This is a genomic window from Homoserinibacter sp. YIM 151385, assembly GCF_027912415.1.
Lineage (GTDB): Bacteria > Actinomycetota > Actinomycetes > Actinomycetales > Microbacteriaceae > Schumannella.
The window spans coordinates 1018935-1074207 of sequence record NZ_CP115175.1 but is presented as its reverse complement, the minus strand read 5'-3'; the positions used below and the strand labels follow the sequence as shown (position 1 = coordinate 1074207).

General features: G+C 73.9%; 53 protein-coding genes and 2 pseudogenes (2 of these 55 only partly in view). 40 read left to right on the top strand and 15 right to left on the bottom strand.

All coding sequences use genetic code 11. From position 1 onward, the window contains the following. The 6 genes from OF852_RS05170 to OF852_RS05145 form a co-directional block, all read left to right on the top strand. Positions 1-933, top strand: the 3' portion of a protein-coding gene (locus OF852_RS05170; RefSeq protein ID WP_271120736.1) for a squalene cyclase. It extends 84 nt beyond the left edge of the window; only the last 933 of its 1017 coding nucleotides appear in the window; the start codon falls outside the window, past its left edge; the stop codon is at positions 931-933. A 171-nt stretch (positions 934-1104) separates the two neighbouring features. Further along, entirely contained in the window at positions 1105-2745 is a 1641-nt protein-coding gene (locus tag OF852_RS05165) for an ABC transporter substrate-binding protein (RefSeq protein WP_271120735.1), read from the top strand. A gap of 16 nt (positions 2746-2761) precedes the next feature. Further along, the gene (locus OF852_RS05160; RefSeq protein ID WP_271120734.1) at positions 2762-3772 is read left to right on the top strand and encodes an ABC transporter permease; all 1011 of its coding nucleotides are present in this window, start codon (positions 2762-2764) and stop codon (positions 3770-3772) included. Beyond that, entirely contained in the window at positions 3769-4626 is an 858-nt protein-coding gene (locus OF852_RS05155; RefSeq protein ID WP_271120733.1) for an ABC transporter permease, read from the top strand. The genes OF852_RS05160 and OF852_RS05155 overlap by 4 nt, the downstream gene beginning before the upstream one ends. Continuing rightward, entirely contained in the window at positions 4623-6341 is a 1719-nt protein-coding gene (locus tag OF852_RS05150) for a dipeptide ABC transporter ATP-binding protein (protein ID WP_271120732.1), read from the top strand. Before OF852_RS05155 ends, OF852_RS05150 begins: the two co-directional genes overlap by 4 nt. 35 nt (positions 6342-6376) lie before the next feature. Continuing rightward, on the top strand, positions 6377-7732 hold the full coding sequence (locus OF852_RS05145; RefSeq protein WP_271121117.1) for an LLM class flavin-dependent oxidoreductase: 1356 nt from the start codon (positions 6377-6379) through the stop codon (positions 7730-7732). 33 nt (positions 7733-7765) lie between these two features. Here the strand turns inward: OF852_RS05145 and OF852_RS05140 are convergent, their stop codons facing one another. Next, positions 7766-8464: an endonuclease/exonuclease/phosphatase family protein gene (locus OF852_RS05140; RefSeq protein WP_271120731.1), complete on the bottom strand. Its 699-nt coding sequence runs from the start codon at positions 8462-8464 to the stop codon at positions 7766-7768. Positions 8465-8696: 232 nt separating this feature from the next. Here OF852_RS05140 and OF852_RS05135 point away from each other — a divergent pair, with 232 nt between their 5' ends. Further along, positions 8697-9734: an LLM class flavin-dependent oxidoreductase gene (locus OF852_RS05135; RefSeq protein ID WP_271120730.1), complete on the top strand. Its 1038-nt coding sequence runs from the start codon at positions 8697-8699 to the stop codon at positions 9732-9734. Positions 9735-9781: 47 nt separating this feature from the next. Here the strand turns inward: OF852_RS05135 and OF852_RS05130 are convergent, their stop codons facing one another. Continuing rightward, entirely contained in the window at positions 9782-11002 is a 1221-nt protein-coding gene (locus OF852_RS05130) for a D-arabinono-1,4-lactone oxidase (protein ID WP_271120729.1), read from the bottom strand. 38 nt (positions 11003-11040) lie between these two features. Here OF852_RS05130 and OF852_RS05125 point away from each other — a divergent pair, with 38 nt between their 5' ends. The 3 genes from OF852_RS05125 to OF852_RS05115 are packed head-to-tail and all read left to right on the top strand — an operon-like array spanning position 11041 to position 14024. Further along, positions 11041-11892 carry an alpha/beta fold hydrolase gene (locus OF852_RS05125; protein ID WP_271120728.1) on the top strand — a complete coding sequence of 284 codons (852 nt, stop codon included), beginning with the start codon at positions 11041-11043 and terminating at the stop codon, positions 11890-11892. Then, complete coding sequence (locus OF852_RS05120) at positions 11889-12626, top strand: esterase/lipase family protein (RefSeq protein ID WP_271120727.1); 738 nt, start codon at positions 11889-11891, stop codon at positions 12624-12626. The genes OF852_RS05125 and OF852_RS05120 overlap by 4 nt, the downstream gene beginning before the upstream one ends. Positions 12627-12635: 9 nt before the next feature. Beyond that, positions 12636-14024 carry an MFS transporter gene (locus OF852_RS05115; protein WP_271120726.1) on the top strand — a complete coding sequence of 463 codons (1389 nt, stop codon included), beginning with the start codon at positions 12636-12638 and terminating at the stop codon, positions 14022-14024. Positions 14025-14041: 17 nt separating this feature from the next. Here OF852_RS05115 and OF852_RS05110 read toward each other — a convergent pair whose 3' ends face one another. After that, a complete protein-coding gene (locus OF852_RS05110; protein ID WP_271120725.1) occupies positions 14042-14869 on the bottom strand; it encodes a UbiA family prenyltransferase in 828 nt (275 codons plus the stop codon). A gap of 85 nt (positions 14870-14954) precedes the next feature. Here OF852_RS05110 and OF852_RS05105 point away from each other — a divergent pair, with 85 nt between their 5' ends. Further along, a complete protein-coding gene (locus OF852_RS05105; protein ID WP_271120724.1) occupies positions 14955-15434 on the top strand; it encodes a hypothetical protein in 480 nt (159 codons plus the stop codon). A gap of 32 nt (positions 15435-15466) precedes the next feature. After that, complete coding sequence (locus OF852_RS05100) at positions 15467-16663, top strand: glycoside hydrolase family 3 N-terminal domain-containing protein (protein ID WP_271120723.1); 1197 nt, start codon at positions 15467-15469, stop codon at positions 16661-16663. Positions 16664-16685: 22 nt separating this feature from the next. On the opposite strand, the gene OF852_RS05095 is transcribed toward OF852_RS05100, so the two are convergent. From OF852_RS05095 to OF852_RS05085, 3 genes are all read right to left on the bottom strand, one after another. Further along, on the bottom strand, positions 16686-16991 hold the full coding sequence (locus tag OF852_RS05095; protein ID WP_271120722.1) for a hypothetical protein: 306 nt from the start codon (positions 16989-16991) through the stop codon (positions 16686-16688). Positions 16992-17184: 193 nt separating this feature from the next. After that, positions 17185-17988 carry a class I SAM-dependent methyltransferase gene (locus tag OF852_RS05090; protein ID WP_271120721.1) on the bottom strand — a complete coding sequence of 268 codons (804 nt, stop codon included), beginning with the start codon at positions 17986-17988 and terminating at the stop codon, positions 17185-17187. 31 nt (positions 17989-18019) lie between these two features. Further along, positions 18020-19114 (bottom strand): App1 family protein, encoded by a 1095-nt coding sequence (locus OF852_RS05085; protein ID WP_271120720.1) that lies wholly within the window; start codon positions 19112-19114, stop codon positions 18020-18022. An 88-nt stretch (positions 19115-19202) separates the two neighbouring features. Here OF852_RS05085 and OF852_RS05080 point away from each other — a divergent pair, with 88 nt between their 5' ends. The 5 genes from OF852_RS05080 (at position 19203) to OF852_RS05060 (ending at position 23206) form a co-directional block, all read left to right on the top strand. Continuing rightward, positions 19203-19853 (top strand): TetR/AcrR family transcriptional regulator, encoded by a 651-nt coding sequence (locus OF852_RS05080; RefSeq protein WP_271120719.1) that lies wholly within the window; start codon positions 19203-19205, stop codon positions 19851-19853. Positions 19854-20058: 205 nt separating this feature from the next. Further along, positions 20059-20877 (top strand): ABC transporter ATP-binding protein, encoded by an 819-nt coding sequence (locus OF852_RS05075; protein ID WP_271120718.1) that lies wholly within the window; start codon positions 20059-20061, stop codon positions 20875-20877. Next, positions 20874-21554, top strand: coding sequence for an ABC transporter permease (locus tag OF852_RS05070; protein ID WP_271120717.1), 681 nt, complete (start codon positions 20874-20876; stop codon positions 21552-21554). Before OF852_RS05075 ends, OF852_RS05070 begins: the two co-directional genes overlap by 4 nt. Then, a complete protein-coding gene (locus OF852_RS05065) occupies positions 21551-22279 on the top strand; it encodes an ABC transporter permease (protein WP_271120716.1) in 729 nt (242 codons plus the stop codon). The genes OF852_RS05070 and OF852_RS05065 overlap by 4 nt, the downstream gene beginning before the upstream one ends. A 15-nt stretch (positions 22280-22294) precedes the next feature. After that, complete coding sequence (locus OF852_RS05060; RefSeq protein WP_271120715.1) at positions 22295-23206, top strand: ABC transporter substrate-binding protein; 912 nt, start codon at positions 22295-22297, stop codon at positions 23204-23206. A gap of 23 nt (positions 23207-23229) precedes the next feature. Here OF852_RS05060 and OF852_RS05055 read toward each other — a convergent pair whose 3' ends face one another. Continuing rightward, complete coding sequence (locus OF852_RS05055; RefSeq protein ID WP_271120714.1) at positions 23230-23922, bottom strand: DedA family protein; 693 nt, start codon at positions 23920-23922, stop codon at positions 23230-23232. A gap of 5 nt (positions 23923-23927) precedes the next feature. Next, positions 23928-24740, bottom strand: coding sequence for an aminotransferase class IV (locus tag OF852_RS05050; RefSeq protein WP_271120713.1), 813 nt, complete (start codon positions 24738-24740; stop codon positions 23928-23930). A gap of 12 nt (positions 24741-24752) precedes the next feature. On the opposite strand from OF852_RS05050, the gene OF852_RS05045 reads away from it, so the two are divergent. From OF852_RS05045 to holA, 5 genes and pseudogenes are all read left to right on the top strand, one after another. Further along, entirely contained in the window at positions 24753-26102 is a 1350-nt protein-coding gene (locus OF852_RS05045) for an anthranilate synthase component I family protein (RefSeq protein WP_271120712.1), read from the top strand. Positions 26103-26231: 129 nt separating this feature from the next. Further along, positions 26232-28787, top strand: coding sequence for a leucine--tRNA ligase (leuS, locus tag OF852_RS05040; protein WP_271120711.1), 2556 nt, complete (start codon positions 26232-26234; stop codon positions 28785-28787). A 61-nt stretch (positions 28788-28848) separates the two neighbouring features. Then, complete coding sequence (locus OF852_RS05035) at positions 28849-29520, top strand: ComEA family DNA-binding protein (protein WP_271120710.1); 672 nt, start codon at positions 28849-28851, stop codon at positions 29518-29520. Then, positions 29517-31340: pseudogene (locus tag OF852_RS14000) on the top strand (ComEC/Rec2 family competence protein); the annotation flags it as partial. The gene OF852_RS05035 and the pseudogene OF852_RS14000, both read left to right, overlap by 4 nt. 541 nt (positions 31341-31881) lie before the next feature. Beyond that, complete coding sequence (gene holA, locus OF852_RS05025) at positions 31882-32928, top strand: DNA polymerase III subunit delta (RefSeq protein ID WP_271120709.1); 1047 nt, start codon at positions 31882-31884, stop codon at positions 32926-32928. Positions 32929-33131: 203 nt separating this feature from the next. Here the strand turns inward: holA and rpsT are convergent, their stop codons facing one another. The 3 genes from rpsT to OF852_RS05010 form a co-directional block, all read right to left on the bottom strand. Next, positions 33132-33392: a 30S ribosomal protein S20 gene (rpsT, locus tag OF852_RS05020; protein WP_271120708.1), complete on the bottom strand. Its 261-nt coding sequence runs from the start codon at positions 33390-33392 to the stop codon at positions 33132-33134. 156 nt (positions 33393-33548) lie between these two features. Next, positions 33549-34022, bottom strand: a complete 474-nt coding sequence (locus OF852_RS05015; protein WP_271120707.1) for an NUDIX hydrolase — start codon at positions 34020-34022, stop codon at positions 33549-33551. Further along, positions 34019-34753: an alpha/beta fold hydrolase gene (locus tag OF852_RS05010; protein ID WP_271120706.1), complete on the bottom strand. Its 735-nt coding sequence runs from the start codon at positions 34751-34753 to the stop codon at positions 34019-34021. The genes OF852_RS05015 and OF852_RS05010 overlap by 4 nt, the downstream gene beginning before the upstream one ends. Positions 34754-34801: 48 nt before the next feature. Between OF852_RS05010 and OF852_RS05005 the strand changes: the two genes are divergently transcribed. The 4 genes from OF852_RS05005 to lepA all read left to right on the top strand — a co-directional run bounded on the left by OF852_RS05005 (position 34802) and on the right by lepA (position 39335). Beyond that, positions 34802-35953 (top strand): pyridoxal phosphate-dependent aminotransferase, encoded by a 1152-nt coding sequence (locus tag OF852_RS05005; RefSeq protein ID WP_333781473.1) that lies wholly within the window; start codon positions 34802-34804, stop codon positions 35951-35953. Next, positions 35950-36873, top strand: coding sequence for a TIGR01777 family oxidoreductase (locus OF852_RS05000; RefSeq protein WP_271120704.1), 924 nt, complete (start codon positions 35950-35952; stop codon positions 36871-36873). The genes OF852_RS05005 and OF852_RS05000 overlap by 4 nt, the downstream gene beginning before the upstream one ends. Positions 36874-36959: 86 nt before the next feature. Next, positions 36960-37376, top strand: coding sequence for a DUF4190 domain-containing protein (locus OF852_RS04995; protein ID WP_271120703.1), 417 nt, complete (start codon positions 36960-36962; stop codon positions 37374-37376). Positions 37377-37484: 108 nt separating this feature from the next. Beyond that, on the top strand, positions 37485-39335 hold the full coding sequence (lepA, locus tag OF852_RS04990) for a translation elongation factor 4 (RefSeq protein WP_271120702.1): 1851 nt from the start codon (positions 37485-37487) through the stop codon (positions 39333-39335). Between the two features lie 7 nt (positions 39336-39342). Here lepA and OF852_RS04985 read toward each other — a convergent pair whose 3' ends face one another. After that, on the bottom strand, positions 39343-39705 hold the full coding sequence (locus tag OF852_RS04985) for a hypothetical protein (protein WP_271120701.1): 363 nt from the start codon (positions 39703-39705) through the stop codon (positions 39343-39345). Between the two features lie 97 nt (positions 39706-39802). Here OF852_RS04985 and OF852_RS04980 point away from each other — a divergent pair, with 97 nt between their 5' ends. The 3 genes from OF852_RS04980 to hemW are packed head-to-tail and all read left to right on the top strand — an operon-like array spanning position 39803 to position 42311. Further along, positions 39803-40498 carry a DUF1990 family protein gene (locus tag OF852_RS04980; protein WP_271120700.1) on the top strand — a complete coding sequence of 232 codons (696 nt, stop codon included), beginning with the start codon at positions 39803-39805 and terminating at the stop codon, positions 40496-40498. Further along, positions 40495-41085: a DUF1990 family protein gene (locus tag OF852_RS04975; protein ID WP_271120699.1), complete on the top strand. Its 591-nt coding sequence runs from the start codon at positions 40495-40497 to the stop codon at positions 41083-41085. Before OF852_RS04980 ends, OF852_RS04975 begins: the two co-directional genes overlap by 4 nt. After that, positions 41085-42311, top strand: a complete 1227-nt coding sequence (hemW, locus tag OF852_RS04970) for a radical SAM family heme chaperone HemW (protein WP_271120698.1) — start codon at positions 41085-41087, stop codon at positions 42309-42311. Before OF852_RS04975 ends, hemW begins: the two co-directional genes overlap by 1 nt. Positions 42312-42353: 42 nt before the next feature. Here hemW and OF852_RS04965 read toward each other — a convergent pair whose 3' ends face one another. Together OF852_RS04965 and OF852_RS04960 are read right to left on the bottom strand one after the other, a co-directional pair. Next, positions 42354-42899 (bottom strand): DUF4870 domain-containing protein, encoded by a 546-nt coding sequence (locus tag OF852_RS04965; protein WP_271120697.1) that lies wholly within the window; start codon positions 42897-42899, stop codon positions 42354-42356. Positions 42900-42960: 61 nt separating this feature from the next. Continuing rightward, positions 42961-43317: a DUF4870 domain-containing protein gene (locus OF852_RS04960; RefSeq protein WP_271120696.1), complete on the bottom strand. Its 357-nt coding sequence runs from the start codon at positions 43315-43317 to the stop codon at positions 42961-42963. Positions 43318-43498: 181 nt separating this feature from the next. Here OF852_RS04960 and hrcA point away from each other — a divergent pair, with 181 nt between their 5' ends. The 10 genes and pseudogenes from hrcA to OF852_RS04910 all read left to right on the top strand — a co-directional run bounded on the left by hrcA (position 43499) and on the right by OF852_RS04910 (position 52573). Further along, positions 43499-44521, top strand: a complete 1023-nt coding sequence (gene hrcA, locus OF852_RS04955; RefSeq protein ID WP_271120695.1) for a heat-inducible transcriptional repressor HrcA — start codon at positions 43499-43501, stop codon at positions 44519-44521. Between the two features lie 6 nt (positions 44522-44527). Beyond that, the gene (dnaJ, locus tag OF852_RS04950) at positions 44528-45628 is read left to right on the top strand and encodes a molecular chaperone DnaJ (protein WP_271120694.1); all 1101 of its coding nucleotides are present in this window, start codon (positions 44528-44530) and stop codon (positions 45626-45628) included. Between the two features lie 7 nt (positions 45629-45635). Beyond that, positions 45636-46367: a 16S rRNA (uracil(1498)-N(3))-methyltransferase gene (locus tag OF852_RS04945; RefSeq protein WP_271120693.1), complete on the top strand. Its 732-nt coding sequence runs from the start codon at positions 45636-45638 to the stop codon at positions 46365-46367. Between the two features lie 12 nt (positions 46368-46379). After that, a complete protein-coding gene (locus OF852_RS04940; protein ID WP_271120692.1) occupies positions 46380-47117 on the top strand; it encodes a phosphotransferase in 738 nt (245 codons plus the stop codon). Positions 47118-47126: 9 nt separating this feature from the next. Continuing rightward, positions 47127-47486, top strand: a complete 360-nt coding sequence (locus tag OF852_RS04935) for a histidine triad nucleotide-binding protein (protein WP_271120691.1) — start codon at positions 47127-47129, stop codon at positions 47484-47486. A gap of 55 nt (positions 47487-47541) precedes the next feature. Continuing rightward, positions 47542-48594, top strand: coding sequence for a PhoH family protein (locus OF852_RS04930; protein ID WP_271121116.1), 1053 nt, complete (start codon positions 47542-47544; stop codon positions 48592-48594). Next, a complete protein-coding gene (ybeY, locus tag OF852_RS04925; RefSeq protein ID WP_271120690.1) occupies positions 48591-49052 on the top strand; it encodes an rRNA maturation RNase YbeY in 462 nt (153 codons plus the stop codon). The genes OF852_RS04930 and ybeY overlap by 4 nt, the downstream gene beginning before the upstream one ends. Then, positions 49049-50356, top strand: coding sequence for a hemolysin family protein (locus OF852_RS04920; protein ID WP_271120689.1), 1308 nt, complete (start codon positions 49049-49051; stop codon positions 50354-50356). The genes ybeY and OF852_RS04920 overlap by 4 nt, the downstream gene beginning before the upstream one ends. Beyond that, the gene (era, locus tag OF852_RS04915; RefSeq protein ID WP_271120688.1) at positions 50353-51249 is read left to right on the top strand and encodes a GTPase Era; all 897 of its coding nucleotides are present in this window, start codon (positions 50353-50355) and stop codon (positions 51247-51249) included. Before OF852_RS04920 ends, era begins: the two co-directional genes overlap by 4 nt. 226 nt (positions 51250-51475) lie before the next feature. Beyond that, a pseudogene (locus tag OF852_RS04910) lies at positions 51476-52573 on the top strand (LLM class flavin-dependent oxidoreductase). A gap of 134 nt (positions 52574-52707) precedes the next feature. On the opposite strand, the gene OF852_RS04905 reads toward OF852_RS04910, so the two are convergent. Continuing rightward, positions 52708-53313, bottom strand: coding sequence for a DedA family protein (locus OF852_RS04905; protein ID WP_271120687.1), 606 nt, complete (start codon positions 53311-53313; stop codon positions 52708-52710). 128 nt (positions 53314-53441) lie between these two features. Between OF852_RS04905 and OF852_RS04900 the strand changes: the two genes are divergently transcribed. Then, positions 53442-55273 carry the 5' portion of a GDSL-type esterase/lipase family protein gene (locus OF852_RS04900; protein WP_271120686.1) on the top strand. It continues 190 nt past the right edge of the window, so 1832 of the gene's 2022 nt are visible here — the first part of the coding sequence; its start codon is at positions 53442-53444; the stop codon falls past the right edge of the window.

The window sequence follows — 55273 nt, the reverse complement described above, 5'->3', positions numbered from 1 at the left end:
GCGCCGCCCGAGGTTTGGGAGGCGACCAGGGCCCGCGTGAGCCGGGAGGGCTGGGGTGCGCGCCTCCTGGCGAAGCAGGGCGCCGACGGCCAGTGGGCGGGCGGGGCCTACTTCCCGGGGGAGTCCTGGCAGGGCGACCCGGCGCCGGACGAGCCGCCGCATCCCGACGACGACGGCGAGCAGGCCCAGCCCTGGATCGCGACGACGTGGAGCCTCACCTCGCTTCGCGAGTGGGGCGCCGACCCCGCGGTGCTCGGCGACACGGCCGAGCGCATCGACGCGGTGAGCCGGTGGGAGTACGACGAGCTGCCCTACTGGTCGGGCGAGGTCGACGCCTGCATCAACGGCATGACCCTCGCGAACGGGCAGTGGCTGGGCGCCGATCCCGAGAAGCTCGCGCTGCTGCGGCAGTGGTTCCTCGATCACGAGATGGCCGAGGGCGGCTGGAACTGCGCCTGGGTCGACGGCTCGACGCGCGCGTCGTTCCACTCGACGATCAACACGCTGAAGGGCCTGCTCGCCTTCGAGGAGCTGGTCGGCGGCGATGCCGAGCTCGCGGCCGCACGGCACCGCGGCGAGGCCTACCTGCTCGAGCGGCATCTCCTCTTCCGGGCGAGCACCGGCGACAAGGTCGCGCCCTGGGCGACCCACGTCGCCTACCCCTTCCGCTGGGTCTACAGCGCGATGAACGCGCTCGACCACTTCCGCCGAGCCGCCGCGCACGATGGCGCCGAGCCGGATCCGCGTCTCGCGGAGGCGGTCGAGGCGGTGCACGCCGACCGGCAGGCCGACGGCACCTGGATCCAGGAGCGCCGGCACCCCGGCCGCGTCTGGTTCGAGGTCGACGTGCCGGTCGGGGAGCGCTCGAAGTGGCTCACCCTCTACGGCACGCGGGTCCTCGACTGGTGGGATGCGGCGCGCACCGCCGCGTGACGCCTCGTGACCGCGCATGACGCCGTGCTACGCCGTCTTTCGCCACGAGACGAGCCGCGTCCGAGTGTGACGACGCGGAGGTGACAGCCTGTCGGCGGCTTCCTAGCGTGAGGGCACCGCACCGCCGAATGCACCTCGGCACCGCACCCCGCGCACACCCGGAAGGCGACCATGCCCGCACTGCCCGCATCCCGATCCCTGCCCCTCGCCGGCGCGACCGCGATCGCGCTCCTCCTCGCCGGCTGCGGCGGCGCCGCGAACGCGGGACCGGGCGATGACGCGAAGCCGGTCGAGGGCGGCACGATCGTGTACGCGCACCAGCAGGAGCCCGCCTGCGTCTTCGGCGGCTGGATCGAGCAGGCCTACCTCTCCTACAACGTGCTCGACAACCTCACCTCGCTCGGCGAGGACGGGGTCGCGGTGCCCTGGCTCGCGGAGAGCTGGGAGGAGAGCGAGGACGGGCTCGCCTGGACCTTCCATCTCAAGCCGGATGTCGAGTTCACCGACGGCACGCCCGTCGACGCCGAGGCCGTCGCCGCGAACGTCGAGTTCTGGCTCGCGGGCGGCAACAGCACCGCCGTCGTCTGGCTCGAGGACGCCGTCGCGGGCGCGGAGGCGGTCGGCGAGCTCGACGTCGAGCTCGAGCTGCGCTCGCCCTATCCGCGCCTCGCCGAGACGGTCTCGCAGGGCTACTTCGGCATCCAGTCGCAGCAGGCGCTCGAGACCCGCAGCGAGGAGGAGAACTGCGAGCAGCCCATCGGCTCGGGCGCGTTCACGGTCGGCGAGTGGAAGCGCGGCGAGTCGATCCAGCTCATCCGCAACGACGACTACACCTCCTGGCCCGCGAACGCGAAGCACGAGGGCCCCGCGAAGGTCGAGGGGGTCGACTGGCGCTTCGTCGCCGACCCGACGACCCGCGTCGCGGCGCTCCGCTCGGATGAGGCCGACGCGATCTACGACGTCCCGGCGATCGAGTGGGCGGGGCTCGACTCGGAGGCCTGGGAGCTCCACCGCTACGTGACGGCGGGCCGCCCCCAGCAGCTCAGCTTCAACACGCAGGAGGGTCCGTTCACGGACGAGCGCGTCCGCCAGGCCTTCGCCTACAGCCTCGACCGCGACGCGATCGTCGAGACGGTCGGCCGGGGCGTCATCCCCGTCGAAGGCAACGGGGGCGTGAGCCGGTCGACGCCCGGCTGGAGCGAGGATGCGGCGAACCGCTACGACTACGACCCCGAGCAGGCGGCCGAGCTCCTCGACGGGGCCGGCTGGACGCTCGGCGCGGACGGCATCCGCGAGAAGGACGGCGAGCCGCTCAGCGTGATCCTGCCCTACGGTGCCGGCTCCATCATCAACACCGACGGCGCCTCGATCCTGCAGGGCGTCCAGCAGCAGGCGAAGGAGACGGGCTTCGACGTCGAGCTGATCCCCGTCCCGCAGAGCGCCTTCTTCGGCGGCGCGTACTCAAAGCCCTCGGAGCGCGACATCAACGCGGGCTACTGGACGGCGGTGACGAGCGGCATCCTCCGCATCAACTGGAAGGTCGGCACCCAGGAGAAGCCGAATTTCAACAACGCCGCCTTCTCCGACGACGCCGAGCTCGAGGCGATCATCGCCGAGGCGGACGCGACGAGCGACATCGAGGAGCAGAACGCCCTCTACGCCCAGGCGCAGGAGCTCATCGCCGACAAGGCGTACTCGATCGGCCTCTACGACCGGCTCTCGACGCTCGCCGTCTCGCCCTTCGTCAAGGACGTCTGGCAGGAGCACGCGCAGGGAGGACCGGTGTTCCACGATGCCTACTTCGTCGAGTGAGCTCGCCGGCGCGGCGGTGACCGCCGGGCCGGTCGCCGCCCGCCCCGGGCCCGGTGTCGGGCCCAGCCGCCGCCGGGCCGCGGGTCGCATCGCGGGCGCCGTCGGCCTCCGCGCGATCAGCTCCGTCGCCGTCCTCTGGGGCGCCGCGACGGCCGCGTTCCTCGCGCAGGCCGCGCTGCCGGGCGACCGCGCGACCGTCATCTTCAACATACGCGCCGGCCAGGCCATCGAGCGCACCCCCGAGGAGCTGGCGAGGATCAACGAGCAGTACGGCCTCCAGGATCCACTGCTCGTCCAGTACGGCCACTACCTCGGCGGCCTGCTCCGCGGGGACCTCGGCACCTCGTATCAGCAGTACCGGCCGGTCGCCGACATCATCGGCGAGCAGCTGCTCCCCACCCTCGCGCTCACGGCGGCGACGCTCGTGATCGCCTGGCTGCTCATGACCGTCTGGGTCGTGCTCACGGCCGGCCGCGGACGGGTGCTCCGCGCGCTCGGCTCCGCGGTGGATACGACCGCGGCAGGTCTCCCGCACTACTGGCTCGGCGTCATCCTGCTCCTCGTCTTCTCGCTCGGCCTCGGCTGGTTCCCGGTCATCGGCGGCAGCGGTCCGGAGGGCATCCTGCTCCCGGCGCTCACCCTCGCGATCCCGCTCGCCGGCTTCATGGGGCAGGCGACCCGCACCGAGTTCGAGCGCTCGCTCGAGCAGCCCTTCGCCCTCACCGCGCGGATGCGGGGGATGGGGGATGCGGGAGTCCGGCTCCGCCACGTGCTCCGGCACGCCTCCCTCCCGGCCGTCGCGCTCTCGGGATGGGCGCTCGGCGCGACCATCTCGGGTGCCGTCGTCGTCGAGACGGTGTTCTCGCGGGCCGGCATCGGCCGTGTGCTCGTGACCGCGGTGAACACGCAGGATCTCCCCGTCGTGACCGGCGTCGTCGTGCTCATCGCCGCGCTCTACCTCCTCGCGAACCTGCTCGTCGACCTCGCGACCCAGCTCATCGACCCCAGATTGCGCGGTGCCGCATGACCACCCAGGCCGCCCCTCCCGTCGCCCGCCGTGTCGCCTCCCGGCTGCGACGCATCGACCCCGGCTTCGTCGTCGCCGGCGCCGTGCTCGCGCTCTACGCGCTCGCGGCCGCCGCGCCGGGCGTGCTCGCGACCCACGACCCGACGGAGCTCGACTTCGCGGCGGCGCTCCAGGCGCCCTCGGGTGCGCACTGGCTCGGCACGGACGAATCCGGCCGCGACCTCTACAGCCGCATCGTGCACGGCACGCGCGAGTCGCTGCTCATCGGGGGCGGCGCGACGGCGCTCAGCATCTCGATCGCGCTCGTGCTCGGCAGCGCGGCGGCCCTCGCGCCGACGCCGATCGCGATCGTCGTCGACCGCCTCGTGGAGGTGCTCTTCGCCTTCCCGGCGCTCCTGCTCGCGCTGCTCCTCGTCGCGATCCTCGGGTCATCCGCCTGGACGCAGGTCGTCGCGGTCGGCATCGGCACGGCGCCCGGCTACGCCCGCATGATCCGAGGCCAGGTGCTCAGCGTCCGCCGCTCCGCCTACATCGAGGCGGCGACCGCCCTCGGGCACACGCCGTGGCGGATCCTCCGCGCCCACATCGCGCCGAACGCGATCCGGCCGCTCGTCGCGATCGTCATGCTCTCGATCGGGCAGTCGATCGTGTGGGCCTCCAGCCTCGCCTTCCTCGGCCTCGGCGTCGCGCCGCCCGCCTCCGAGTGGGGCGCGCTGCTCGACGCGGGCCGCCCCTACGTGACCCAGGCGGGCTGGCTCGTCGTCATCCCGGGCCTCGTCATCGTCGTGCTCGCGCTCACGACGACGACCCTCGGCTCCCACATCCAGCGCCTCATCGAGAAGGGCGAGCGATGACCGCCGTCGAGCTGCAGCTGCCGGAGCGCCTCCGTGCGGGCGGGGATGCCGTGTCGCCCCCGGCGCGCACCCTCGAGGTCGAGCACCTCGCGGTCGGGTTCCGACGGGAGGGCGGGGTGCGCCCCGTCGTCCAGGATGTCTCCTTCCGGCTGGAGCCGGGCCGCTGCCTCGCCATCGTCGGCGAGTCGGGATCGGGCAAGAGCGTCACCGCCCGCTCGCTCGTCGGGCTCACGGGCCAGGGCGCGGTCGTCGAGGCGGCGACGCTGCGCCTCGGCGACGAGGAGCTCCGCGGCCGCTCCGCCGCCGACTGGCGGCGCCTGCGCGGCGCGCACATCGGCTTCGTGCTGCAGGACGCGCTCGTCTCGCTCGACCCGCTGCGCCCGGTCGGGCGCGAGATCGACGAGGCGCTGCGCCTGCACGGCTGGGGCGGCCGCGCCGACCGGCGCCGCCGCGTGCTCGAGCTGCTCCGCAGCGTCGGCGTGCCGGAGCCCGAGGTGCGCGCCGGCCAGCGCCCCGACGAGCTCTCGGGGGGCCTGCGCCAGCGCGCGCTGATCGCCTCCGCGATCGCGCTCGACCCGGGCCTGCTCGTCGCCGACGAGCCGACGACGGCGCTCGACGTCACCGTCCAGGCGCAGGTGCTCGACCTCCTCGAGGCCGCGAAGGACCGCGGCACCTCGATCATCCTCATCAGCCACGACCTCTCGGTGGTCTCCCGACTCGCCGACGAGGTGCTCGTCATACGCGGCGGCGAGGTCGTCGAGCAGGGCGAGGCGGGGGCGGTGCTCGCCGATCCGCAGCATCCGTACACGCGCGCGCTCATCGCGGCGGTGCCGGGCGCGGCGACTCGGGGCGCGCGGCTCGTGCCGGCGTCCGGGGATGCGGCGTCGCCCGCCGAGCCCGCGGTCGCCCGGACGCGGTCGGGGGAGGCGGTCCTCGAGGCGCGCGGCCTCGTCAAGCGCTTCCGCCGCCGCGGCGGGAGCACGCAGCTCGCGGTCGCCGACGTCGGATTCGAGCTGCGACGAGGCGAGACGCTCGGCATCGTCGGCGAGTCCGGCTCCGGCAAGAGCACGACGGGGCGCATCGTCCTGGGGCTCGAGAGGCCGGACGCGGGGGAGGTGCGCCTCCTCGGCGAGGCCTGGACCGGCATCCCCGAGCGCCGCCGCCGTGCGCGCCGCCGCCGCATCACGACGGTCGTGCAGGACCCGCTGAGCTCCTTCGACCCGCGCTGGAATGTCGAGCGCATCCTCCTCGACGCCCTCCCGGCCGGCGGCGCGGCGCGAAGCCGGGAGGCCCGGGTCGACGAGCTGCTCGCCGCCGTCGGGCTCCCCGCCCAGGTCCGCCGGCGCTTCCCGCTGACGCTCTCCGGCGGGCAGCGGCAGCGCGTCGCGATCGCCCGCGCCCTCGCGCCGGAGCCCGAGATCATCGTCCTCGACGAGGCCGTCTCGGCGCTCGACGTGTCCATCCAGGCGCAGATCCTCGACCTCCTCGTCGACCTCCAGCGCGAGCGCGGGCTCGCCTACGTCTTCATCACCCACGACCTCGGCGTCGTCGCCCACCTCGCCGACCGCGTCCTCGTCATGCAGGGCGGCCGCGTCGTCGAGCAGGGCGACGTCGAGGACGTCTTCGAGCGACCGCAGGATCCGTACACGCGGGAGCTCATCGGATCCATCCCCGCCTTCGATCCGGGGGCCCGAGCGAGAGGAGCGCGGCCGTGAGCGAGCGTCCCGTGCTGCACTACAACGCCTTCGTCATGAACACGGCGTCGCACATCCACCACGGCCAGTGGCGGCGCGAGGACGCCGGGCAGGTCGACTTCGAGGATGTCGGCACCTGGATCCGGCTCGCCCGGCTCCTCGAGGACGCCCGCTTCGACGCCATGTTCTTCGCCGACGTGAGCGGGCTCTACGGCGACGCGGACGCCGATTTCGACGTCTACGTGCGGGAGGGGCTCCAGATACCGAGCAACGACCCGACCGTGCTCCTCGGCGCGCTCGCCGTGCAGACGAGCGAGATCGGGCTCGCGCTCACCTCGAACATCCTCCAGAACCACCCCTTCAATTTCGCGCGGCAGGTCTCGACGCTCGACCACATCTCGCGCGGCCGGGTCGCCTGGAACATCGTCACCGGCACCCAGGACAACGCCGCCCGCAACTTCGGCCTCACCCGTCTCCCCGAGCACGCCGAGCGCTACCGCTGGGCGGAGGAGTACGTGGATGTCGTCTACAAGCTGTGGGAGGGCTCCTGGGACGACGACGCGCTCCTCAAGGACCGCGCCGGCGGCCGGTACTCGGACCCGGACCGCATCCACAAGATCAACCACGTGGGGGAGCGGTACCGGGTCGAGGGGCCGCACCTGCCCTCGCCCTCGCCGCAGCGCACCCCGCTGCTCTACCAGGCGGGCTCCTCCTCCGACGGACGGCGCTTCGCCGCCCGCCACGCGGAGGCGACCTTCATCATCGCGCCGACCCCCGAGATCGCGCGGCAGCAGATCGCCGAGACGCGCGCGCTCGCGGTCGGCTTTGGGCGCCGAGCCGACGACCTGAAGTTCTTCCAGGGGCTCAGCTTCATCGTCGGCTCGACCGAGGAGGAGGCGCGGCGCAAGGCCGCCGAGGTCGAGGAGTGGGTGAGCGTCGACGGCTACTCGGCGCACGCCGCGATCGTCGACCAGCGCGGCCGGGTGTACCCGCCGGAGACCCCGCTGCGCGAGGTCGAGACGAACACGGCGCGCGGCTTCCTCGACTGGGCCTCGCGGGCCGTGCGCGACCGCGAGCCGCTCGTCGCCGATCTCGCCCTCCAGCGCTCGCGCGCGACGCGCGTCGTCGGGACCCCGGAGTCGATCGCCGACCAGATCGAGACCTGGCAGGATGCCGGGGTCGACGGCATCAACGTCATCAACTGGGTGATCCCCGGCTCCTTCGAGGAGTTCGCCTCGGAGGTGCTGCCGGAGCTGCGCCGCCGCGGCCTCGCGCAGGAGGAGTACGCGCCGGGTCCGCTGCGGCAGAAGCTGTTCGGCGACGCGCGGCTCAACGGGCGGCATCCCGCGGCACGCTACCGCGGCGCCTTCGGCCACGCCTCCTCGATCGACGAGGTCGTGCTCTCGCGCTGAGCCCTCGCGGCCGCGCCTCCGCGGGGCGGGCGGCTAGGCCTCGGCCGGCACCTCGACGAGCTCGCCCGCGGGGCGCGCGTGCACGAGCACGGGGTGGTGGTCGCTCGCGCCCTTGGGCAGGGTCGCGACGGACTCGATCATCATCGACATCGAGGTCACGAAGTCGAAGTGCCCCTTGATGTAGCGGTAGCGCTTGTAGGTGTGCGAGTCGCTGAAGCGCACCTCGTGACCGGAGGCGTCCATGTGCTTGAGGAGGCCGCCGCGGAACAGCGGGTAGTTGTAGTCGCCGACCATGATCATGGGCACGCCGGGCGCCCACTCGGCGAGGAAGGTGTGCGCCGCCTTGATCTGCCGCCGGCGCACCGAGTTCACGGTCGAGAGCGGGGCGGCGTGGAAGGACGCGACCACGACCTCCTCCTCGGTCTCGCGGTCGAGCACGCGGATGGCGAGCAGGCGCTCGTCGCCGGGCGACATGACGTAGTCGTGAATCGACTTCGGCAGCGACCAGACGGCGGTGTCGAGGCTGTCGAAGGCCGGCTCGCGGTAGTAGACGGCGAGGCCGAGGCGGTTGCGCTCGGTCGAGGCGCCGCGGTGGAGGTCGCCGATGACGGCCGGGAGCTTCGTCGTGTCGGCCTCCTGGAGGCAGAGCATGTCGATCGAGTGCTCGGCGACGAGGCTCTCGAGCTCGTGGGCGGCCTGGTTGTTCCAGAGGTTGTAGCTGCCGATGATCACGTGTTCGGGCTCCGGTTCGCGGCTCGGGGACGGTCGAGGGGGAACGCGTCTCGCGTCCCCGACCGGGTGCAGTGCTTCACCATCATGCCCTGGATCGCGTGACGAGCGTGTTTCCGGCTGGGAGTTCGGAGCGCGCGTGGAGGCCGGATCGGGTGGGCGCCGGCCGCGCTCCGCGGGAATGCCGGATCCGCGCGTCCCGTTAGGGTTCATGCAAACGCATAGGAGGCGCGCGATGACCGACCACAGCACCCTCGAGCTCGGGCTCGACACCTTCGGCGACGTGACCCACGACGCCGACGGGAACCGCATCCCCTACCCCGAGGTCATCCGCAATGTCGTCGAGCAGGCCGTCGCCGCCGACCGCCTCGGCGTCGACTTCATCGGCATCGGCGAGCACCACCGCGACGACTTCGCCGTCTCCGCCCCCGAGATCGTGCTCGCCGCGATCGCCGGGCAGACCGAGCGCATCAAGCTCGGCACCGCCGTGACCGTGCTCTCGAGCGACGACCCGGTGCGCGTCTTCGAGCGCTTCGCGACGCTGGATGCCGTCTCCGCAGGGCGCGCCGAGATCATCCTGGGCCGCGGCTCCTTCACCGAGTCCTTCCCGCTCTTCGGGTACCCGCTCGCGCAGTACGAGGAGCTCTTCGAGGAGAAGCTCGACCTCCTCGCCCGCCTGCTCGAGGAGGGCCCGGTCACCTGGGAGGGCCGCCTGCGCGCCCCCCTGAAGGACCAGGAGGTGTACCCGAAGACCGCGGGCGGCATCCGCACCTGGATCGGCGTCGGCGGCAGCCCCGAGTCGGTCGTGCGCGCCGCCCGCTACGGGATGCCGCTCATGCTCGCGATCATCGGCGGCGACCCCGCGCGCTTCAAGCCCTACGTCGATCTCTACGAGCGCGCCCTCGGTCAGCTCGAGCAGCCGAAGCTGCCCGTCGGGGTGCACTCGCCCGGCTTCGTCGCCGACAGCGACGAGGCGGCGCGCGAGCTGCTGTGGCCGGGCTGGAAGCTCATGCACGACCGCATCGGCGGCGAGCGCGGCTGGGGCCCGGCCTCCCGCGATCAGTTCGAGGGGGAGGCGGATGCCGGCTCGCTCTACGTGGGCAGCCCCGAGACGGTGGCGCAGCGGATCGCGAGCACCGTGCGCACGCTCGGCGTCGACCGCTTCGACATGAAGTACTCCAGCGGACCCCTCGCGCACGAGCACCTGCTGCACGGCGTCGAGCTGTACGGCGGGGTCGTGGTGCCGCGCGTGCGCGAGCTGCTGGCCGGCTGACGCCGCCCGACCGCCCGCGCGTCGGTCGAGGCGCGGAGCAGAGCGGTCTAGCGGAACAGCTTCCGGTCGAGGTAGTCGTTGCGCAGCTTGCCGCGCGGATCCCACTCGTCGGCGAGCGCGCGGAAGTCGTCGAGCCGCGGGTAGAGCCGATCCAGCTCGGTGGCGTGGTCGAGCTTGCCCCAGTGCGGTCGCGCGCCGAGCGGGAGCACGATCTCCTCGACCTCGCGGATGAGGCGGTCGACCTCGACCGGGTGGTGCTTCCACGTGAAGCCGATGCTGAGCACGTCGGCCTCGAAGGAGCTCGAGAGCCAGAGCCCCTCGGCGGCGACCGTCCGCAGCTCGGTCGCGTGGAGGTGCGGCTCGATCCGCTCGGCGATGCGCCGCAGCCCCTCGAGCGCCTCGACGGCGTGCGCCCGAGGCACCATGAACTCGCTCTGCAGCTCGTCGCCGTTCGACGGCGTGAAGCCGAGCCGGAAGTGCGGCAGCCGCTCGTGCCAGGGCCCCTCGGCGCCGAGCTCGGTGCCGCGGCCGTCGTCGACCCGGCTCGCGACGACACCGGCCGGACGCGCGCCGAGGACCTCGTCCGGCAGCGGCTCCGTGCTCTTCACCCAGAGCGTGCCGAGGTCCTCGCCCGTCCAGCGGGTGAAGACGCCGACCGAGTAGGCGAGGGCCATGAGCTCGTCGAGATGCTCGAGGAGCTGATCCCAGCTGAGGCCCTGGTAGTGCTGCTGCCGCATCCGGAAGGCGGGCACGAGGTCGAGCTCGACGCGCGTGACGACGCCGAGCGCGCCGAGCGAGACGACCGCGCCCTCGAAGCCGGGGTCGCCGCGCTCGATCCGGGCGAGCTCTCCGTCCGCGCGGACGAGCTCGAGCGCCGCGACGGGGGCGGCGAGGCTCGGCTGGGCGACGCCCGAGCCGTGGGTGCCGGTCGCGATGGACCCCGCGATGGAGATGTGCGGCAGGGAGGCGAGGTTCGCGAGCGCCCAGCCGCGCGCATCCAGCTCGGGGGCGAGCTCGCCGTAGCGGAGGCCGCCCGTCACGGCGACGGTGCGGCGCTCCTCGTCGAGCTCGACGAGCCGGGGGAGAGCGGACGTCTCGACGAGGTCGCCGCGCGTGTCGGCGATGGCCGAGAAGCTGTGCCGGCTGCCGAGGGGCCGGAGGCCGCGTGACGCCCGCACGATCGCCTGGAGCGCGGCCACGCTCTCCGGCCGGTGCAGCTCGCGCGCCGAGTACTCGAGATTGCGTCCCCAGTTGCGCCCGGCATCCATGCAGTCGAGCCTAGGCGGGGCGTCGATAGGATCGCCGGATGGATCGGGGGGCGCACCGCGGCGGCGGACGCCGCGGACGCCGGGGACCCGCGGGGGAGGACCGCTACCGGGAGCGCGTGATCGACGGCGCGCGCTACCTCACGAGCCGCCAGGAGCACGAGTCCCTCACGATCGTCGTCGAGCGCTTCCCCGCGCGGCGGGATGATCCGGCCGACGGCGACGACCCGGTCTTCGTCCTCGTGCACGGTCTCGGCGTCTCATCCCGCTACTTCCGTCCCCTCGCCGCCCAGCTCGCGCGCCGCGGCCGGGTCTTCGTGGTCGACCTGCCCGGCTACGGCCGCGCCCCCGACCCCCGGGGCCGGGTGTCGATCGCGGACCACGCCCGCGTGCTCGCCGGGATGCTCGTCGAGCTCGGCCTCGACCGCCCGGTGCTCGTGGGGCACTCGATGGGCGCGCAGGTGGTGGCGATGCTCGCGGCCGAGCACCCCGGCGTGACCGACCGCATCGTGCTCATGGCGCCCACCAACGAGCCCGGGCGGCGGCGCTTCTGGTCGGCGACGGCCCACCTCCTGCTCGACGCGCTGCGCGAGCCGCCGCGCGTCTTCGCGATCGCCGTCACGGACTACTTCCTGCGCTGCGGACCCGGCTACCTGCTCCGGCAGTCGGGGGTGATGCTCGCGGACCGCATCGAGGACCGCATGCCGGGGCTCGACGCGAAGGTGCTCGTGCTGTGCGGCGACCGCGACGCGATCGTCCGCGCGCCGTGGTCGCGCGCGCTGGCCGGGCTCGCCCCGGACGCGGCGTTCCAGGAGGTCGCGGGCGCCCACGTGGTCATGCACACTGATCCCGTGACGGTGGCCGAGCGGATCGCGGAGCACGCCTCCCGATGAGCCCCGAGCGGACACCGGGCGGGCTCCGGCACGCGGCGGCGCTCGCCGCCGACTACCGCTGGGCGCTGCAGATGCGGACGCGCAGCATCACGAGCCGTCCCGTGCCGCGCGACTGGGACGCGGGGGAGTCGGCGCCCGTCGTGCTCGTGCCGGGCGTCTACGAGACCTGGCACTTCCTCCGCGCGCTCGGCGACCGGCTCCACGCCGCCGGCCACCCCGTGCACACGGTGCCCGGGCTGGGGGTCAACGCCGCGCCCATCGTCGACTCGGCGCGCGTGCTCGCCGCGCGCCTCGAGGAGCTCGATGCGCACGGGGCGGTCCTCGTCGCGCACAGCAAGGGCGGCCTCATCGGCAAGCGGGTGCTCGCCGCCGAGCCCGCGGGTGCCCGGGTCGCGCGCCTCGTCGCGGTCGCGACGCCGTTCTCGGGCTCCGTACTCGCGCGCTGGACGATCCCGCGGCCCATGCGCGACTTCCGCACGGCGCACCCGGTGATCCTCGAGCTCGGGCGCTCGCGTGAGCCGAACCCGCGGATCGTGTCGATCGCGCCGAGCTTCGACCCCCACATCCCGAACGGCTCGCACCTGGAGGGCGCGCGCAACCTCGTACTGCCGGTCGTCGGGCACTTCGGGATCCTCCGGCATCCCGCGACGCTCGAAGCGGTCGCGCGGGCGGTGGACGAGGCCGACGGGGATGCCGCGGCGCCGCCCCAGCGCGGGACCCCGCCCGAGGGCTAGCGTGAGCGCATGGACCGCCGCGAGCGCCTCGTCGTCGCCGTCGCGGTGCTCGCCTCGGTGGTCCCCTTCCTCGACGGCACGGTCACGACGGTCGCGCTCCCCGCGATCGACCGCGAGCTCGGCGGCGGCCTCGCCGGCCAGCAGTGGGTCGTCGACGCCTATCTCGTGACGCTCGGCGCGCTCATCCTCGTCGCGGGCGCCGCGAGCGATGTGCTCGGCCGGATCCTCGTCCTGCGCGCGGGGCTCGTCGGCTTCGGCGCGACGAGCCTCGTCATCGCGCTCGCGCCGAGCATCGAGGTGCTCATCGTCGCCCGCGCGCTCCAGGGCGTCGCGGGCGCGCTCCTCGTGCCGAGCTCGCTCGCGCTCATCACCGCGAACTTCGCCGGGCCCGCACGCGGGCGCGCGATCGGGGTCTGGACGGGCATGACGAGCGGCGCCATGGTCCTCGGCCCGCTCGTCGGCGGCGTCTTCGTCGACCTGCTCTCCTGGCGGCTCGCCTTCCTCATCAACGTGCCGATCGCGGGGCTCGTGATCTGGCTGCTCGCGCGGCTCGGCCAGCGGGACGAGCGCCGGCCGGGCGCCCGGATCGACGCCCTCGGCGCCGTGCTGTGCACGCTCGGGCTCGGCGGGCCCGTCTTCGCGCTCATCGAGCAGGAGCGGCTCGGCTGGGCGCATCCCGGGGTCCTCGTCGCGCTCGCGGGCGGCGTCCTCGCCTTCGCGGGCTTCCTCCTGCGCCAGCGGACCGCGCCGCAGCCGATGATGCCGCTGTCCCTCTTCCGCGAGCGCGACTTCGCGGTCGGCAACATCGCGACGCTCTTCGTGTACGCGGCGCTCTCGCTCAACGGCTTCGCGCTCGGCGTCTACCTCCAGACGGGCGCCGGCCTCCCGGCGACGCTCGCGGGGCTCGCGAGCCTGCCCATCACGGTGATCATGATCCTCGGCAGCTCGCGGGTCGGCGCCCTCGCGGGCCGCATCGGGCCGCGCCCCTTCATGGCGGCGGGGCCGGTCGTGATGGCCGCGGGCTCGCTGCTGCTCCTGACCGTGGGCGAGCGCTTCGACTACTGGTGGCAGGTGCTCCCGGCGATGCTGCTCATCGGCGCGGGGCTCACCCTCACGGTCTCGCCGCTCACCTCCGCGATCCTCGGCGCCGTCGAGACGGACCGGAGCGGGATCGCGTCGGCCGTCAACAACGCCGTCTCGCGCGTCGCGGGCCTCGTCGTGATCGCCCTGCTCGGCATCATCGTGGGCGGGCAGCTCGATCTCGCGGGCTTCCAGCGCGCGGCGGTGGCGACGGCGGCGCTGCTCGCGGCGGGCGGCGTCGTCTCGCTGCTCGGGATCCGGTCACGGCCGCGCGCGGATCCGGCGGAGGATGCCGCCGCCGAGCGCGTCAGCCCCTGACGGGCCTCCCCTCCGCGTCACGCGAGGATGCGGCCCCCCGAGGCGAGCAGCATGGCGGTCGCGGCGAGGGCGGCGAGCACGACGAACGCGAAGGGCGCACGGGATGCCGGGGCGCGCGCGGCGAGGATCGGCACGGCGACCCCGCTCGCGAGCACGAGCGCGAGTCCGGCGATGAGGAGCGGCGAGGCGCCCGCTCCGAGCACGATGACGGCGGCGGCCGCCGCGAGCTGTGCGCCCGTGAGCGCGGTCGTGGCGCGCCGCCCGAGCCGCTGCGGCAGGCCGCGCACGCCGGCCGCGGCATCCGCCTCCAGATCGGGCAGGACGTTCGCGAAGTGCGCCGCTCCGCCGAGGAGCGCACTCGCGGCGACCGCCCACCAGGCGGGGAGCGCGGGCGGCTGGATGCTGAGCGCCGCGATCGCGGGCAGCGCGCCGAAGCCGGCGAGGTAGGCGGCGTGCGACAGGGGCGTGCGCTTGAGCCCGGCGTCGTAGGCGAGTCCCGCGCCGAGGAGCACCGCGTTCGCGAGCCACGCGCCCCCGCCGAGGGGTGCGGCGAGGAGGAGCGAGGCGGCGGCCGTCGCGAGCGCCGCGGCGCGCACGGTGCGCACCGGCACGTCGCCGCGGGCGGCCGGCTTGTCGCGACGGCCGGCCGCGCGATCCTCCTCGGCGTCGAGCCAGTCGTTGGCGAGCCCGATCGCGAGCTGCCCCGCGAGCACGGCCGCGCCGAGCGCGGCGAGCCGCCAGGGCTCGAGTCCGAGCGCCGCGCCGAGGAGCACGGCGATCGCGGTCACGGCGGCGGTCGGCAGGGGATGCGAGGACCCGAGGAGCAGGAGGAGGGTCCGCGGCATGGGCCCAAGGCTACGGACCCGCGTTCCGCGACGCACCGGGAGCCGATGCGTTTCGATGGACTCGCTCGGCGCTAGCCTGGATCCGATGGCTCCCGAACCCGCTTCCGACTCGCTCGCCGGCATCCTGCCCGGCCGGTGGTCCGTCAAGGCGACGAACTTCCCCATGTGGCTGGGCGGCGCGCACACGGACCCGGTCTTCGAGTACTCGATCGTGCGCGAGGAGCCGCTCGTCCTCGCGGACACGGTGCACTACACCGATCATCGTCGTGGACCTCGCACGGTCGTCGGCACCGACCGCCTCCGCGGCTCGCAGTTCGTCTGGCGCGGCCGCGGCCTCCTCCGCCTCGTCTCCAGCCGCTGGAGCGTCGCAGGATCCGAGGGCGACGCGATCGCGATCCGCTTCGAGCGCTCGGCGCTGACGCCCGCCGGCGTCGACGTGCTGCTGCGCGAGGGCGCCGAGTCGCCCGAGCTGCGCACCTGGGTCGCGGAGGATCCGAGCCGCCTCGGCCTCGAGTTCGGCGAGTTCGCGAGCCTCACCTGGCTCGACCACACGCCCGCCCACTGACGCGGGCGCCCGGGCGAGGCTAGCCTGTCCGGGTGAGCCGCCGGTCGAGCCGTCCCGTCCGCGCGCTCGGCGCCGCCGGGCTCGCGGTGCTCCTGCTCGTCGGCTGCACCTCGGCGCCGGCCGCCGAGCCGGACTACGACTGGGATCCGCCGGCGAAGCTCGTCGTCGACCCGCTCGAGCGCTGGGTCGAGGCGCGGCTGGACGCGATGACCTTCGAGGAGCAGGTCGCGAGCCTCGTCGTCCTCCATGTCGCCGGCACCGAGCCGGGTCCCCTCCGCGCCCGACTCGAGGCGAGCGGCGCGGGCGGCGTGATCGTCATGGGCGACAACGTGCCGGCCTCGGGCGGCGCGCGGGCGCTCGGCCGCACGGTCGAGGCGCTCACGGTCGATCCCGCGGCGCCGCCGCTCGTGCTCGTCGACCAGGAGGGCGGGATCGTGCGGCGCGTCCCGGGCGACGACGGCCCCGCGGCGCCGGAGCTGCGCGCGGCGCCGCCCGCCGCGAGCGCGCGCGCCTACGCGGCCCGCGCCCGGCTCGTCGCCCGGGCGGGCATCGACGTCAACCTCGGCATCGTCGCGGACGTGACCGCGGATCCGGGCTCCTTCATCCGCGACCGGGTCCTCGGCGGGGATGCGGCGACCGCGGCCCCGCGCGTCGCCGCAGCCGTCGAGGGGGAGCGCGGGACCGTGCTCTCGACGCTCAAGCACTTCCCCGGGCACGGGGCGACCGCCGAGGACTCGCATGTCGGCATCCCGAGCTCGACGATGGCGGCCGACCGCTGGCGCGCGACGCAGGCGCCGCCCTTCGAGGCCGGCATCGAGGCGGGCGCCGAGCTCGTGATGACGGGGCATCTCGCCTTCCCGCGCATCGCCCCGGAGCCGGCCTCCCTCTCGCCCGAGTGGCACCGCATCCTGCGCGAGGAGCTCGGCTTCCGCGGGATCGTCGTGACCGACGACCTCACGATGCTCGAGAGCTCGGGGGTCGCCGCCTACCGCGATGCCGAGCGCAACGGCGTCGCCGCCCTCGCGGCCGGCGCGGACCTGCTCCTCTACGTCGGGGCGGTGGACGTCGACGAGCTCGCGGCCCGCGCGGCCCGGGCCGTCGAGGACGGCGAGCTCGACGCCCGTGCGATCGAGTCCTCCGCCCGCCGGGTGCTGCTCGCCCGGCAGGGCGCGTCGGAGCTGGGCCTCCCGCGCACCTGCGACGCGCTCTGCCGCGACGCCCTCGGCTGAGCGCGAGCGACGGCCGCGCGGCTCAGTCGTCGAGCGTCGGGAGCTGGAGCCCGCCGGGACCCTCGAGCACGGGCGCCCCGGCGGTCGGCGCGAGCTCGCGGCCCGCGGCCTGCGCGCTCGCGGGGGAGAGCGACAGGATGCCGAGCATCGAGATGATCGCGACCCCGATCGCGGTGCCGATGCTGAGCCCGCCGCGGAGCGGGGTGAGCCGCGATCTCCGCTGGAGCACGATGGCCGTCATGGCGACGGCCACGAGCGCCGTGACGCCGAGCGCGAGGATCATCGCGACGGCGAGGCCGGATTCGACCGCGGCGGACTCAGCTGGCATTGCCGAGCGTCCTCTCAGGGTAAGGAACGACTCGCGGGATGCGGGGGACATCCCGGTGTCCGCACTCGGGGGGGGGGGGGGGTGAGGGCGGACCTGAGCGAAGCTAACACCCGGCGCGAGAACGCCGCAAGTGGACCGCACGGTCCGCGCGTCGCGGGCGGACGGCGCGGACGAGCTCGGACCCCGAGCGCGCTCAGACGTCGAAGGTGAGCGCCGCCGGGGGCGTCGCGATGACGAGTCGAAGCCCGACGTCGAAGCTCTCGAGCTCGCGGAATCGGCCCCAGCGACGGTCGAACTCGCCGGAGGCGAGGTCGGCGCCGAGCTCGCGCTCGAAGCGCGCGACGACCTCCGGCTCGACGAAGGTCCACGCCGACATCGAGGCGCGGCGCACGGCGGGGTCGAGGACGCGCTCGGGGCGCGCGAAGAAGGACTGGCCGAAGCCGTCGACGCAGTCGGCCGGCACGGGGATCGTCTCGATCTCGACGTCGTCGCCGGGGAACGCGGCGCGCAGCCGCTCCATGCTCGGCATCCGGCGCCCCTCGACCTCGAAGATCTCGGGGACGTAGGCCGGCATCCACCACTCCTCGGGGATGACGGGGTCGAAGGTGAGCAGCACGACCGGGCCGCGGGTGACGCGGCGCATCTCCTGCAGGCCCTTCTCGAGCTCGGGCCACTGGTGGATGGTCACGCTCGCCATGCTCGCGTCGAAGACGTCGGCGTCGAAGGGGAGGGCCTGCGCGGTCGCGTCGATCGCGGGCACGCGGGTCGGCGGGCGCTCGGCGCGCATCGAGGCGGAGGGCTCGACGGCCGTCACCTCGAGGCCGACGGGCTCGTAGCTGCCGCCGCCCGCGCCGACGTTGAGCACGCGGCGCGCCGAGCCGAGCGCGGCCCACACCCGCTGCTCGATGCGAGGGTCGGCCCGCCGGATGCTCGCGTAGCCCTTGCCGATGGTGCCGTAGTCGGCGTCGCCCGCGGAGCCGTCTTGGAATCGAGTCACGATGTCGAGGCTATGGGGCGCCGGGGCCGTGTTACGACCCGGCGGGACCGTGGTCGGCACGCGGCGCGTCACCCGGCTCCGGCTCGCGGAGGAGACCGAGGTCGACGAGCTGGTCGTGGATGCCGGCCCCGTCGGGCGCGTAGATCCACGGCGTCTCGGCCGTCGAGCGGTCCTCCGACTTCGAGCGGCCGCCCGCGAAGACCGCCTCGCTCGCCGTGAGCTGCCGGATCGCGACCGCGGCCACGCTCTCCGGGTGCTCGCGCAGGAAGTCGGCGTAGAGCTCCTCGTCGTGCTGCCCGTCGTCGCCGACGAGCATCCAGCGGATGCCCGGGAACTCGGCGGCGAGCCGGCGCAGCGCCGTGCGCTTGTGCTCCGGCCCGGACCGGAACCAGCGGTCGTGCGTCGGCCCCCAGTCGGTGAGGAGCAGCGCGCCGGCGGGATAGAGGTTGCGCCGCAGGAAGCGGGTGAGCGCGGGCGCCACGTTCCATGCGCCCGTCGAGAGGTAGACGACGGCGGAGCCCGGCGACTGCCGGAGCACCCGGTCGTAGAGGACCGCCATGCCGGCGACGGGTCGCCGCGCGTGCTCGTTGAGGACGAAGCTGTTCCAGGCCGCGAGGAAGGGGCGGGGGAGCGCGGTCACCATGACCGTGTCGTCGATGTCGGAGACGAGGCCGGTGTGCACGCTCGCGGGGACGATGTCGATGCGCGCCGTGACGGGCGCGACCGCGTCGTCCGCGATGTCGAGCTCCACCTCGTTCCAGCCGGCCGGCATCCGCAGCTCGACCCGGCCGTCGACGACGCCGCCGCGGTCCGAGCGCACCGTGCGCACCGCATCCCCGTGCCGCACCTGGACCTCGACGTCGGAGACCGGGATGGAGAGGAAGCTGCGGAAGCCGCGGATGTTCGTGAAACGCCCGTCGGCGGGGCGGTCGGGAGGGAGCAGGATGACGCGGGCGAGCACACGCGCCCAGTCCTCGCCGCCGTAGCCGGCGAAGGGCACGATCGTCGGGATGAGCCCGCGCCGCCGACCACGCCGCTCCCGGAAGCGGTGGAAGCGGTCCTCGAGGCGGGCCGCGAAGTGGGGAACCTGGATGCGGGGCTCGCTGCGCGCTGTCCTCCGGGCCATGCGTCCAGTGTGTCATGAGCATCCGTTGCACGTTTTCCGACGTTCCGAGCGCTAAACTTTGCTCGGATCAGCCCAGAGGAGAACCCCCGTGACCGACACGAAGACCGCACAGCGCGCCGCGGCTGCGACGCTCATCCGCAACGAGCCAGTCCAGGCCCGGAGCACCGCGCGACTCGCGGCGCTGCTCGACGCCGCGGCGGAGGTCGTCGACGAGATCGGCTACGAGCGCCTCACGACCGCCATGGTGGCGGACCGCGCCGGCGCCTCGATCGGCACCGTCTACCGCTACTTCCCCGACCGCATCGCGGTGCTCCACGCGCTCGCGGCACGCCATGCGGAGCGCACCACCTCCCGTGTCCTCGAGGAGCTCCGCTCCGAGGCTCACGCCGACTGGGCCGCCGGCCTCAGCTCGGCCTTCGAGATCTTCGTCGAGGCCTTCCGCCACGAGCCCGGCTTCGCCTCGCTCCGCCTCGGCGACACCCTCGACCTCCGTCCGCGCGAGGAGCGCCCCGCCTACTCGGTCCTCGCCGACCAGCTCTTCGACGGCCTCGTCGAGCGCTACGGCGTCGACGGCGGCGACGAGGCCCGTGCGGCCTTCGAGTCGGCGCTCGTCATGTCCGACGCGATCGCGGCGCACGCCTTCCTCGCCGACCCGAAGGGCAGCGAGGTCGCCCTCCGCCACGGGCAGGCGGCGACGCTCGCGCTCCTCTCGCCGTACTGGGGCAACCCCCTCGCCTGACCGGCGCACCGGATCCTCGCGAAGCGCCGCCGAGCCCTCGGGCCGGCGGCGCTTCCGCGTTCCCGGGGCCGGCGCCGTCCTGTGCGCGGCCTGGGAGTGACACCGTCACGCGACGTCTCGTGTCGGAGGCTCCGAATAGGGTTGTGACCACCCCGCTCCGAGGCGCGGGCGACGATCCCCGACCCCCGCGAGGAGACCCCCAGCGATGATCGAGTTCCGGAACGTCTCCAAGCGCTTCCCCGACGGCACCCTCGCGGTCGACGACTTCTCGGTCGTCATGCCCTCGCGGCAGACCACCGTGCTCGTCGGGTCCTCCGGCTCCGGCAAGACGACGCTGCTGCGCATGATCAACCGCATGGTGGATGCGACGAGCGGCGAGGTCGAGATCGACGGCGAGAACGTCTCCGACGTCCCGCCCGTCAAGCTGCGCCGCTCCATCGGCTACGTCATGCAGAACTCGGGGCTCCTCCCGCACCGCAAGGTCGTCGACAACATCGCGACGGTCCCGCTGCTCAACGGCGTCCCGAAGAAGGACGCGCGCGCCCGGGCGCTCGAGCTCATGGATGTCGTGGGGCTCGACCGCGCGATGGCCGGCCGATACCCGAACCAGCTGTCGGGCGGGCAGCAGCAGCGCGTCGGCGTGGCCCGCGGTCTCGCGGTCGACCCCAACATCCTCCTCATGGACGAGCCCTTCGGCGCCGTCGACCCGATCGTCCGCGCCGAGCTGCAGCGCGAGACCCTGCGCCTCCAGCGCGAGCTCGACAAGACGATCGTCTTCGTGACGCACGACATCGACGAGGCCTTCCTCCTCGGCGACCAGATCGTGATCCTCGGCAAGGGCGGCGTGATCGAGCAGCGCGGCACGCCGGAGGAGATCCTCGCCCGCCCCGCGAACGACTTCGTCGCCGAGTTCGTCGGCGCCGACCGCGGCAAGCGCCGCCTCGCGGTGCGGGATGTCGACGGCCGTCGCATCGTCGTCGACGAGGACGGACGGCCCGCCGGGATCCTCGAGGAGTCCGCGTGAGCTGGACGCTGAACAACCTCGACCTCATCCTGTCGCTCTCGCTCGACCATCTCCGGCTCGCGGTCCCGCCGATCCTGCTCGGCTTCCTCATCGCCATCCCGCTCGGCTGGGTCGCCTGGCGCTTCAAGCTCACGCGCGGACTCATCCTGACCCTCACGGGACTCCTCTACACGATCCCCTCGATCGCGCTCATCGTCGCGCTGCCGGCGCTCGCGGGCACCGATCCGCTGTCCGAGAGCAACCTCCTCGTGGCGCTCACGATCTATGCGGTCGCGATCATGTCGCGCTCGGTCGCGGACGCGCTGTTCTCGGTCGACCCCGGTGTCCGCCAGTCCGCGACGGCGATGGGCTACAGCGACTGGCGGCGCTTCTGGGGCGTCGAGTTCCCGCTCGCCGGGCCCGTGCTCCTCGCGGGCCTCCGCGTCGTCGCCGTCTCGACCGTCGCGCTCGTCACGGTCGGGGCGCTGGTCGGCATCGACAGCCTCGGCTACCTCTTCACCAACGGCTTCCAGCGGCGCATCCTCGAGGAGATCTTCGCCGGCGTCGTGACGACGATGCTCATCGCGCTCGTGCTCGACGGCCTGCTCGTCCTCCTCGGACGGCTCGTCATGCCATGGACCCGCGCCGCGAGCCGCACCGCGCGCCGCCGCGTCCGACAGCAGGCGGTGACCGCATGAACCTGTTCCTCGAGGCCTTCGCCTGGCTCACCGACCCCGCCCGCTGGGGCGACGGCCGCTTCAGCATCCCGAACGCCTTCGTCGACTACCTCTTCTACACCTTCGTCTCGGTGCTCATCGCGGCCCTCATCGCGATCCCGCTCGGCTACCTCATCGGGCACACCGGTCGCGGCCGCGAGCTCGCCGTCGGGATCTCGGGTGCGGCGCGCGCCCTGCCGTCCTTCGGGCTCATCCTGCTGCTCGTGCTCATGCTCGGGGTCACCCGCACGGCGATCGGCGCGGTCACGGCCTTCGTGATCCTCGCGATCCCGTCGATCCTCGCGGGCGCCTACGCGGGCATCGAGGCCGTCGACCGGCGGACCGTGGATGCGGCGCGTGCCGTCGGCATGACGGAGTGGCAGATCCTGTGGAAGGTCGAGGTGCCGCTCGGGCTCCCGCTGCTCGTCGGCGGCCTGCGCAGCGCGGTGCTGCAGGTGGTCGCGACGGTCGCGCTCGCGGGCTTCGTCAACCTCGGCGGCTTCGGCTACTACATCATCCAGGGGCTGCAGCTGCGCAGCTACGACCAGATCCTCGCGGGCGCGCTCCTCATCATCGTGCTCGCCCTCGTGCTCGACGCGATCTTCGGCATCGTCGCCAAGATCGTCGAGCCGCGCGGCCTCGCGGCCCCCAAGAAGCTCCGCACCCGGGCGACCCGCCCGAGCGCGACGGCGGATCCCGCCACCTAGAGAATGAGGAACACGATGCTCACAGCACGGAACAAGGGCCGGCTCGCCATCACGGCTGCCGCGGTCGGGGCGGCATTGGCCCTGTCAGGGTGCGCTCAGGGCGACCCGCTCGACAGCGGATCGGACGGCGGCGAGACCGAGGCGATCGTCATCGGCTCGCAGGCCTACTACTCGAACGAGATCATCGCCGAGATCTACGCGCAGGCGCTCGAGGACGGCGGCTACGAGGTCGAGCGCAAGTTCAACATCGGCCAGCGCGAGGCGTACATGCCCTCCATCGAGGACGGCTCGATCGACCTGTTCCCGGAGTACACGGGCAGCGTCGTGCGCTACTTCGACGAGGACGCCGAGGCGACGCTCCCGGACGAGGTCTACACCGAGCTCGAGGGCGTGCTGCCGGAGGGCATCACGCCGCTCGAGTACTCGGAGGCGGCCGACAAGGACGCGTACAACGTGACCGCGGCCTACGCCGAGGAGCACGGGCTCGTCGCGATCCCCGACCTCGAGAAGGTCGGCGGCACGATCCGCGTCGGCGGCGCCCCCGAGCTCGAGGAGCGCACCTACGGCCCCTCGCGTCTCGCCGAGGAGTACGGGATCGACGTCCAGTTCGAGCCGACCGCCGACACCACGGTCGAGTCGCTCGCCGAGGGCGCGATCGACGTCGCGAACGTCTACACGGCCGACCCGAGCATCGCGATCAACGACTTCGTGACGCTCGAGGACCCGGACGGCCTCATCCCGGCCGCGAACGTCGTGCCGCTCGCGAGCGACAAGCTCGACGCGGACGCCATCGCGATCATCGACGCGATCAGCGCCGAGATGGACACCGAGCAGCTCGTCGCGCTCAACGTGCAGAGCGTGCAGGACCAGGAGTCGCCGGACGCGATCGCGACGGCCTGGCTGACGGAGCACGGCCTGCTGGGCTGATCGGGGTCGGCTGCTCCCAGCCGCTACGCCGTCGGGCCGTCGACTCCTGAGTCGGCGGCCCGATTCGCGTCGTGCGCGTCGTGCTCCATGTGCCGCGCCTCGCGCCCCTGGATGACCTTCTTCGCGACGAGTGCGAGGATGCCGAAGCCGATGATGATGGCCGCGAAGAGATAGCCGGCCCAGTGGGCCTGACCCGAGAGCTCCCGGTAGGAGCCGGCCGCGGCCGAGCCGACCGACACATAGAGGACGGCCCAGATCGTGCAGGCCGGCGCCGTCCACGCGATGAAGCGCCGGTAGCTCATGGCGCTCATCCCCACCGTCACGGGGATCAGCGAGTGCAGCACCGGGAGGAACCGCGACACGAAGACGGCGGGCCCGCCGCGCCGCGCGAGATAGCGCTCCGCGCGCGCCCAGTTCTGCTCGCCGAGGCGGCGACCGAGCCGCGAATGGCGCAGCCGCGGGCCGAACCACCGGCCGATCGCGAAGCCGACGCTCTCGCCGCACAGCGCGCCCACGATGACGGTCGCGACGAGCGCGACGTACTCGACCGGCCCCTCGACGCCCGTGCTCGCGACGATCACGATCGAGTCGCCCGGGACGACGAGCCCGACGAGGATCGAGGTCTCGAGCAGGATGCCGATGCCGGCCAAGAGCGTCCGCAGGACCGGGTCCACCGAGGAGACGAGGTCGAGGATCCAGGTGAGCGCCTCGTTCACGCCGCTCACCCTAGGGGGAGCGGCTTGCGAAGGGCCGAGAGCCGCCTGCGCCACGCCTCCAGGCGCCCCGGCTGCTCGGCGGTGGCGGGTCCGTCGACCCAGCCGGTCACGATCCGCGGCCCGTGGAGCGCGTTGAGCGCCCACACCTCGAGCCCGTCGAGCTCCTCCGGTCCGCGCCGATCGGGCAGCACCTCGACGCCGAGCGCCGTCGCGAGCCCCGCGAGGCTGCGGAGCGTCACGCTGTCGACGCGCGGGATGTCGGGGTCGGGGATCGCGAGCGCGTCGCCGAGCCACCACACGAGGCAGGTCGTCGAGCCGTCCGCGACCGCGCCGTCGGGCTCGAGGATCACGGCCTCCTCGGTGCCCGCCGCCTGCGCGGCGGTGCGGAGCCGGAGGAGCGCCTCGAGGTCGGGGCCCTTCGTCCGCGGCTCGGTGCGCGGGTCGGGTCCGGGGTGCGTCCACAGGCGGATCGCGCGCCGGAGCTCAGGGGCCGGACGCTCCCGCAGGAGCAGCTGCGGCCTCCACTCGCCGGGCGCCGCCCGAGCGCTCGCCGCCGCCCAGCGCGCCTCGACCCGGGGGAAGCGGGCGCCCTCCCGGCCGATCGAGCGAAGCGCCGCATCCCAGAAGCCCGCCGGGTCGAGCGACTCGAAGGCGGGCGGGAGCGCGCCGAGGAAGCGCTCGCGGTGCAGGTCGATCGCGAGGGCGCGGCCGTCGTCGACGAGCCACGAGTCGGCGACGGCGATCCGCGCGGGGTGGAGGTCGCAGCCCTCGCGAGGCTCGAGGCGGCCGGCCCGCCAGGTGCTCACGACGCCGCTCATAGGATTCAGGGTATGCGCCGACGGCTCCTGCGACACGCGCTCGGGCGCGGGGTCGACCCGGAGGCCCTCGTGCTCGAGCTGTGGGCCGATGCGCCGGGCCTGTTCTGGCTCGACTCCGGCGCCGAGGGCACGCACTATCTCGGCACCGGCACGGAGCTCGCGCTCGGCCCCGATCCGCTCGCCGCCGCCCGGCGCGAGCTCGAGGCGATGCGCGTGCTCGGCACCGACGGCGAGCGGGATGCGCGGCCCGGCCCCGCCTTCCGGCTCGGACTCGTCGGCTGGCTCGGCTACGGCCTCCGCGCGCGCACGACCGCGACGCCGCTCGCGCATCCCTCGCGGCTGCCCGATGCGGCGCTGCTGCGCGTCGACCGCGCCGTCGCCGTGGATGCCGTGAGCGGCGAGGCCGAGCTCCTCGCGCTCGGCGAGGCGTGGTCGGGCGAGCTCGCGGCGTGGCGGGACGAGGTCGAGGCCGCCGTGGCCCGGATCGCGGCGCCCGGGGCGCCCGAGCCGCCGCTCGCGCCCCCGCCTGCCGCCGCGTCCCCGCGCTGGCACCTCGACGACGAGGCCTATCTCGACGCGATCCGCGCCTGCCAGGCCGCGATCGTCGAGGGCGAGGCCTACCAGCTGTGCCTCACGAACGAGGTCGTCGTCGAGGGGGAGCACGACGCGCTCGCGCTCCACCGGCGGCTCCGGCGATCGAGCCCCACCCACCACGGCGCCCTCATCCGCGCGGGCGGGGTCGCGCTCGTGAGCGCGAGCCCCGAGCGCTTCCTCGAGATCGACGCCGAGGGCGGCATCTCGACGAGCCCCATCAAGGGCACCCGCCCGCGCGGCCGCGACGCGGGGGAGGACGCGGTGCTCGCCGCCGAGCTCCTCGCGAGCGAGAAGGAGCGCGCCGAGAACCTCATGATCGTCGACCTCATGCGCAACGACCTCTCGCGCGTCTGCGAGCTCGGCAGCGTGGAGGTGACGCGGCTGCTCGAGGTCGAGCACTACGCGCAGGTCCACCAGCTCGTGAGCACCGTGCGGGGTCGGCTCGCGCCGGGACTCGACGCCCTGGACGCGCTCGCCTCCTGCTTCCCCGCCGGCTCCATGACGGGGGCGCCGAAGCGCCGTGCGACGCAGCTGCTCGACGGGCTCGAGCGGCGGGCGCGCGGGCCCTACTCGGGATGCCTGGGCTGGCTCGGCGCGGACGGCGCGGCCGACCTCGCCATGACGATCCGCACGATCGTCGTCGAGCCGGCGCGCGCGAGCATCGGCTCGGGCGGCGGGATCACGGCGCGCTCGGTGCCCGAGGAGGAGCTCGAGGAGGTCCGGATCAAGGCCCGACCGCTCCTCGCCGCGCTCGGCGCCGAGGGCTGATCCGACCCTCGCCGCGCTCGGCCCGCGGGGTGACTACGCTGGAGGGCGGATCGCCCTCCGCGCCGGCGCTCGCCGAGCCTGCCGCGCCGTCGCCGCATCCGCCTCCACGCTTCCACGATTGAGAGCACCGTGACGCACCACGAGAACGACGAGAACGTCTACGACTTCGACCGCATCCAGGAGAAGTGGCTCCCGGTCTGGGACGAGACGCGGCCCTTCGCGACCGACGACCCCGAGGACAAGCGCCCCCGGAAGTACATCCTCGACATGTTCCCGTACCCCTCCGGCGACCTGCACATGGGCCACGCCGAGGCCTATGCGCTCGGCGACGTCATCGCGCGCTACTGGCGCCAGCGCGGCTTCCGCGTGCTGCACCCCATCGGCTGGGACTCCTTCGGCCTGCCCGCCGAGGGCGCCGCGATCAAGCGCGGCGTCGACCCCCGCGAGTGGACGTACGAGAACATCGCGCAGCAGCGCCAGTCGATGCGCCGCTATGCCGCCTCCTTCGACTGGGACCGCGTCCTCCACACCTCCGACCCCGAGTACTACCGGTGGAACCAGTGGCTGTTCCTGAAGATGTACGAGAAGGGCCTCGCCTACCGCAAGGCGAGCTGGGTCAACTGGTGCCCCTTCGATCAGACGGTGCTCGCGAACGAGCAGGTCGTCGACGGGCGCTGCGAGCGCTGCGACAACCTCGTCGTCAAGAAGCAGCTGACGCAGTGGTACTTCAAGATCACCGACTACGCGGATCGCCTGCTCGACGACCTCAAGCAGCTCGAGGGCTCCTGGCCCTCGAAGGTGCTCGCGATGCAGCGCAACTGGATCGGCCGCTCGACGGGCGCCGACGTCGACTTCGTGATCGAGGGCCGCGAGGCGCGGGTCACCGTCTTCACGACGCGCCCCGACACGCTCTTCGGCGCGACCTTCATGGTCGTCGCCCCCGACTCCGACCTCGCGGCGGAGCTCGCGGCGGGCTCCTCCGCGGAGGTGCGGATGCGGTTCCAGGACTACCTCGAGCAGACGCAGAAGCAGACCGAGATCGAGCGCCAGGACGCCGGCCGCGAGAAGACGGGCGTGTTCCTCGAGCGCTACGCGATCAACCCGGTCAACGGCGAGCGCCTGCCGATCTGGGCGGCCGACTACGTGCTCGCCGACTACGGCCACGGCGCCGTCATGGCCGTGCCGGCGCACGACCAGCGCGACCTCGACTTCGCGCGCCGCTTCGACCTCCCGGTCCGCGTCGTCGTCGACACGAATGCGCCGGTCACCGGCGCGATCCCGGTCATCACGCCCGAGATGCTCGAGGCGGCCGACACCGGCGCGCTGCCGGCGCTGAACCCCGCCGCGACGGGCGAGGCGCTGACCGGCGACGGGCGCCTCATGAACTCGGGCCCGCTCGACGGCCTCTCGAAGTCGAACGCGATCAAGCGCGCGATCGAGCTGCTCGAGTCGGCCGGGACCGGCCGCGCCGCGAAGACCTATCGCCTGCGCGACTGGCTCATCTCGCGCCAGCGCTACTGGGGCACGCCCATCCCGATCCTCCACGAGGAGGACGGCACGATGCACCCGGTGCCCGTCGAGTCGCTGCCGGTCGAGCTGCCGGCGAGCGAGGGGCTCGACCTGCAGCCGAAGGGCACCTCGCCGCTGGGCGCGGCGACCGACTGGGTCGAGACGACGCTGCCCGACGGCACGCCGGTGCGCCGCGACCCGGACACGATGGACACCTTCGTCGACAGCTCCTGGTACTTCCTCCGCTTCCTCTCGCCGAAGGACGACACGCAGGCCTTCGACCCGAAGGAGGCCGAGAAGTGGGCGCCCGTCGACCAGTACGTCGGCGGCGTGACGCACGCGATCCTGCACCTGCTCTACGCGCGCTTCATCACCAAGGTGCTCTTCGACCTCGGCTACGTCTCCTTCACGGAGCCGTTCAGCGCCCTGCTCAACCAGGGCATGGTGCTCATGAACGGCTCGGCGATGTCGAAGAGCCGCGGCAACCTCGTGAAGCTCTCCGACCAGCTCGACGAGCACGGCGTCGACGCCGTCCGCCTCACGATGGCCTTCGCGGGCCCGCCCGAGGACGACATCGACTGGGCCGACGTCTCGCCCGCCGGCAGCGCGAAGTTCCTGGCGCGCGCCTGGCGCATCGCGGGCGAGGTGACGAGCCCGCCCGAGGTCGAGTGGAAGGGCGGGGATGCGGCGCTGCGCCGGCAGACCCACCGCTTCCTGGCCGAGGGGCCGGGGCTCGTGGAGGCCTTCAAGTTCAACGTCGTCGTCGCGCGCCTCATGGAGCTCGTCAACGCGATCCGCAAGACCATCGACAGCGGTCCGGGTGCCGGCGACCCGGCGGTCCGCGAGGCGATCGAGGTCGTCGCCGTCGGGCTCTCGCTGTTCGCGCCCTTCACGGCGGAGGACATGTGGTCGCGCCTCGGCTACGAGGGCACGGTCGCCTTCGCGGGCTGGCGCAAGGCCGACCCGACCCTGCTCGTCGAGGAGGCGGTCACCGCCGTCATCCAGGTCGACGGCAAGGTGCGCGACCGCGTCGAGGTCTCGCCGACGATCGCCTCCGAGGCGCTCGAGCAGCTCGCCCGGCAGTCGGCGGCGGTCATCCGCACGATCGGCGACCGCGAGATCGTCAACGTCGTCGTCCGCGCGCCGCGCGTCGTCAACATCGCCACGAAGGGCTGATCCCTCCACAGATCGGGCGGGAGCGGCGCTCCCGGCGGTGACGCGCTCGTAGCGTTCCCGCATGAGCGCCGCGCCCCAGCCCGACCCGACTCCCCGCGCCCGGTCGAGGGTCGCGGCGGGCGCGGCGCTCATCCTCGTGCTGGCGGGGGTCGCGGCGGCGGTGCTCGCGGCGCTGCTGTCGCCGGGCGGCGCGGTGTCGGAGGTGGGGGCGGCGCCCCTGCCGTCGGCGTCGCCGCCGACGGACTCAGCCGGCTCGACCACGGCCGGCGCCGAGGGCGCGGCGCCGCTGCTCGTGCACGTGCTCGGGCGGGTCCGCGAGCCGGGCGTCTACGAGCTCGCCGCGGGCTCGCGCGCCATGGACGCCGTGGCCGCCGCCGGGGGATTCGCGCGCGGCGCCGACCGCGGGGCGCTCAACCTCGCGAAGCCCGTGACGGACGGCGAGCAGCTGCTCGTGCCGAAGCAGGGCGCCGGGCCGCCGGCCGCGGGCAACGGGGACGCGGGCGGGGCGCCGGCGGTTCCGGGCTCGCCCGCGGCGCCCGGTGCGCCGATCGACCTCAACACGGCGGATGCCGCCGCGCTCGACACCCTGCCGCGGATCGGGCCTGCGATCGCGACCCGCATCCTCCAGTGGCGCGAGGCCAACGGCCGCTTCGCGAGCGTCGAGGATCTGCTCGACGTGCCCGGCATCGGCGAGGCGACGCTCGAGGGCCTCCGCGAGCTCGTCACCGTATGAGCCCGGAGGCGCGGCTCGCGGGGCCGGCGGCCGCCGCCTGGCTCGCGGGGTGGGCGGCCGTCGGGATGCCGACGGGCGCGTCCGGCGCGCTGCTCGGGGTCGCGGTCGCCGGCCTCGCGACGGCGCTCCTGCTCTGCGTGCTCGGGCTGCGACGCCGCCGGGTCCCCGGGCGGTCGCCCGCGCCCTGGCTCGGACTGGTCGCCCTCGCGCTCGCGGCGGCGTCGCTCGTCGCGCTGCAGGTCGCGGCCCGCGGGCCGGCGCGGGCTCCCGAGGCGCTCGCCGCGGGCGGCGCCGTCGCCGTGACGGGCGTCGTGACGGGACCGGGCGCCGAGCGCGTCGAGCTGCAGGTCGAGCGGGTGGAGGGCGAGCCCGCCGCGGCGCCCGTGCTCGTGCTCGGCGAGGGCCTCGAGCGCGCGCGTCTCGGCGAGCGGTGGACGCTCCGGGCGCGGGCGGTCGCCACCGCGCCCGGCGAGCAGCGCTCGGCGATCCTGCGGCCGCTCGGCGAGCCCCGGCGGCTCGCACCGGCGCCGCCCGCGCCGAGCTGGGCGGAGGGGATGCGCGAGGGCTTCCGGCAGCTCGCCGGCACCCTCCCCGGCGCCGGCGGCGCGCTCCTGCCCGGACTCGCGATCGGCGACACCTCCCGGGTCGACGAGTCGCTCGACCAGGCGATGAAGGACAGCTCCCTGAGCCACCTCACGGCCGTGTCGGGCGCCAACTGCGCGGTCGTCGTCGGCCTCGTCGCGGGGCTCGCGGCGGCGCTCGGCGCCGGCCGGCGGGGTCGCATCCTCGCGGCCCTGCTCGCGCTCGGCGCCTTCGTGCTCCTCGTGACGCCCGAGCCGAGCGTCGTGCGGGCGGGCGTCATGGCCGCGGTCGTCCTCCTCGTGCAGGCGCTCGGGCGGCCGGTGCAGGGGCTGCCGGTGCTCGCGCTCGCCGTCCTGGCGCTGCTCGTCGCCGACCCCTGGCACGCGCGGAGCTACGGCTTCGCGCTGTCGGTGCTCGCGACGGGCGGACTGCTCGTGCTCGCGCGCCCGCTCGCCGATCGGCTCGACCGCGTGCTGCCGCGCGCGCTCGCGATCGTGCTCGCCGTGCCGGTCGCGGCGCAGCTCGCCTGCCAGCCGGTCCTCGTGATGCTCGACCCGGCGATCGCGCTCCACGGGGTCGCCGCGAACCTCCTCGCGGGCCCGGCGGCGCCGGTCGCGACCGTCCTCGGCCTCCTCGCCTGCCTGCTCGCGCCGATCGCACCGCCCGTCGCGCTCCTCGTCGCGCAGGCGGCCTGGCTGCCGGCGAGCTGGATCGCGGGCGTCGCCCAGGTCACGGCGGAGCTGCCCGGTGCGCGGCTGCCCTGGCTCGAGGGCGTGCCGGGCGCGCTCGCGCTCGCCGCGGCGACGGCGCTGCTGCTCGCGGCCGTGCTCGCCCGCGTCCGGCCGAGGCTGCGTCGCGGGGTGGCGCTCGGGCTGGGGGCCGCGGCGGCCGCCTACGCCGGCCTCCTCGGCGGCGCCCGCCTCGCCGAGACGGCGGACCGCCCGGCGGACTGGCAGCTCGCCATGTGCGAGGTCGGGCAGGGCGACGCGCTCCTCGTCCGCTCCGGCGGCTCCGTCGCGCTCGTGGACACCGGTCCCGACCCCGCCGCGCTCGGCGACTGCCTCGACGAGCTCGGCATCGGCCGCCTCGAGCTCCTCGTGCTCACCCACTTCGACCTCGATCACGTCGGCGGCGCGGCGGCCGTGCGGGGCCGCGTCGACCGCGTCCTCGTCGGTCCGCCGGACCGGCCCGAGGCGACGCGGACGGCCGAGCTCCTGGCGGCCGGCGGCGCGCGGGTCGAGCAGGTGCAGGCGGGGGCCTCGGGCGAGCTCGGCGGCCACCGGTGGACCGTGCGCTGGCCGCCCGCGCGCGGCGCGCAGCCCGGCAACGAGGCGAGCCTCGTGCTCCACCTCGCGCCGCGCGCGGACTGCGGCCCCTGCCTCTCGGCCGTGCTCCTGGGCGATCTGGGCGCGGAGGCGCAGGCGCGGCTCCTCGGCGCCTGGCGGCCGCCCCGCGTCGACGTCCTCAAGGTCTCGCACCACGGCTCGGCCGACCAGCACGACCCCCTCACGGCCGCGCTCGGCGCTCGGATCGGGCTCATCGGCGTCGGGGAGAACCGCTACGGGCACCCGAGCGACGCCGCCCTCGACGGGCTCCGCGCCGCGGGCACCACCGCGGCGCGCACCGATCGCCAGGGGCTCCTGCTCGTCGCGCCGGCGCTCCGCGGCGGCGGCGTGCGGCTGTGGACGGAGCGCGAAGACCGCGAGCCGTCCGCGTCGGCACCCGCGGCTAGGCTTGAGGGGCTCGCGGCGACCGTCGCGCGCAGCAGGAGGAGGACGGATGGCCGCCGCACCCCAGCGGTCCGGAGGAGCCGGTCGCGCATCCGGGGCGAAGGCGAAGGCCGCCATCCCGCAGCTCGACTGGACCGCCGTCCGTCCGGCGCCCGTCGTCCTCGTCTCCGGGCCCGAGAGCCTCCTCGCGGAGCGCTCGACGCGCATGCTCCGCGACATCCTCCGCGCCGAGGATCCGAGCCTCGAGGTGAGCGACATCGACGCCGGCGGCTACGCGCCCGGCGAGCTCGCGACCTTCGCGAGCCCCTCGCTGTTCGGCGAGCCGCGGCTCATCCGGGTCGACCACGTCGAGAAGTGCACCGACGCCTTCATCGAGGAGGCACTCGCCTACTTCGCGGCACCCGCCGAGGACACCGTCGTCGTGCTCCGGCACGCGAGCGGCGTGCGCGGCAAGAAGCTGCTCGACGCGCTCCGCGGCGGGCTCGGGGGCGGCATCGAGATCGTCTGCGCCGAGCTCAAGCGGGAATCCGACCGCGCCGACTTCGTCGCGGCCGAGTTCCGCATGGCGCAGCGCCGGATCGCGCCGGGTGCGCTCCGCGCCCTCGTCGCGGCCTTCCAGGACGACCTCTCCGAGCTCGCCGCGGCGTGCCGGCAGCTCCTCGCCGACACCATCGACGACGTGACCGAGGCGACCGTGCGCCAGTACTACGGCGGCCGCGTCGAGACGACCGCCTTCGCCGTCGCGGATGCCGCGATCGCCGGCCGTCACGGCGAGGCGCTCGGGCTGCTCCGCCACGCGATCGCCTCCGGCTCCGACCCCGTGCCCATCGTCGCCGCGATCGCGAGCAAGATGCGCACCATGGGCAAGATCTCGGGCGCCCGCGGGAGCTCGGGCGAGCTCGCGAAGCGCTTCGGGCTCGCCCCCTGGCAGGTCGACCGCGCGCGCCGCGACCTCCAGGGCTGGACGGACGAGGGGCTCGGCGCCGTCATCCGCGCGCTCGCCGACACCGACGCGCAGGTCAAGGGCGCGGGCCGCGACCCTGTCTTCGCGCTCGAGCGCCTCATCCGCACCATCGCCGCCCGCGGCCGCGCCTGACCGGCGCCGCCCACCGTCCGGGCTCCGGCCTGCTCCAGCGCCCCGAGATGGGCGTTTCTCCGCACGCGCACCGAGGATCCCCGCCGCGGATGCGGAGAAACGCCCATCTCGGGGGCGCATGAGCCGGAGCCGAGCAGCGCGTGCCGGGAACGCAGAACGCCCCCGCGGGATCCGCGGGGGCGTTCAGTCGAGGTGCTGGGCGATCAGAGCGCCGCGACCTGCTTGGCGATGGCCGACTTGCGGTTCGCCGCCTGGTTCTTGTGGATGACGCCCTTCGACGCCGCCTTGTCGAGGCGCTTCGAGGCGACGAGGAGAGCGGCCGCGGCCTTGTCCTTGTCGCCGGCCGTGACGGCCTCGCGGGTGGAGCGGATCGCGGTCTTGAGCTGGCTCTTGACGGCCTTGTTGCGCTCCTGAGCCTTCTTGTTGGTGCCGATGCGCTTGATCTGCGACTTGATGTTCGCCATGACGGAGTCCGTCGCCTTTCGTAGGTCGTTCGCTGAAATCGTGTGGAGTGCCGTTCCAGCGGTAGAGGGACGCTTCCCGGCGAATCGCGTGGAGGGAACCACACGCAAAACCAACAGGCAACGATACCAGCTCGGCTCCCGGCCCGCGACCGGCGATCAGGCGCTCGGGACGAAGGCCGCCGCGGGGTCCTCGGAGAGCGCCCAGGCGATCCGCTGCCGCGCCTGCTCGCCCAGCTCGGGCAGCGCATCCCGATGGAACCAGCGCGCCTCGAGCGCCTCCCCGTCGACGGGATGCGGATCGCCCGACACCCAGCGGCAGCGCAGCACGATCGTGAGGTACTGCGCCCGGTCGCCGTTCTCGTAGACGACCTGCCCGCTCACGTCGACGCCGGCGACGCGCTCGACCCGCGCCTCGACGCCCGCCTCCTCCGCGACCTCCCGCTCGGCGCACTCGGCGGGCTGCTCGCCCGGCTCGATGATGCCCGCGACGGCATCCCAGCGACCCGTGTCGGCGCGCCGGATCAGCAGCACCTCCTCGCCCCGCACGACCACCGCGACGGCGCCCGAGAGCCAGAGGGGATGCGTCCCCACGCGGGCGCGGAGCTCGACGATGAAGGGCGGGATGGTCATGCGGGCTCCCCGAGGAGGCTGCGGAGGTGGGGCAGGAGCGGGAGGAGCGCCTCGGGGCCGGCGATCGCGTCGCCGAGCGCCGCGCCGCGGATCCGCTCGAGCCGGCCGCGGCGGATCGCGCGCCGCAGCGCGCCCTCCTGGAGCCGGAAGCGGTCCTTCGCGCCGTTCGCGACGACGACGGGCACCTCGATGCGCCGGAGCGCCGCGCGCGTGTCGAGGGCGTGCACGGCGTCCAGCGCCTGCGGGCGGAGCCCCGCGACGACCTCGGCCGCCTGCGCCGACCCGCCGGTGGGGGCCGAGAACGTCTCGGCGGCGAGACGGTTCACGGCCTCGCCGCGATCCGGGAGGAGGCCGGCGACGGCCCCCGCGACGCGGTAGCTGTCGACGAGCCAGCCGAGGGTCTCGGTGCCGATGCCGGCGGCGAGCACGCCCCGCGGCGCGTCCTCGGGGGTGGTGGCGGCGACCTGGATCGCGAGGTGGCCGCCGAGCGCGCGCCCGGCCAGGAGCGGCCCGGCTCCCCGCGAGCCCCCGGCTTCCCGGGCCTCGCGGCAGGCCGCCCGGACCGCCGCCAGCGCCGTCTCGAGCTCGAAGGCCTCCGCGCGCCGCGCGCCGTGGCCGGGCAGCTCCGGCACGCGCACCTCGCGGCCCTCCGCGCGGAGCGCGTCCGCGACCGCCGACCACTCGGCCGCCGCGCCGCCGAGCCCGTGCACGAGGACGACCGCGGCAGACATGGCCTCAGGCTAATCGGCCCGTCCCGGCCCTAGCCTGGAGCCGTGCCGATGCTCGCGCCCCACATCCCCGCCGTGCCGGCCTCCGGCATCCGGCGCATCTTCGAGATCGCGGCCGAGCTCGACGACGTGATCCTCCTGGCGCTCGGCGAGCCGGATGTGCCGGTCGCCCCGCACATCGCGGCCGCGGCGACGGCGGCCTGGGAGCGCGACGACACCGACTACAACCCGAACGGCGGCATCCTCCCGCTCCGGCAGGCGATCGTGCGCAAGCTCGCGCGCGAGAACGACCTCGCCGTGGAGGTCGAGCAGGTGTGGGCGACGATCGGCGCCACCCAGGCGCTCCACCTGGCGATGCAGCTCACCCTCGCGGCCGGGGACGAGGTCCTCGTCCCCGATCCCGGCTACACGACCTTCACGATGAGCGCGCGCATGCTCGACGCCGTCCCCGTGCCGTACTCGCTCGCGCCCGAGCGGGGCTTCGAGCCGAGCCTCGAGGAGCTCGAGCGGCTCGTCACCGACCGCACGCGCATGATCATCGTCAACTCGCCCTCGAACCCGCTCGGCGCGGTGTTCCCGCGAAAGACGCTCGCCGGCCTCCTCGACCTCGCGCGGCGTCACGACCTCTGGGTGCTCTCGGACGAGGTGTACGAGCGCTTCACCTGGGGTGCCCCGCACGTGAGCATCGCGAGCCTCGACGAGGACGACCGCGTGCTCTCCGCCTTCAGCACCTCGAAGACCTACGCCATGACCGGCATCCGCGTCGGCTGGCTCGTGACCCCGCCCGGGCTCTCGGCCGTCATGCGGACGATGCAGGAGACCTCGATCAGCTGCGTCCCGACACCGGGGCAGCACGCGGCGCTCGCCGCGATCGAGGGCGATCAGGCGCATGTGGCGGAGGCCGCCGCGCACTACCGCGGCAACTACGAGGCGGCGGCCGCGCTGCTCGACGAGCGCGGCCTGCGCCATCTCGAGCCGAGCGGCGCCTTCTACCTGTGGGTGGACGTCTCGCACGCGAGCGGCGGCGACGTCGCCGGGTGGGCCGAGCGGCTGCTGCTGCACGAGCGGGTGGCGGTCGCCCCCGGGAGCGCCTTCGGGCGCACGGGCGAGGGATGGATCCGGCTCTGCCTCGCGGCGAGTCGCGAGGACCTGCTGGAGGGGATCCGGCGCCTGCCCGCGCCGGGGGAGGGGAGCGCCGCATGACCGAGCGCATCGTCATCGCCGGGGCGTCCGGCTTCATGGGGCGGAGGTTCCGCGAGCGCTTCGAGGCGGAGGGCGCCGAGGTCCGCACCGTCGGCCGCGCCTTGAGCGGGGCGGACGCGGCCTGGGGCGACGAGGCCGGCATCCGCGCGCTCGTCGAGGGCAGCGACCTGCTGCTCAACCTCGCCGGCAAGAGCGTGAACTGCCGCTACAACGCGGCGAACAGGGCCGAGATCTTCCGCAGCCGGCTCGAGACGACCGCCGAGCTGGGCCGTGTCGTGCAGGCCGCCGACGCGCCGCCGCCCGTCTGGATGAACGCGAGCACCGCCACCATCTACCGGCACGCCGACGACCGGCCGATGACCGAGTCGACGGGTGAGATCGGCACCGGATTCAGCGTGGATGTCGCGACGAGCTGGGAGCGGACCCTCGCCGAGCACGCGCGCGAGGGCGTGCGCCAGGTGGCGCTGCGCATGGCGATCACCCTCGGCGACGGCTCGGCGCTGCGCCCGCTCGTGAACCTCGCCCGCCTCGGCCTCGGCGGCCCCCACATCGGCGGGAAGACGCCCGGCGGCCGGCAGCGCTTCAGCTGGGTGCACCTCGACGACGTCCACCGCGCGATCCGCTTCCTGCAGACGAGCGAGCTCGACGGCGCGGTCAACATCAGCTCGCCGAACCCGTCCACCGACCGCGAGGTCATGGCGACGATCCGCCGCGTCCTGGGCGTGCCCGTCGGCGTCCCGCTCTCCGGCTGGATGCTGGAGCTGGGCTCCGCGGTCATCCGCACCGAGACGGAGCTCATCCTCAAGAGCCGGTGGGTGCTGCCGGAGCGCCTCGAGGCGGCGGGCTTCCGCTTCGCGCACCCCGAGCTCGAGCCGGCGCTGCGCGAGATCCTCGGCCGCCCGGCTCCGTCGCGAGGCTGAGATCGTCTCCCGCCGCCTCCGCCCCCGGGATGAAAGGGGGGCTGGCCCCATGTGCCGGCGCGCGGCGCCTGCGTAGCGTCGAGGACATGACGAACACCGACACCCGCAGCGTCGACGAGCGCGAGCAGACCGAGGTCATCTCGGCCGAGCCGGCCGCCGCCGACCAGCCCGCCCCCGCATCCGCCGCCCCGTCGGCGATCCCGTTCAGCATCACCGCGCTCGTGACCGCGATCGCCGGCATCGTGCTCGGCCAGTGGCTCCTCTCGGGGGCCGCGGTCGTGTTCGGCTTCCTCGGCCACCGCTCGGAGTCCGCCCGCGGCATGTCGACCTGGGGCATCGTCCTCGGTTTCGCGGGCCTCTTCGGCTGGATCCTCGTCGCGATCATGGGCGTCGTGGGCGCCGCCTTCGCGGCCCCGTTCCTGCTCCTGCTCGACGGCGCGAACGGGGGCTTCGCGGGGCTCGACCAGCTGCCCGCCTGGATGGAGGCGCTCGACCCCCGCTAGCGGCCGGCGCGACCCGCACCCGCATCCGGGGCCCGTCCGGCATCGCGCCGGGCGGGCCCCGGCGTCGCTGCACCTGGTCGCGCCCGCGTGATGAGAGAATCGACCGTCATGTCTCCGCGCGCCCTCACCCCACTGCAGCCCGCCGCGACCGATCCGTCGCGCATCCGGAACTTCTGCATCATCGCGCACATCGACCACGGCAAGTCGACCCTCGCGGACCGCATGCTCCAGATCACGGGCGTCGTCGCCGACCGCGACATGCGCGCGCAGTACCTCGACCGCATGGACATCGAGCGCGAGCGCGGCATCACGATCAAGAGCCAGGCGGTGCGGATGCCGTGGCAGCTCGAGCAGGACGCCTACGCGCTCAACATGATCGACACCCCCGGCCACGTCGACTTCAGCTATGAGGTCTCGCGCTCCCTCGCCGCGTGCGAGGGCGCGATCCTCCTCGTGGACGCCGCGCAGGGCATCGAGGCGCAGACCCTCGCGAACCTCTACCTCGCGCTCGAGAACGACCTCGAGATCATCCCCGTCCTCAACAAGATCGACCTCCCGGCGGCCGACCCGGAGAAGTACGCGAAGGAGCTCGCCCAGCTGATCGGCGGCGACCCGGACGACGTGCTGCGGGTCTCCGGCAAGACCGGCCTCGGGGTCGAGGCGCTCCTCGACCGGGTCGTGGAGCGCATCCCCGCCCCCGTCGGCGACGCGGACGCGGCCGCCCGCGCCATGATCTTCGACTCCGTCTACGACCCGTACCGCGGCGTCGTGACCTACGTCCGCATGGTCGACGGCCGGCTGAACCCGCGCGAGCGCATCCAGATGATGTCGACGAAGGCGACCCACGAGATCCTCGAGATCGGCGTCTCCTCGCCCGAGCCGAAGCCCTCGGAGGGGCTCGCGGTCGGCGAGGTCGGCTACCTCATCACGGGCGTGAAGGACGTGCGCCAGTCGAAGGTCGGCGACACGGTCACGACCGCCCGCACCCCCGCGACCGACGCGCTGCCCGGCTACACCGAGCCGCTGCCGATGGTGTTCTCGGGCATCTATCCGATCGACGGCAGCGACTACCCGGACCTCCGCGACGCGCTCGACAAGCTCAAGCTCTCGGACGCGGCCCTCAACTACGAGCCGGAGACCTCGGTCGCGCTCGGCTTCGGATTCCGCTGCGGCTTCCTCGGCCTCCTCCACCTCGAGATCATCACCGAGCGCCTGCGCCGCGAGTTCGACCTCGACCTCATCACGACGGCGCCGAGCGTCATCTACGAGGTGACGACGGAGGACCGGAAGGTCATCACGGTGACCAACCCGAGCGAGTACCCGGGCGGCAAGATCGCGAAGGTCGAGGAGCCGGTCGTGAAGGCCTCGATCCTCGCGCCGAAGGACTACGTCGGCGCCATCATGGAGCTCTGCCAGGGGCGGCGCGGCACCATGAACGGCATGGAGTACCTCGGCGAGGACCGCGTCGAGCTGCACTACACGATGCCGCTCGGCGAGATCGTCTTCGACTTCTTCGACCAGCTCAAGTCGAAGACCGCCGGCTACGCCTCGCTCGACTACGAGCCTGCGGGATCGCAGGAGGCCGACCTCGTGAAGGTCGACATCCTCCTCCAGGGCGATCAGGTGGACGCCTTCTCGGCGATCGTCCACCGCGACAAGGCCTACGCCTACGGCGTGCTCATGACCGGGCGCCTGCGCGAGCTCATCCCTCGCCAGCAGTTCGAGGTCCCCATCCAGGCGGCGATCGGCGCCCGCATCATCGCGCGCGAGTCGATCCGCGCGATGCGCAAGGACGTCCTCGCCAAGTGCTACGGCGGCGACATCACCCGCAAGCGCAAGCTCCTCGAGAAGCAGAAGGAGGGCAAGAAGCGCATGAAGATGGTCGGCCGCGTGGAGGTCCCCCAGGAGGCGTTCATCGCCGCGCTCTCGGGCGACACGGAGTCCGCGAAGAAGAAGTAGGCGTGCGTCACGCGCCTGGTCCGGCGGCGACCTCGAAGGTCCCCAGGTCCGGTGCGATGCGGGCGTCATCCTCGCCGAACCAGGTGAGGGCGACGCCGGCGAGTCGGCCGCGACGGGTCTCCAGGTCGAGGTGCACCTGCTGCTCCTCGCTCCACGCGGTCACCTGTGCCCGGCCGCTCGCTGGATGGCTGTCATCCGGGACCGCGAGCGAGAACTCCAGACATCCGCACGGACAGCGTTCCGTCACCACCGCCCTGCGAGCCTGGTCGCGGTACTCCGCGACGCCGGGGAAGTCGACGGAGAGCAGCAGCTCCAGGACCGCACGCTCCGTCTCGGTGGGGGCGCGAGGGAGGTCCGGCATGCCGCTCATGCTCCCATCCGCGAGGGGGACGGGGCGGTCGCGCCGCGCCGCTCCAGTAGCACGCGTATCCTCGTACGGTGATGCGAGCGAGAAGCCGGGCCCCGCGGTGACCCGCCCGCCGCTCTGGGAGCAGAGCGTCACCTACGGCGCGGTCGGGGCGACGCGCGCCGCCGACCTGCTCGAGTACCCGCCCGCCGGCTACCGCCCGCTCGAGCGTCGCGTGCGCATCGGGCACGGCGAGGACCGCTGGCGCCACGCCTGGTCGCAGACGCTGAGCTGGGGCATCCAGCGCCGCTCGGGATTCCGCGTGCGGGTCGACGAGGCCCCCGCGGAGGTCAGCGAGGCGACCTACATCCCGGTCGGCTACGACGAGGCCGGCCAGCCGGTGGCGCCCGCGGCGGTCGAGGGCGCGGGGGAGGCGGCGTTCGGCCCCGAGGGCGAGTCGCTGATCCGCCCCGGCGACTCGGCGCGGCTCGGCATCCCCGTCTGGCCGATCCGCTTCGACTTCCCGGCGCGCGTCGTCTACGTCGTCGACGAGCCGGACCGCAAGGGCTTCGCGTACGGCACGCTGCCGGGGCACGCGGAGGAGGGCGAGGAGGCCTTCCTCGTGAGCCGCGGGGGCGACGGCAGCGTGTGGGTGACGATCCGCGCCTTCTCCCGGCCGGCCGGCTGGTGGTGGCTGCTCGCCCCCGCGCTCCGCATCGCGCAGGCGTACTACACCTCGCGCTACCTCCGCGCGCTCATGGGCCCGATCCCGGGACAGGCCGCCGAGGGCGGCGGCCGCCGCGAGGTGACGGCATGAGCGCGTCCCGCCCCCTGCCCTACCCGCGCGCGGGCGCGACGCGCGACGCCGAGATCCTCTCCGACCCGCCCCGCGGCTTCCGGGCGCGCGAGCGCCGGGCCGCGATCGGCTCGGGCGAGGCGCACTGGGAGCTCGCGCGGCGCCAGGTGCTGAGCTGGGGCGTCAAGGAGCTCGCGGGCTTCGGGGTGCTCACCGACTCCCGCGTCGACGGGCGCGTGAGCCCGGGCGATCCGGCCGAGCTCCGCTACCCGGTGCTCGGGATGACGCTCCGCGAGCCGGTGCAGGTCGTCTGGGTCGAGGATGCGCGCCGCCGCGCCGGCTTCGGCTACGGCACGATGCCCGGCCACCCGCTCCGCGGCGAGGAGGCCTTCCTCCTCGAGTGGGGCGAGGACGACGTCGTGCGCCTCACGGTGCGCAGCTTCTCGCGCCCCGCGGGCCTCTGGCGGCTGCTCGCGCTGCCGCTCCGCCTCGCGCAGCGGGGGATGACGCGCCGCTACCTGCGCCGGCTCGCGCGGTCGATGCGCGACGGGTCCGCGGGCGACCGGTCCGCGCGCGACGGGTCCGCGCGCGACGGGTCGGGGGGCTGATGCCGAGCGCGCTGCCGCTCGGCGACCCGGCGCCCGCCGACGGGCTGCTTCCCGCCTCCGCCGCGGTGGGCGCCGCCGAGCGCGCCTTCGGCGTCTACCTGCACGTGCCGTTCTGCCGGGTGCGCTGCGGCTACTGCGACTTCAACACCTATACGGCGAGCGAGATCCGCGGGGTCACGCAGTCCGACTACGCGGGCCAGGCGCTCGAGGAGATCGCGCTCGCACGCCGGGTGCTGGATGCGGCGGGCGCGGGCGGGCGTCCGGCCTCCACCGTCTTCCTCGGCGGCGGCACGCCGACGCTGCTGCCGACGGACGACCTCGCCGCGATGCTCGACGGCGTGCGCGGCGCGTGGGGGCTCGCGCCGGACGCCGAGGTGACGACGGAGGCGAACCCCGACTCCGTGGATCGGGATGCGCTGCACCGCCTCGCGGACGCGGGCTTCACGCGCGTCAGCTTCGGGATGCAGTCGGCGGTGCCGCACGTGCTCGCGGTCCTCGAGCGCACGCACGACCCGGAGCGCGTGCCGCGCGTCGTCGAGTGGGCGCGCGAGGCGGGGCTCCAGGTCAGCCTGGATCTCATCTACGGGACCCCGGGGGAGCGGCCGGAGGACTGGTCGGCCTCGCTCGAGATGGCGATCGCGCAGCGTCCGGACCATCTCTCCGCCTACGCGCTCATCGTCGAGGACGGCACGAAGCTGGCGCGGCAGATCTCGCGCGGCGAGGTGCCGCCGATCGACGACGACCTCCACGCCGACCTGTACGAGATGGCGGATGACGCGCTCGCCGCCGCCGGCTACGGCTGGTACGAGGTGAGCAACTGGGCCCGCGACGACGCGCACCGCTCGCGCCACAACCTCGCGTACTGGACTGGCGAGGACTGGTGGGGCATCGGCCCGGGCGCCCACAGCCACGTCGGCGGGGTCCGCTGGTGGAACGTCAAGCATCCGGCCGCGTACGCCGGGCGCCTCGCGGAGGGCGCCTCGCCCGCGCACGGCCGCGAGACGCTCGACGCCGAGACGCGCCGCGTCGAGCGGGTGCTGCTCGAGACCCGCATCGCCGACGGGCTGGATGCGGCGGTGCTGGATGCGGACGGCCGGCAGGAGCTCGCGGGCCTCATCGCGGAGGGCCTCGTCGAGGGCCGCGCCGCGATCGCGGGACGCGTCGTGCTGACGCGGCGGGGGCGGCTGCTCGCCGACGCCGTCGTGCGACGCCTCCTCGGCGGCTGAGGCGGGGCCCTCACCGGACCCCGCCGCAGCGACTCGGGCGCCTCAGCGCACGAAGGTGATGGCGAGCGGGTAGCGGTAGCTCTGGCCGCGGTTCGCGGCGATCGCCGCCATGATGCCGAAGATGATGACGAGGATGCCGGCGGCGAGCGGGACGAGGTAGAACACGGCCCCGATGATGACGAGCGAGCCGACGGTGCCGAGGATCCAGCCGCCGATGTACGCGATGAGCATCGTGAGCTGGAAGTTCAGGGCCGTCGCGGTGTGCTCGCGCACGAATCCGCCGCGCTCGCGGAGCACGAGGTAGCCGACGAGCGCGGGCACGAAGCTGAAGAGGATTCCGCCGACGTGGATGAGCGTCGCCCACATCCGCTGGTCCTCGGGGCGCAGCGGCTGCGGCGGCGCGGGCGGCGGGTACGCGCCGGGCTGGCCGTATCCGGGCTGCTGGCCGTACCCGGGCTGCTGCGCGCCGGGCTGCGACGGGGGCGGGGTCGGCGCGCCGGCGCCGTAGGGGGAGGCGCCGGGCGGGGTGCCGGGCTGGCCGCCCTGCTCGGGCTGCTCGGGCTGCGGGGGCTGCGTCGGATCCGTCATGCCCTCAACTTAACGCGAAAGCGGGCCGGATGAGGCATCCGGCCCGCTGCGATCCGCGATGTTACTTGATGAGGCGGATGGCGAAGGGGTAGCGGTAGCTGACGCCGTCCTTCGCCTTCAGGAAGCCCTGGATCGAGAAGATGATGGAGACGATCCACATCGCGAGCGAGATGAACGCGCCGATGAGGATGACCGAGAGGATGCTGCCCACGACGTAGACGATGAGCGCGGTGATCTGGAAGTTCAGCGCCTCCTTGGCCTCCACGTTCGTGAACGCGCCGCGGTCCTTGAAGACGAGCCAGATGATGAGGGCCGGCAGGAAGCCGATGATGCCGCCGAGGTGCGCGAAGGACGCGTACTGCCGGTCGTCGGCCTCGGAGAGCGGAGCGGCCGGAGCGGCCGGGGGCGTGGTGGACATGCGCGATGCCTTTCGGATGGGAGGGTCTCTCGCCGAACGGGCACGAGGTTCCCAGCCTCGCTCGACTGACGACAACCTAGCGGCACGCGGTTGGGGGGTGCAACGCCTGTGGACAAATGCCTCGCGCTACACTTGGCAGTCTGTCAGAGCGAGTGCCAGAGCGAGATCGGGGAGGTGCCGCATGGTCTCCGAGCGCAGCCTCGCGGTCCTCCGCGCCATCGTGCTCGACTACGTCTCCTCCAGCGAGCCGGTCGGCTCGAAGGGCATCGTCGACCGCCACGCCTTCGGCGTCTCCGCGGCGACCATCCGCAACGACATGGCGCTCCTCGAGGAGGAGGAGCTGATCGCCGCCCCGCACACCTCCTCCGGCCGCGTCCCCACCGACAAGGGCTACCGCCTCTTCGTCGACCAGCTCGCCGACCTCCGACCGCTGAGCCCCGCGCAGCGTCACGCGATCGAGGCCTTCCTCGGGCAGGCGGTCGACTTCGACGACGTGCTCGGCCGCACCGTCCGCCTCCTCGCGCAGCTCACGAACCAGGCGGCGCTCGTGCAGTACCCGAGCTTCGGCACGGCCCGCGTCCGGCACGTCGAGCTCGTGCCGCTCGGCCCGCAGCGGCTCATGACGGTGCTCATCACCGACACCGGCCGCGTCGACCAGCACCTCCTCGACACGGCCGAGCCCGTGGATGCGGAGCAGCTGCAGGCGCTCCGCGCGCGGCTCAACGAGGCGATCGACGGCCGCGCCCTCGGCGACGCCGGCCCGCTCCTCGCGGCCCTCCCCGACTCCCTCCCGCCCGAGGCGCAGGCGCTCGGCCGCGCCGTCGTGGAGGCCGTCGCCGAGCAGGTGCAGGCGAACCGCCAGGATCGCCTCGTCATGGCCGGCACCGCGAACCTGGCGCGCACCGAGCGCGACTTCGGCGGCTCCATCTACCCTGTCCTGGAGGCCATCGAGGAGCAGGTCACCCTGCTCAGGCTCTTCGGCGAGATGGAGCTCGACGGCCTCGAGCTCTCGACGAGCATCGGGCGCGAGAACGCGGGCTCCGCGCTCGAGCAGGCGAGCATCGTCTCGGGACGCTACAGCGCCTCGGGCGGCGGATCCGCCCGTATCGGCGTCGTGGGCCCCATGCGCATGGACTACTCGAACAACATCGCCGCGGTGCGGGCCGTCGCCCGCTACCTCTCGCGGCTCCTGGGTGAGGATTAGGAAGCTTTGGCAGCAGACCACTACGAGGTGCTCGGCGTCGCGCGCGACGCGAGCCCCGAGGACATCAAGAAGGCGTACCGCCGGCTCGCCCGCGAGCTGCACCCCGACGTCAACCCGAGCGGGGAGGCGGCCGAGCGCTTCAAGGACGTCACCCACGCCTACGACGTGCTGAGCGATCCCGCCCAGCGCGAGCGCTACGACATGGGGGATGCCGCGAGCTTCGGCTCGGGGAGCTTCGGCTTCGGCGACATCTTCGAGACCTTCTTCGGCGCCGCGCAGCGCTCGCAGGGGCCGCGCTCGCGCACCGAGCGCGGTCAGGACGCGCTGCTGCGCATCGAGATCGACCTCGACGAGGTCGTGTTCGGCACCTCGCGCGACGTCGAGGTCGACACGGCGGTGCGCTGCGAGACCTGCGACGGCAGCTGCTGCGCGCCCGGCACGAGCGTCGTGAGCTGCGACATGTGCCGCGGCACGGGCCAGATCCAGCGCGCCGTCCGCTCCATGCTCGGCAACGTCATGACCTCGGCGCCGTGCGGCACCTGCCGCGGCTACGGCACCGTCATCCCGAACCCCTGCGCGAGCTGCGCCGGCCAGGGCCGGGTCCGCGCGAAGCGCTCGATCGGCGTCGACGTGCCGGCGGGCGTCGACACGGGGATGCGCATCCACCTCCCGGGCGAGGGCGAGGCCGGCCCCGCGGGCGGGCTCAACGGCGACCTCTACCTCGAGGTCAAGGTCAAGCACCACGACACCTTCAGCCGCTCGGGCGACGACCTCCTCGCGACCGTCGAGGTGCAGATGACCGATGCCGTGCTCGGCACGGAGACCGTCCTCACGGGGCTCGACGGCGACATCCCCGTCTCGATCAAGGCGGGCACGCAGTCGGCCGACATCATCACGATCAAGGAGCGCGGCGTGACGCGCCTGCGCGGCGGCGGGCGCGGCGACCTCAAGGTCGGCGTGCAGGTCGTGACGCCCGTGCGCCTCAACAGCCGCGAGCAGCAGATCCTCGAGCAGTTCGCCGCGAGCCGCCCCCCGATCAAGCCCGAGTTCTCGACCTTCCAGCAGGGGCTCTTCGCGAAGCTGCGCGACCGCTTCCTCAACCTCTAGCGGCACGATGGCCTGGCTCTACCTCGACCCCGAGCTCGACCGCTCGCTCGCGCGGGTGGGCGCGCACGTCGGCATCTCGGGCGAGGAGGCGCGGCACGCGGTCCAGGTCGCGCGCACCCGCCTCGGCGAGCGCGTGTCGATCGGCGACGGGACGGGCCTGATCCTCGAGGGCGAGGTCGTGCAGGCGGATGCCGCGGGGCTCGCGATCCGGGTCGAGCGCGTCGTCGAGGAGCCGGTGCGGCTGCCGGAGCTCTGGCTCGCGCAGGCGCTCGCGAAGGGCGACCGGGACGAGCTGGCGGTGCAGGCGGCGACCGAGCTCGGCGCGACCGGCATCCTGCCCTGGCAGGCGGAGCGCAGCGTCTCCCGCTGGGCGGGGCCGAAGGCGGAGAAGGGCCGCGCCCGCTGGGGCGCGATCGTGCGGGAGGCCTCGAAGCAGGCGATCCGCGCGCACGTGCCCGAGGTCGCGCCGCTCGCCTCGACCGCCGAGCTCGCCGCCTTCGACGGGCTCGTCGTCGTGCTCGACCCCCGGGCGGGCGAGTCGCTCATGGAGCTCGAGCCGCAGGGGGTCCGCCGCATCCTCCTCGTCGTGGGCCCCGAGGGCGGCATCTCCCCGCGCGAGCTCGAGACCCTGGCGGCCGCGGGCGCGCGCCCCATGCGGATCGGCGGCGCCGTGCTGCGCACCTCGACGGCGGGACCGGCGGCGCTCGCCGTGCTCAACACCCGCCTCGCCCGCTGGTGAGGGCGTGCGGCGGTGAGCTTCCACGAGGACGGCATCGACCTGGAGCGCGCCTGGTCGATGGAGGGGATCGAGATCCCGGCGGTCGTGCGCGAGCTCGCGGGCGGCGCGGAGCCCGTGCTCGCCTGGCGCAACGTGGTCGACGGGCTCACCTTCCGCATCCCGCGCGGCTTCGTGAAATGGGATCCGCCCTCGACGGGGGCCGACCTCGCGCGCGAGGCGCGGGCGGCGAGGTGGCTCGCCGCGCGGCACCCGGCACCGCGGCCGCTCGAGGAGGGGGTGGATGCCGGCGGCGCCCGCTGGATGCTCGCGGCGCCCCTCGCGGGCGAGTCGGCGGTCTCCGAGCGCTGGCGCGGCGAGCCCGAGACGGCGGTGCGCGCCATCGCGACCGGCCTGCGGGCGCTCCACGGCATCCCGCTCGCGGGCGCGCCGGACTGGCTGCGCGAAGATTCCTGGGTCACGCGTCGGCCGGCCGCACTCGGACCGCGCCCGCCGCTCGACGAGCCCGTGCTCGTGCACGGCGACGCCTGCGCCCCGAACACGCTGCTGGACGCCGGCGGCGCCTTCGCCGCGCACGTCGACCTCGGCGATCTCGCGATCGGCGACCGCTGGGCCGACCTCGCGGTCGCCGGGCTCAGCCTCGGCTGGAACTACGGCCCCGGCTGGGAGCCGCTGCTCTGGGCGAGCTACGGGATCGAGCCCGACCCCGGGCGGATCGACTGGTACCGGCGGCTCTGGGACGCCGAGTCCTAGACTGGGAGCATGTCGAGCACGCCTGAGCCCACCGTCTTCGAGCGCATCGCCGCGCGCGAGATCCCGGCGGAGATCGTGTTCGAGAGCGAGCGCGTCATCGCCTTCCGGGACATCGCCCCGAAGGCCCCCGTCCACCTCCTCGTCGTCCCGCGGACGGCCGAGTACCGTGACGTCGTCGAGCTGGGCGCGGGCGACCCCGCCCTCCTTCAGGAGATCGTCGCCACCGCCGCCGAGCTCGCGCGCGAGCACTGCGACGGGCAGTTCCGCCTCATCTTCAACACGGGCGAGGCCGCCGGCCAGACCGTGTTCCACGTCCACGCCCATGTCCTGGGCGGCACCCTCCCGGAAGGCTCCCTTGGCACCGAGTGACATCTCGCCCACCGCCGGCCCCGAGCGCACGGAGATCCAGGTCGACGGCATCGCCATGGTGCGGCTGCTCGGCCCGCAGGATCGCCTGCTCACGACGATCGAGCGGCAGTTCCCCGAGGTGAGCGTGCTCGTGCGCGGCAATCTCATCACCCTCGAGGGCGACCGGGAGCAGGTGCGCGCCGCCGGCGTCCTCATCGGCGAGCTGCTCGCGCTCGTCCGCGGCGGCGTCGACGAGCTCGCGCCCAGTGACGTCACCACCTCGGCGCGGATGCTCGCGCGCGCGGAGGGGAGCCCGGCCGACGTCCTCAGCCAGGCGATCCTCACGAGCCGCGGCCGCAGCATCCGCCCCAAGACCCTCGGCCAGAAGGCCTACGTCGACGCGATCGACGACCACACGATCGTGTTCGGCATCGGCCCCGCGGGCACCGGCAAGACCTATCTCGCGATGGCGAAGGCGGTGCAGGCCCTCCAGCGCAAGGAGGTCGACCGCATCATCCTCACCCGCCCGGCGGTCGAGGCGGGGGAGCGGCTCGGGTTCCTGCCCGGCACGCTCACCGACAAGATCGACCCCTACCTGCGGCCGCTCTACGACGCGCTCAACGAGATGATGGATCCGGAGGTCGTGCCGAAGCTGCTCGCAGCCGGCACGGTCGAGGTCGCGCCGCTCGCCTACATGCGGGGCCGCACCCTCAACAACGCCTTCGTCGTGCTCGACGAGGCGCAGAACACGACGCCCGAGCAGATGAAGATGTTCCTCACCCGGCTCGGCTTCGGCACGCGGATGGTCGTCACGGGCGACATCACCCAGGTCGACCTCCCCAACGCGGCGAGCGGCCTGCGCCTCGTGACGCGCATCCTCGACCACGTCGAGGACATCCACTTCGCGAACCTCACGAGCGAGGACGTCGTGCGGCACTCCCTCGTCGGGAAGATCGTCGACGCGTACACCGAGCACGACCAGCGGCAGCAGGCGCGCCAGTACGAGCGCGAGCACGGGAACCCGGACGGCGACAGCCGCGCCGAGCGGCGGGGACGCGCGCCGCAGGACCGCAGCGCGCCGACGACGGGACCGAAGCCGAAGCGCGGCGGACGCTGGGGGAGCGCATGACCATCGAGATCAACAACGAGTCCGCGATCCCGGTCGAGGAGGCCGTGATCCTGCGCCTCGCGGCCTTCGCGCTCGACCACATGCGCATCCACGCGGACGCCGACCTGGCGATCGTGCTCGTCGACGAGGCCGCCATGGAGCAGCTCCACGTGCAGTGGATGGACGAGCCGGGCCCGACCGACGTGCTCAGCTTCCCGATGGACGAGCTGCGTCCCGGCAGCGACGAGGAGCTGACGCCGGCGGGCCTCCTCGGCGACATCGTGCTCTGCCCGCAGGTGGCGGCCTCCCAGGCCGAGACCGCGGGGCACACCACGCTCGACGAGCTGCTGCTCCTCACGACGCACGGCATCCTCCACCTCCTCGGCTTCGATCACGCGGAGCCCGCGGAGGAGAAGGAGATGTTCGGCATCCAGCGCGAGATCCTCGTCGGCTTCGCGCTCGAGGAGCGCCGACGATGAGCGCCCTCGCCGTCGCCTTCCTGCTCGTCGCCGCGCTCCTCGTCGCGGCGGGCGGCCTGCTGGCGGCGGCGGATGCCGCGCTCGGCGTCCTGAGCCGCGGCGACATCGCGGAGCTCGCGGAGACGAGCCGCGCGAGGCGCTCGCTCCTCGCGATCGCCGCCGACACGGGCGCGCACGGCAACGCCGTCAACTTCGCGCGCGTCATCGCGGAGACGACCGCCGCCGTGCTCGTGACGCTCGCCTTCTCGATGGCGATCGCCGAGTGGTGGTGGGTGCTCCTCATCAGCGCGCTCATCATGACGGGCGCCTCCTTCGTGCTCGTGGGGTCCAGCCCGCGCAGCGTCGGACGGGCGCACCCGCGCGGCATCCTCGCGTTCTCGGCACCCGGGATGCGGACCATCCGCGTGCTCTCGGGTCCGATCGCGGATGCGCTCGTCGCGCTCGGCAACCGGGTCACGCCGGGCCGGCCCAAGACGCAGACCTTCTCGAGCGAGGAGCAGCTGCTCTCGATGGTCGACGAGGCGACCGCGCTCGCCGTCCTCGAGGAGGACGACCGCGAGCTCATCCACTCGATCTTCGAGTGGGGCGACACGGTGGTCCGCGAGGTCATGGTGCCGCGCACCGACATGGTGACGGTCGACGACGACGCGACGATCGCCTCCGCGATGGACCTGTTCCTGCAGTCGGGCGTCTCCCGCATCCCGGTCATCGGGCGCGACGTCGACGAGGTGCTCGGCATCCTCTACCTCCGCGACCTGGCGCGCCTCGCGCACGAGCAGCCGCTCGAGGCGGTCGCGGCGACGGCGCGCGAGCTCGCGAGGCCGGCGGCCTTCGTGCCCGAGTCGAAGAAGGCCGACGACACGCTGCGCCAGATGCAGCTCGCCTCGAACCACCTCGCGATGGTCGTCGACGAGTACGGCGGCATCGCCGGGCTCGTCACGATGGAGGACCTGATCGAGGAGCTCGTCGGCGACATCTCCGACGAGTACGACCGCGACACCCCCGACATCACCCAGCTCGCGGTCGGCGTGTACCGGGTGAGCGGGCGACTGGCGACCGACGAGCTCGGCGACCTGTTCGGCATCGAGCTCGACGACGACGACGTCGACTCCGTCGGCGGCCTCCTCACGAAGACGCTCGGGCGCCTGCCGGTCGCGGGCTCGCAGGTCGTCGTCTCGGGCCTCCTGCTCACGGCGGAGCGCGTCGAGGGCCGGCGGAAGCTGCTGCACACCGTCGTCGTCGAGCGGGATGCGGCGCTCATCGATGCGGAGTCCGCGCTCGGCGGCATGGAGGAGACCCGATGAGCACCCCCGCCTACCGCGCCGGCTTCGCGAGCTTCGTCGGCCGGCCGAACGTCGGCAAGTCGACGCTCACGAACGCGCTCGTCGGCGAGAAGGTGGCGATCACCTCCTCGAAGCCGCAGACGACGCGCCGCGCGATCCGCGGCATCGTCCACCACCCGGACGGCCAGCTCATCGTCGTCGACACCCCCGGCATCCACCGGCCGCGCACGCTGCTCGGCGAGCGGCTCAACGACGTCGTGCAGTCGACCCTGGGGGAGGTCGACGTGATCGGCTTCTGCGTCCCGGCGGACGAGCGGATCGGCCCCGGCGACCGCTTCATCCACGAGCAGCTGGAGCGCTTCCCGAAGGCGAAGCGCGTCGCCGTCGTGACGAAGATCGACGCGGCGCCGCGTCCGGTCGTCGCGGAGCGGCTGCTGCAGGTGAGCGAGCTGGGCGAGTGGGAGGCGATCATCCCCGTCTCGGCGGCGAACCGCATCCAGCTCGACCTCCTCGCCTCCGAGCTCATCGGGCTCATGCCGGTGTCGATGCAGCTCTACCCGGACGACCACGTCACCGACGAGCGGCTCGACATCCGCATCGCGGAGCTCATCCGCGAGGCGGCGCTCGAGGGCGTCGAGGACGAGCTGCCGCACTCGCTCGCGGTCACCATCGAGGACATGGTCGACCGCGACGACAAGGACCTGCTCGAGGTCTACGCGAACCTCTTCGTCGAGCGCGACAGCCAGAAGGGCATCGTGATCGGCCGCGGCGGCGCCCGCCTGCAGGAGGTGGGCCGCACCGCTCGCGCGCAGATCGAGCCGCTCGTCGGCAAGCAGGTGTTCCTGTCGATCCGCGTGAAGGTGGCGAAGGAGTGGCAGCGCGACCCGAAGCTGCTGGGGCGGCTGGGCTTCTAGCCGCCGCGACGCCGGCCGGCCATCCCCCGATGGGCCGGGCCGGCGTCTGTGCGGGAGCGGTCTGACGCCGCTCGGCGCGTTCCCCCCGGAACGTCATGGGGGATTCGGAGGCGCGCGCCGGACGGATTGCCCGGTCTCCCTCTGCTGGAATACGACGGGGTGCTGCTCGGTTCCCGTGGATGATTCGATACGTTTGCATTGACACGAGGAGCGCGCGATGACCGCCATGCAGTTCGGGATCTTCACCGTCGGAGATGTCACGACCGACCCGACCACCGGACGGACCCCGACCGAGGCGGAGCGCATCCAGGCCATCCTCCGCATCGCGCAGAAGGCGGAGGAGGTCGGGCTCGACGTGTTCGCCCTCGGGGAGCATCACAACCCGCCCTTCGTGCCCTCGAGCCCGACGACGATGCTCGGCTTCATCGCCGCGACGACGGAGCGGCTGCTCCTCACGACGAGCACGACGCTCATCACGACGAACGACCCCGTCAAGATCGCCGAGGACTTCGCGATGCTCCAGCACGTCGCCGGCGGCCGCGTCGACATCATGCTCGGCCGCGGCAACACGGCGCCCGTCTACCCGTGGTTCGGCAAGGACATCCGCGAGGGGATCCCGCTCGCGATCGAGAACTACGGTCTCCTCCACCGCCTGTGGCGGGAGGACTCCGTCGACTGGCAGGGCCGCTTCCGCACCCCGCTCCAGGGCTTCCAGTCGACGCCGCGCCCGCTCGACGGCGTGCCGCCCTTCGTCTGGCACGGCTCGATCCGCAGCCCCGAGATCGCCGAGCAGGCCGCCTAATACGGCGACGGCTTCTTCGCGAACAACATCTTCTGGCCCAAGGAGCACTATCAGCAGCTCATCGGCTTCTACCGCGAGCGCTACGCCCACTACGGCCACGGCACCCCCGAGCAGGCGGTCGTCGGCCTCGGCGGACAGGTCTTCATGCGCGCGAGCTCGCAGGACGCCGTCACGGAGTTCCGCCCCTACTTCGACAACGCGCCCGTCTACGGCCACGGGCCGAGCCTCGAGGACTTCACCGCCCAGACCCCGCTCACGGTCGGCAGCCCGCAGCAGGTCATCGACCGCTACGCGGGCATGCGCGAGCACTTCGGCGACTACCAGCGCCAGCTGTTCCTCATGGACCACGCCGGCCTCCCGCTCGAGGTCGTGCTCGAGCAGCTCGAGATCCTCGGCACCGAGGTCGTCCCGGTGCTGCGCCGCGAGCTCGACCGCGGCCGCCCGGCCGAGGTGCCCGACGCGCCCACCCACGAGAACCTCGTCGCCGCGCGCGACGCCGCCGCCGCGGCGACCGCGCGCTGAGGTCTCGCCGGCGCGGATTCAGGAGCGCCGCACTCCGGTGTGCCGCGATGCGCCGGACTCCGCCCGCGACGGCGGTCCCGCGTCGGCGGAGGGTCCGTGCGGTTCCTGAATCCGCGCCATCCGAGCGCCGGCGATCAGCGTTCGCGCCCGGCGCGGCGTCGCGCGAGGCGCTGCGCCACCGCATCCACGACGACCCCCAGCGAGATCGCCACCGCGACCGCGATGACCACCGCGAGCAGCGGCTCATGCTCGAGCACCCGCCCGAACAGCGCCCCGATCGCGAGGTTGTAGACCGCCCAGGCGCAGCCGGCCGCCGCCGAGAGGGGCAGATACCGGCGGTACGGGAGGCGGCTCGCCCCGGCGGCGAGGTTCACGGCGATGCGGGCGAAGGGGATGTAGCGGGCCGTGAAGACGAGGACCGTCGCCCGGCGGTGCACCTGGTCCCGCACCCGCCCGACCGCGCGGGCGACGCGCGGGCCGCGCTGCCAGCGCCAGCGCTCGAGGCCGACCGTGCGGCCGAGCAGGTAGCAGAGCGAGTCGCCGACGACGGCGCCTGCCGCCGCGACCGCGAGGACCGCGCCGATCGCGGGCTCCCCGCTCGCGCCCCAGAGCGCGCCGAGCGCGACCACGAGCGTCTCGCTCGGCAGCACGACGACGAGGGCGTCCGCGACGACCAGACCGAAGAGCGCCGGGAGCAGCCACGGCGAGGCGGCCACCGCATCCAGCCAGGCGTCGTCCATGCGCGCATCCTCGCCCCGCCGGGTGAACGGCAGGCGTCCGGTGACCGGGCGGCGCACATCGGGTGAAGTCTCGGTGCCCGGGGCCGTCCGGCCGCGCTCCGGGCGGGATGCCGGGTCATCCTGGGCGTGTGAGAGTCGCCTTGGTCGCGGAGAGCTCGATCCACCACATGAACGGGGTGACGCACTCCCTCCTGCAGGTGGTGCGCCACCTCAGCCGATCCGGTCACGAGACGCTGCTCGTGACGCCGGCCGCGGCCGCCGCCGCCGGCACCGAGGCCGATCCGAGCTTCCACACGGCCGAGCTGCGCGAGCTCCGCTCCGTCGGGATCCCGAGCTACCCGCAGGTGCGCCTCGCGCCGGTGCCGGTCCGCTGGATCGAGCCGGCGCTGCGCGACTTCCGGCCGGACGTCGTGCATCTCGCATCCCCCTTCCTCACCGGCTGGCAGGCCCTCCGCGCGGCCGAGCGCCTCGGGATCCCGAGCGTCGCGGTCTACCAGACGGATGTGCCGGGCTACGCGCAGCGCTACCGCGTGGGCGCCGCGACCGCGGGGCTCTCGCAGCACCTCGGCCGGCTGCACCGCAAGGCGACGCTGACGCTCGCGCCCTCCTCCGCCTCCCTCGACGAGCTCGCCGCCCTCGGCGTGCGCCGGCTGCGGCGCTGGGCGCGCGGGGTCGACGCGGAGCGCTTCTCGCCCGCCCGCCGCTCGGCGTCCTGGCGCGCCGAGCACGCGCCGGGCGGGGAGGTCGTGATCGGGTACCTGGGACGCCTCGCCCCCGAGAAGCAGCTCGAGCACCTGCGGGCGGTGCACGGCATCCCCGGCACGCGCCTCGTGATCGTCGGCGACGGCCCCGAGCGCCCGGCCCTCGAGCGGCTGCTGCCCGAGGCGCGCTTCCTCGGCTTCCAGTCGGGGGCGGCGCTCGCCGAGTCGCTCGCGGGCTTCGACGTCTTCGTGCACCCGGGCGAGCACGAGACCTTCGGGCAGACGATCCAGGAGGCCCTCGCGAGCGGCGTCCCGGTCGTCGCGACGGGACGGGGCGGCCCGCTCGACCTCGTCGAGTCGAGCCGCACCGGCTGGCTGTACCGCCCCGGCGACCTCGACGACCTGCGCGCGCGCGTCATGGACCTCGCGGGGGATGCCGCGAAGCGACGCGCCTTCTCGGTCGCGGCCCGCGAGGCGGTCGCCCGCCGCAGCTGGTCGGCGATCGGCGACGAGCTGCTCGGCCACTACCGCGAGGCGATCTCGCTCCACGCGGCGGCGAGCGCGGGGGCTCCGCACAGGGTGCCCGTCCAGGTCGGGCCGGCGCCCGAGACCGCGCCCATGCCGGTCGCGGCGCCGGTCTGGAAGCGCTATGTGGCGCTCGGCGACAGCCTCACGGAGGGGCTCTGCGACACCTCCCGCCAGGATGCGGGGGAGTACCGCGGCTGGGCCGACCGGCTCGCGATGATCCTCGCGCATCGGGGACCGGGCTCGGAGGCGCTCGGCTTCGCGAACCTCGCGGTGCGCAGCCGCACCATCCCGCTCCTCGTGGAGGAGCAGCTGCCGCGCGCGATCGCGCTCGGCGCCGACCTCGTGACGGTCTTCATCGGCGGCAACGACCTGGCGCGCGCCGGGGCGCGACCCGATCGTCTCGCGGCCCGCCTCGCCGCCGCGATCGCCCGGCTCCGCGCGACCGGCGCGCACGTGCTCGTGGTGACGCCCGTCATCCCGCCGTGGCCCTTCCTCCGCGCGCTCCACGAGCGCACCCGGGTGTTCGCGCTCGAGCTGCACCGCGTCTGCCGCGAGCAGGGCGCGCAGCTGCTCGACCTCACGGAGGATCCGGCCTTCCTCGAGACGCGCATGTGGGCGGACGACCGGGTGCACCTCAGCTCGCACGGCCACCGTCTCCTCTCCTACCGTGCGGCGGCCGCGCTCGGCGTGCCGGGCGCCGCCGAGCTCGGGGCGCTCGACGACGCGATCCA

Excerpts from the sequence above, each read along its gene's own strand:
- OF852_RS05165 (WP_271120735.1), top strand. The coding sequence starts at position 1,105 with ATGCCCGCACTGCCCGCATCCCGATCCCTGCCCCTCGCCGGCGCGACC.
- OF852_RS05155 (WP_271120733.1), top strand. The coding sequence starts at position 3,769 with ATGACCACCCAGGCCGCCCCTCCCGTCGCCCGCCGTGTCGCCTCCCGG.
- OF852_RS05150 (WP_271120732.1), top strand. The coding sequence starts at position 4,623 with ATGACCGCCGTCGAGCTGCAGCTGCCGGAGCGCCTCCGTGCGGGCGGG.
- OF852_RS05145 (WP_271121117.1), top strand. The coding sequence starts at position 6,377 with ATGAACACGGCGTCGCACATCCACCACGGCCAGTGGCGGCGCGAGGAC.
- OF852_RS05135 (WP_271120730.1), top strand. The coding sequence starts at position 8,697 with ATGACCGACCACAGCACCCTCGAGCTCGGGCTCGACACCTTCGGCGAC.
- OF852_RS05130 (WP_271120729.1), bottom strand. The coding sequence starts at position 11,002 with ATGGATGCCGGGCGCAACTGGGGACGCAATCTCGAGTACTCGGCGCGC.
- OF852_RS05125 (WP_271120728.1), top strand. The coding sequence starts at position 11,041 with ATGGATCGGGGGGCGCACCGCGGCGGCGGACGCCGCGGACGCCGGGGA.
- OF852_RS05120 (WP_271120727.1), top strand. The coding sequence starts at position 11,889 with ATGAGCCCCGAGCGGACACCGGGCGGGCTCCGGCACGCGGCGGCGCTC.
- OF852_RS05115 (WP_271120726.1), top strand. The coding sequence starts at position 12,636 with ATGGACCGCCGCGAGCGCCTCGTCGTCGCCGTCGCGGTGCTCGCCTCG.
- OF852_RS05110 (WP_271120725.1), bottom strand. The coding sequence starts at position 14,869 with ATGCCGCGGACCCTCCTCCTGCTCCTCGGGTCCTCGCATCCCCTGCCG.
- OF852_RS05105 (WP_271120724.1), top strand. The coding sequence starts at position 14,955 with ATGGCTCCCGAACCCGCTTCCGACTCGCTCGCCGGCATCCTGCCCGGC.
- OF852_RS05095 (WP_271120722.1), bottom strand. The coding sequence starts at position 16,991 with ATGCCAGCTGAGTCCGCCGCGGTCGAATCCGGCCTCGCCGTCGCGATG.
- OF852_RS05085 (WP_271120720.1), bottom strand. The coding sequence starts at position 19,114 with ATGGCCCGGAGGACAGCGCGCAGCGAGCCCCGCATCCAGGTTCCCCAC.
- OF852_RS05075 (WP_271120718.1), top strand. The coding sequence starts at position 20,059 with ATGATCGAGTTCCGGAACGTCTCCAAGCGCTTCCCCGACGGCACCCTC.
- OF852_RS05065 (WP_271120716.1), top strand. The coding sequence starts at position 21,551 with ATGAACCTGTTCCTCGAGGCCTTCGCCTGGCTCACCGACCCCGCCCGC.
- OF852_RS05060 (WP_271120715.1), top strand. The coding sequence starts at position 22,295 with ATGCTCACAGCACGGAACAAGGGCCGGCTCGCCATCACGGCTGCCGCG.
- OF852_RS05050 (WP_271120713.1), bottom strand. The coding sequence starts at position 24,740 with ATGAGCGGCGTCGTGAGCACCTGGCGGGCCGGCCGCCTCGAGCCTCGC.
- OF852_RS05045 (WP_271120712.1), top strand. The coding sequence starts at position 24,753 with ATGCGCCGACGGCTCCTGCGACACGCGCTCGGGCGCGGGGTCGACCCG.
- OF852_RS05035 (WP_271120710.1), top strand. The coding sequence starts at position 28,849 with ATGAGCGCCGCGCCCCAGCCCGACCCGACTCCCCGCGCCCGGTCGAGG.
- holA (WP_271120709.1), top strand. The coding sequence starts at position 31,882 with ATGGCCGCCGCACCCCAGCGGTCCGGAGGAGCCGGTCGCGCATCCGGG.
- rpsT (WP_271120708.1), bottom strand. The coding sequence starts at position 33,392 with ATGGCGAACATCAAGTCGCAGATCAAGCGCATCGGCACCAACAAGAAG.
- OF852_RS05015 (WP_271120707.1), bottom strand. The coding sequence starts at position 34,022 with ATGACCATCCCGCCCTTCATCGTCGAGCTCCGCGCCCGCGTGGGGACG.
- OF852_RS05010 (WP_271120706.1), bottom strand. The coding sequence starts at position 34,753 with ATGTCTGCCGCGGTCGTCCTCGTGCACGGGCTCGGCGGCGCGGCGGCC.
- OF852_RS05005 (WP_333781473.1), top strand. The coding sequence starts at position 34,802 with ATGCTCGCGCCCCACATCCCCGCCGTGCCGGCCTCCGGCATCCGGCGC.
- OF852_RS05000 (WP_271120704.1), top strand. The coding sequence starts at position 35,950 with ATGACCGAGCGCATCGTCATCGCCGGGGCGTCCGGCTTCATGGGGCGG.
- OF852_RS04995 (WP_271120703.1), top strand. The coding sequence starts at position 36,960 with ATGACGAACACCGACACCCGCAGCGTCGACGAGCGCGAGCAGACCGAG.
- lepA (WP_271120702.1), top strand. The coding sequence starts at position 37,485 with ATGTCTCCGCGCGCCCTCACCCCACTGCAGCCCGCCGCGACCGATCCG.
- OF852_RS04985 (WP_271120701.1), bottom strand. The coding sequence starts at position 39,705 with ATGAGCGGCATGCCGGACCTCCCTCGCGCCCCCACCGAGACGGAGCGT.
- OF852_RS04975 (WP_271120699.1), top strand. The coding sequence starts at position 40,495 with ATGAGCGCGTCCCGCCCCCTGCCCTACCCGCGCGCGGGCGCGACGCGC.
- hemW (WP_271120698.1), top strand. The coding sequence starts at position 41,085 with ATGCCGAGCGCGCTGCCGCTCGGCGACCCGGCGCCCGCCGACGGGCTG.
- OF852_RS04965 (WP_271120697.1), bottom strand. The coding sequence starts at position 42,899 with ATGACGGATCCGACGCAGCCCCCGCAGCCCGAGCAGCCCGAGCAGGGC.
- OF852_RS04960 (WP_271120696.1), bottom strand. The coding sequence starts at position 43,317 with ATGTCCACCACGCCCCCGGCCGCTCCGGCCGCTCCGCTCTCCGAGGCC.
- hrcA (WP_271120695.1), top strand. The coding sequence starts at position 43,499 with ATGGTCTCCGAGCGCAGCCTCGCGGTCCTCCGCGCCATCGTGCTCGAC.
- OF852_RS04945 (WP_271120693.1), top strand. The coding sequence starts at position 45,636 with ATGGCCTGGCTCTACCTCGACCCCGAGCTCGACCGCTCGCTCGCGCGG.
- OF852_RS04935 (WP_271120691.1), top strand. The coding sequence starts at position 47,127 with ATGTCGAGCACGCCTGAGCCCACCGTCTTCGAGCGCATCGCCGCGCGC.
- OF852_RS04930 (WP_271121116.1), top strand. The coding sequence starts at position 47,542 with ATGGTGCGGCTGCTCGGCCCGCAGGATCGCCTGCTCACGACGATCGAG.
- ybeY (WP_271120690.1), top strand. The coding sequence starts at position 48,591 with ATGACCATCGAGATCAACAACGAGTCCGCGATCCCGGTCGAGGAGGCC.
- OF852_RS04920 (WP_271120689.1), top strand. The coding sequence starts at position 49,049 with ATGAGCGCCCTCGCCGTCGCCTTCCTGCTCGTCGCCGCGCTCCTCGTC.
- era (WP_271120688.1), top strand. The coding sequence starts at position 50,353 with ATGAGCACCCCCGCCTACCGCGCCGGCTTCGCGAGCTTCGTCGGCCGG.
- OF852_RS04905 (WP_271120687.1), bottom strand. The coding sequence starts at position 53,313 with ATGGACGACGCCTGGCTGGATGCGGTGGCCGCCTCGCCGTGGCTGCTC.